The sequence below is a fragment of the Gordonia aquimaris genome, from assembly GCF_026262595.1.
In the GTDB taxonomy this organism is placed as follows: Bacteria; Actinomycetota; Actinomycetes; order Mycobacteriales; family Mycobacteriaceae; genus Gordonia; species Gordonia tangerina.
In genome coordinates this window covers 1-57,032 of record NZ_JAPKFM010000006.1, presented here as the reverse complement: position 1 = coordinate 57,032, position 57,032 = coordinate 1, and the positions used below count along the sequence as shown (strand labels likewise).

The 57,032-nt window shown below is 66.8% G+C and carries 56 protein-coding genes, 1 tRNA gene and 1 pseudogene (1 of these 58 running past the window's edge); 28 read left to right on the top strand and 30 right to left on the bottom strand.

Going from position 1 to position 57,032, the window contains the following annotated elements:
- A protein-coding gene (gene opgC / locus OSB52_RS08270; RefSeq protein ID WP_266061226.1) for an OpgC domain-containing protein crosses the window boundary here: on the top strand, positions 1 to 749 show its 3' portion. It extends 412 nt beyond the left edge of the window; only the last 749 of its 1,161 coding nucleotides appear in the window; its start codon lies beyond the left edge, outside the window; the stop codon is at positions 747 to 749.
- 38 nt (positions 750 to 787) lie between these two features.
- Here the strand turns inward: opgC and OSB52_RS08265 are convergent, their stop codons facing one another.
- Positions 788 to 2,299 (bottom strand): DUF7782 domain-containing protein, encoded by a 1,512-nt coding sequence (locus tag OSB52_RS08265; RefSeq protein ID WP_266061224.1) that lies wholly within the window; start codon positions 2,297 to 2,299, stop codon positions 788 to 790.
- Between the two features lie 149 nt (positions 2,300 to 2,448).
- Here OSB52_RS08265 and OSB52_RS08260 point away from each other — a divergent pair, with 149 nt between their 5' ends.
- The 3 genes from OSB52_RS08260 to OSB52_RS08250 are packed head-to-tail and all read left to right on the top strand — an operon-like array spanning position 2,449 to position 3,794.
- Positions 2,449 to 2,943, top strand: coding sequence for a MarR family winged helix-turn-helix transcriptional regulator (locus tag OSB52_RS08260; protein ID WP_266061223.1), 495 nt, complete (start codon positions 2,449 to 2,451; stop codon positions 2,941 to 2,943).
- Positions 2,940 to 3,362, top strand: coding sequence for an organic hydroperoxide resistance protein (locus OSB52_RS08255; protein ID WP_235725154.1), 423 nt, complete (start codon positions 2,940 to 2,942; stop codon positions 3,360 to 3,362). Before OSB52_RS08260 ends, OSB52_RS08255 begins: the two co-directional genes overlap by 4 nt.
- A gap of 33 nt (positions 3,363 to 3,395) precedes the next feature.
- The gene (locus tag OSB52_RS08250) at positions 3,396 to 3,794 is read left to right on the top strand and encodes a DoxX family protein (RefSeq protein ID WP_266061222.1); all 399 of its coding nucleotides are present in this window, start codon (positions 3,396 to 3,398) and stop codon (positions 3,792 to 3,794) included.
- A 27-nt stretch (positions 3,795 to 3,821) separates the two neighbouring features.
- On the opposite strand, the gene OSB52_RS08245 is transcribed toward OSB52_RS08250, so the two are convergent.
- On the bottom strand, positions 3,822 to 4,859 hold the full coding sequence (locus OSB52_RS08245; protein ID WP_266061220.1) for a LacI family DNA-binding transcriptional regulator: 1,038 nt from the start codon (positions 4,857 to 4,859) through the stop codon (positions 3,822 to 3,824).
- A gap of 96 nt (positions 4,860 to 4,955) precedes the next feature.
- On the opposite strand from OSB52_RS08245, the gene OSB52_RS08240 reads away from it, so the two are divergent.
- From OSB52_RS08240 to OSB52_RS08225, 4 genes are read left to right on the top strand one after another with little or no spacing between them, the layout of a single operon-like run.
- A complete protein-coding gene (locus OSB52_RS08240; protein ID WP_266061219.1) occupies positions 4,956 to 5,978 on the top strand; it encodes a Gfo/Idh/MocA family protein in 1,023 nt (340 codons plus the stop codon).
- Positions 5,979 to 6,008: 30 nt separating this feature from the next.
- Positions 6,009 to 6,914: a sugar phosphate isomerase/epimerase family protein gene (locus tag OSB52_RS08235; protein ID WP_266061217.1), complete on the top strand. Its 906-nt coding sequence runs from the start codon at positions 6,009 to 6,011 to the stop codon at positions 6,912 to 6,914.
- Positions 6,915 to 6,935: 21 nt separating this feature from the next.
- On the top strand, positions 6,936 to 7,811 hold the full coding sequence (locus tag OSB52_RS08230) for a sugar phosphate isomerase/epimerase family protein (RefSeq protein ID WP_266061215.1): 876 nt from the start codon (positions 6,936 to 6,938) through the stop codon (positions 7,809 to 7,811).
- 40 nt (positions 7,812 to 7,851) lie between these two features.
- Positions 7,852 to 8,838: a Gfo/Idh/MocA family protein gene (locus OSB52_RS08225; protein ID WP_266061214.1), complete on the top strand. Its 987-nt coding sequence runs from the start codon at positions 7,852 to 7,854 to the stop codon at positions 8,836 to 8,838.
- 59 nt (positions 8,839 to 8,897) lie between these two features.
- Here OSB52_RS08225 and OSB52_RS08220 read toward each other — a convergent pair whose 3' ends face one another.
- Entirely contained in the window at positions 8,898 to 9,581 is a 684-nt protein-coding gene (locus tag OSB52_RS08220; RefSeq protein WP_266061212.1) for a helix-turn-helix domain-containing protein, read from the bottom strand.
- Entirely contained in the window at positions 9,578 to 11,083 is a 1,506-nt protein-coding gene (locus OSB52_RS08215) for an APC family permease (protein WP_266061211.1), read from the bottom strand. The genes OSB52_RS08220 and OSB52_RS08215 overlap by 4 nt, the downstream gene beginning before the upstream one ends.
- Before the next feature lie 237 nt (positions 11,084 to 11,320).
- On the opposite strand from OSB52_RS08215, the gene OSB52_RS08210 reads away from it, so the two are divergent.
- Genes OSB52_RS08210 through OSB52_RS08195 form a run of 4 tightly spaced genes read left to right on the top strand, consistent with a single transcriptional unit; the run spans position 11,321 to position 15,896 of the window.
- Positions 11,321 to 12,787: an APC family permease gene (locus OSB52_RS08210; protein WP_266061209.1), complete on the top strand. Its 1,467-nt coding sequence runs from the start codon at positions 11,321 to 11,323 to the stop codon at positions 12,785 to 12,787.
- A 48-nt stretch (positions 12,788 to 12,835) separates the two neighbouring features.
- A complete protein-coding gene (locus tag OSB52_RS08205; protein ID WP_266061207.1) occupies positions 12,836 to 14,764 on the top strand; it encodes a primary-amine oxidase in 1,929 nt (642 codons plus the stop codon).
- Positions 14,754 to 15,230 carry a hypothetical protein gene (locus OSB52_RS08200; protein ID WP_266061206.1) on the top strand — a complete coding sequence of 159 codons (477 nt, stop codon included), beginning with the start codon at positions 14,754 to 14,756 and terminating at the stop codon, positions 15,228 to 15,230. Before OSB52_RS08205 ends, OSB52_RS08200 begins: the two co-directional genes overlap by 11 nt.
- Before the next feature lie 6 nt (positions 15,231 to 15,236).
- Entirely contained in the window at positions 15,237 to 15,896 is a 660-nt protein-coding gene (locus OSB52_RS08195) for a thymidine kinase (RefSeq protein WP_266061204.1), read from the top strand.
- A gap of 27 nt (positions 15,897 to 15,923) precedes the next feature.
- Here the strand turns inward: OSB52_RS08195 and OSB52_RS08190 are convergent.
- A tRNA-Leu gene (locus tag OSB52_RS08190) sits at positions 15,924 to 16,008 on the bottom strand.
- Positions 16,009 to 16,086: 78 nt separating this feature from the next.
- Here OSB52_RS08190 and OSB52_RS08185 point away from each other — a divergent pair.
- The 3 genes from OSB52_RS08185 (at position 16,087) to OSB52_RS08175 (ending at position 18,184) form a co-directional block, all read left to right on the top strand.
- Positions 16,087 to 16,524, top strand: a complete 438-nt coding sequence (locus OSB52_RS08185; RefSeq protein ID WP_266061203.1) for a transcriptional regulator — start codon at positions 16,087 to 16,089, stop codon at positions 16,522 to 16,524.
- Positions 16,521 to 16,865, top strand: coding sequence for a DUF3817 domain-containing protein (locus OSB52_RS08180; RefSeq protein ID WP_235725167.1), 345 nt, complete (start codon positions 16,521 to 16,523; stop codon positions 16,863 to 16,865). The genes OSB52_RS08185 and OSB52_RS08180 overlap by 4 nt, the downstream gene beginning before the upstream one ends.
- A gap of 179 nt (positions 16,866 to 17,044) precedes the next feature.
- Positions 17,045 to 18,184, top strand: coding sequence for a glycosyltransferase (locus tag OSB52_RS08175; protein ID WP_266061202.1), 1,140 nt, complete (start codon positions 17,045 to 17,047; stop codon positions 18,182 to 18,184).
- Here the strand turns inward: OSB52_RS08175 and rdgB are convergent.
- The 8 genes from rdgB to OSB52_RS08135 form a co-directional block, all read right to left on the bottom strand.
- On the bottom strand, positions 18,164 to 18,778 hold the full coding sequence (rdgB, locus tag OSB52_RS08170) for an RdgB/HAM1 family non-canonical purine NTP pyrophosphatase (protein WP_266061200.1): 615 nt from the start codon (positions 18,776 to 18,778) through the stop codon (positions 18,164 to 18,166). The two genes, OSB52_RS08175 and rdgB, sit on opposite strands and share 21 nt — an antisense overlap.
- Positions 18,778 to 19,533: a ribonuclease PH gene (gene rph, locus OSB52_RS08165; protein WP_235725170.1), complete on the bottom strand. Its 756-nt coding sequence runs from the start codon at positions 19,531 to 19,533 to the stop codon at positions 18,778 to 18,780. The genes rdgB and rph overlap by 1 nt, the downstream gene beginning before the upstream one ends.
- A 51-nt stretch (positions 19,534 to 19,584) precedes the next feature.
- Complete coding sequence (locus OSB52_RS08160) at positions 19,585 to 20,352, bottom strand: cyclic nucleotide-degrading phosphodiesterase (RefSeq protein WP_266061198.1); 768 nt, start codon at positions 20,350 to 20,352, stop codon at positions 19,585 to 19,587.
- A gap of 97 nt (positions 20,353 to 20,449) precedes the next feature.
- Positions 20,450 to 21,250 carry a glutamate racemase gene (gene murI, locus OSB52_RS08155; RefSeq protein WP_235725207.1) on the bottom strand — a complete coding sequence of 267 codons (801 nt, stop codon included), beginning with the start codon at positions 21,248 to 21,250 and terminating at the stop codon, positions 20,450 to 20,452.
- Complete coding sequence (locus tag OSB52_RS08150; protein WP_235725172.1) at positions 21,247 to 21,885, bottom strand: rhomboid family intramembrane serine protease; 639 nt, start codon at positions 21,883 to 21,885, stop codon at positions 21,247 to 21,249. The genes murI and OSB52_RS08150 overlap by 4 nt, the downstream gene beginning before the upstream one ends.
- A gap of 20 nt (positions 21,886 to 21,905) precedes the next feature.
- Positions 21,906 to 22,892 (bottom strand): PLP-dependent cysteine synthase family protein, encoded by a 987-nt coding sequence (locus tag OSB52_RS08145; RefSeq protein WP_235725173.1) that lies wholly within the window; start codon positions 22,890 to 22,892, stop codon positions 21,906 to 21,908.
- Positions 22,893 to 22,895: 3 nt separating this feature from the next.
- Positions 22,896 to 23,171, bottom strand: a complete 276-nt coding sequence (locus OSB52_RS08140; protein ID WP_235725174.1) for a MoaD/ThiS family protein — start codon at positions 23,169 to 23,171, stop codon at positions 22,896 to 22,898.
- 6 nt (positions 23,172 to 23,177) lie between these two features.
- Positions 23,178 to 23,585: a M67 family metallopeptidase gene (locus tag OSB52_RS08135; protein WP_266061194.1), complete on the bottom strand. Its 408-nt coding sequence runs from the start codon at positions 23,583 to 23,585 to the stop codon at positions 23,178 to 23,180.
- A 161-nt stretch (positions 23,586 to 23,746) separates the two neighbouring features.
- Here OSB52_RS08135 and tpx point away from each other — a divergent pair, with 161 nt between their 5' ends.
- Complete coding sequence (gene tpx, locus OSB52_RS08130) at positions 23,747 to 24,247, top strand: thiol peroxidase (protein ID WP_235725175.1); 501 nt, start codon at positions 23,747 to 23,749, stop codon at positions 24,245 to 24,247.
- Positions 24,248 to 24,293: 46 nt separating this feature from the next.
- Here tpx and OSB52_RS08125 read toward each other — a convergent pair whose 3' ends face one another.
- The 5 genes from OSB52_RS08125 to clpS all read right to left on the bottom strand — a co-directional run bounded on the left by OSB52_RS08125 (position 24,294) and on the right by clpS (position 28,337).
- Positions 24,294 to 25,535: an MFS transporter gene (locus OSB52_RS08125; RefSeq protein ID WP_235725176.1), complete on the bottom strand. Its 1,242-nt coding sequence runs from the start codon at positions 25,533 to 25,535 to the stop codon at positions 24,294 to 24,296.
- Positions 25,532 to 26,170, bottom strand: a complete 639-nt coding sequence (locus tag OSB52_RS08120; RefSeq protein WP_266061193.1) for a GntR family transcriptional regulator — start codon at positions 26,168 to 26,170, stop codon at positions 25,532 to 25,534. Before OSB52_RS08120 ends, OSB52_RS08125 begins: the two co-directional genes overlap by 4 nt.
- 82 nt (positions 26,171 to 26,252) lie before the next feature.
- The gene (locus OSB52_RS08115) at positions 26,253 to 27,365 is read right to left on the bottom strand and encodes a P1 family peptidase (protein WP_266061191.1); all 1,113 of its coding nucleotides are present in this window, start codon (positions 27,363 to 27,365) and stop codon (positions 26,253 to 26,255) included.
- Positions 27,362 to 27,937, bottom strand: a complete 576-nt coding sequence (gene aosR / locus OSB52_RS08110; protein WP_235725179.1) for an oxidative stress transcriptional regulator AosR — start codon at positions 27,935 to 27,937, stop codon at positions 27,362 to 27,364. Before aosR ends, OSB52_RS08115 begins: the two co-directional genes overlap by 4 nt.
- 19 nt (positions 27,938 to 27,956) lie before the next feature.
- Entirely contained in the window at positions 27,957 to 28,337 is a 381-nt protein-coding gene (clpS, locus tag OSB52_RS08105) for an ATP-dependent Clp protease adapter ClpS (RefSeq protein WP_266061189.1), read from the bottom strand.
- A gap of 20 nt (positions 28,338 to 28,357) precedes the next feature.
- Between clpS and OSB52_RS08100 the strand changes: the two genes are divergently transcribed.
- From OSB52_RS08100 to glgB, 5 genes are all read left to right on the top strand, one after another.
- The gene (locus OSB52_RS08100; protein WP_235725181.1) at positions 28,358 to 29,662 is read left to right on the top strand and encodes a nicotinate phosphoribosyltransferase; all 1,305 of its coding nucleotides are present in this window, start codon (positions 28,358 to 28,360) and stop codon (positions 29,660 to 29,662) included.
- A gap of 19 nt (positions 29,663 to 29,681) precedes the next feature.
- Complete coding sequence (locus tag OSB52_RS08095) at positions 29,682 to 30,281, top strand: isochorismatase family protein (protein ID WP_266061187.1); 600 nt, start codon at positions 29,682 to 29,684, stop codon at positions 30,279 to 30,281.
- Between the two features lie 10 nt (positions 30,282 to 30,291).
- On the top strand, positions 30,292 to 32,379 hold the full coding sequence (locus OSB52_RS08090) for an ATP-dependent DNA helicase (protein ID WP_266061185.1): 2,088 nt from the start codon (positions 30,292 to 30,294) through the stop codon (positions 32,377 to 32,379).
- A 76-nt stretch (positions 32,380 to 32,455) separates the two neighbouring features.
- A complete protein-coding gene (locus OSB52_RS08085) occupies positions 32,456 to 34,456 on the top strand; it encodes a maltotransferase domain-containing protein (protein WP_266061183.1) in 2,001 nt (666 codons plus the stop codon).
- Complete coding sequence (gene glgB, locus OSB52_RS08080; protein ID WP_372512376.1) at positions 34,380 to 36,704, top strand: 1,4-alpha-glucan branching protein GlgB; 2,325 nt, start codon at positions 34,380 to 34,382, stop codon at positions 36,702 to 36,704. The genes OSB52_RS08085 and glgB overlap by 77 nt, the downstream gene beginning before the upstream one ends.
- A 219-nt stretch (positions 36,705 to 36,923) precedes the next feature.
- Here the strand turns inward: glgB and OSB52_RS08075 are convergent, their stop codons facing one another.
- The 5 genes from OSB52_RS08075 to OSB52_RS08055 all read right to left on the bottom strand — a co-directional run bounded on the left by OSB52_RS08075 (position 36,924) and on the right by OSB52_RS08055 (position 41,127).
- Entirely contained in the window at positions 36,924 to 37,847 is a 924-nt protein-coding gene (locus OSB52_RS08075; RefSeq protein ID WP_266061327.1) for a tetratricopeptide repeat protein, read from the bottom strand.
- Positions 37,848 to 37,917: 70 nt separating this feature from the next.
- On the bottom strand, positions 37,918 to 39,147 hold the full coding sequence (locus OSB52_RS08070; protein ID WP_235725186.1) for an MFS transporter: 1,230 nt from the start codon (positions 39,145 to 39,147) through the stop codon (positions 37,918 to 37,920).
- 29 nt (positions 39,148 to 39,176) lie between these two features.
- Positions 39,177 to 39,482, bottom strand: a complete 306-nt coding sequence (locus OSB52_RS08065; protein ID WP_266061178.1) for a thiamine-binding protein — start codon at positions 39,480 to 39,482, stop codon at positions 39,177 to 39,179.
- Between the two features lie 14 nt (positions 39,483 to 39,496).
- Positions 39,497 to 39,856, bottom strand: coding sequence for a DUF3817 domain-containing protein (locus OSB52_RS08060; RefSeq protein ID WP_266061176.1), 360 nt, complete (start codon positions 39,854 to 39,856; stop codon positions 39,497 to 39,499).
- 65 nt (positions 39,857 to 39,921) lie between these two features.
- Complete coding sequence (locus tag OSB52_RS08055) at positions 39,922 to 41,127, bottom strand: acetyl-CoA C-acetyltransferase (RefSeq protein WP_266061174.1); 1,206 nt, start codon at positions 41,125 to 41,127, stop codon at positions 39,922 to 39,924.
- 84 nt (positions 41,128 to 41,211) lie between these two features.
- On the opposite strand from OSB52_RS08055, the gene mce reads away from it, so the two are divergent.
- Both mce and OSB52_RS08045 read left to right on the top strand, forming a co-directional pair.
- Complete coding sequence (gene mce, locus OSB52_RS08050) at positions 41,212 to 41,703, top strand: methylmalonyl-CoA epimerase (protein ID WP_235725190.1); 492 nt, start codon at positions 41,212 to 41,214, stop codon at positions 41,701 to 41,703.
- A gap of 77 nt (positions 41,704 to 41,780) precedes the next feature.
- Positions 41,781 to 42,827: a coiled-coil domain-containing protein gene (locus OSB52_RS08045; RefSeq protein ID WP_266061170.1), complete on the top strand. Its 1,047-nt coding sequence runs from the start codon at positions 41,781 to 41,783 to the stop codon at positions 42,825 to 42,827.
- Between the two features lie 62 nt (positions 42,828 to 42,889).
- Here the strand turns inward: OSB52_RS08045 and nucS are convergent, their stop codons facing one another.
- The 3 genes from nucS to OSB52_RS08030 all read right to left on the bottom strand — a co-directional run bounded on the left by nucS (position 42,890) and on the right by OSB52_RS08030 (position 46,412).
- The gene (gene nucS / locus OSB52_RS08040) at positions 42,890 to 43,573 is read right to left on the bottom strand and encodes an endonuclease NucS (protein ID WP_266061168.1); all 684 of its coding nucleotides are present in this window, start codon (positions 43,571 to 43,573) and stop codon (positions 42,890 to 42,892) included.
- A 36-nt stretch (positions 43,574 to 43,609) separates the two neighbouring features.
- Positions 43,610 to 45,094, bottom strand: a complete 1,485-nt coding sequence (glsA, locus tag OSB52_RS08035) for a glutaminase A (protein ID WP_266061167.1) — start codon at positions 45,092 to 45,094, stop codon at positions 43,610 to 43,612.
- Positions 45,095 to 45,167: 73 nt separating this feature from the next.
- A complete protein-coding gene (locus OSB52_RS08030) occupies positions 45,168 to 46,412 on the bottom strand; it encodes a helix-turn-helix domain-containing protein (RefSeq protein WP_266061166.1) in 1,245 nt (414 codons plus the stop codon).
- Between the two features lie 167 nt (positions 46,413 to 46,579).
- Here OSB52_RS08030 and OSB52_RS08025 point away from each other — a divergent pair, with 167 nt between their 5' ends.
- Positions 46,580 to 48,424, top strand: a complete 1,845-nt coding sequence (locus OSB52_RS08025) for a flavin-containing monooxygenase (protein ID WP_266061165.1) — start codon at positions 46,580 to 46,582, stop codon at positions 48,422 to 48,424.
- Positions 48,425 to 48,496: 72 nt separating this feature from the next.
- Here OSB52_RS08025 and OSB52_RS08020 read toward each other — a convergent pair whose 3' ends face one another.
- Positions 48,497 to 49,534 (bottom strand): aliphatic amidase, encoded by a 1,038-nt coding sequence (locus tag OSB52_RS08020; RefSeq protein ID WP_266061164.1) that lies wholly within the window; start codon positions 49,532 to 49,534, stop codon positions 48,497 to 48,499.
- Between the two features lie 204 nt (positions 49,535 to 49,738).
- Between OSB52_RS08020 and OSB52_RS08015 the strand changes: the two genes are divergently transcribed.
- The 4 genes from OSB52_RS08015 (at position 49,739) to OSB52_RS08000 (ending at position 53,461) form a co-directional block, all read left to right on the top strand.
- Entirely contained in the window at positions 49,739 to 50,815 is a 1,077-nt protein-coding gene (locus OSB52_RS08015) for an AAA family ATPase (protein ID WP_266061162.1), read from the top strand.
- Positions 50,805 to 51,230: a MarR family winged helix-turn-helix transcriptional regulator gene (locus OSB52_RS08010; protein ID WP_266061161.1), complete on the top strand. Its 426-nt coding sequence runs from the start codon at positions 50,805 to 50,807 to the stop codon at positions 51,228 to 51,230. Before OSB52_RS08015 ends, OSB52_RS08010 begins: the two co-directional genes overlap by 11 nt.
- Positions 51,231 to 51,380: 150 nt before the next feature.
- On the top strand, positions 51,381 to 52,463 hold the full coding sequence (locus OSB52_RS08005) for a substrate-binding domain-containing protein (protein WP_266061160.1): 1,083 nt from the start codon (positions 51,381 to 51,383) through the stop codon (positions 52,461 to 52,463).
- A 134-nt stretch (positions 52,464 to 52,597) separates the two neighbouring features.
- The gene (locus OSB52_RS08000) at positions 52,598 to 53,461 is read left to right on the top strand and encodes a universal stress protein (protein WP_266061158.1); all 864 of its coding nucleotides are present in this window, start codon (positions 52,598 to 52,600) and stop codon (positions 53,459 to 53,461) included.
- 39 nt (positions 53,462 to 53,500) lie between these two features.
- Here the strand turns inward: OSB52_RS08000 and OSB52_RS07995 are convergent, their stop codons facing one another.
- From OSB52_RS07995 to OSB52_RS07985, 3 genes and pseudogenes are all read right to left on the bottom strand, one after another.
- Positions 53,501 to 54,637, bottom strand: coding sequence for a thiamine pyrophosphate-dependent enzyme (locus OSB52_RS07995; protein WP_277615030.1), 1,137 nt, complete (start codon positions 54,635 to 54,637; stop codon positions 53,501 to 53,503).
- Positions 54,552 to 56,063, bottom strand: a complete 1,512-nt coding sequence (locus tag OSB52_RS07990) for an IS1634 family transposase (protein WP_266061155.1) — start codon at positions 56,061 to 56,063, stop codon at positions 54,552 to 54,554. Before OSB52_RS07990 ends, OSB52_RS07995 begins: the two co-directional genes overlap by 86 nt.
- Positions 56,064 to 56,183: 120 nt before the next feature.
- A pseudogene (locus OSB52_RS07985) lies at positions 56,184 to 56,768 on the bottom strand (thiamine pyrophosphate-binding protein); the annotation flags it as partial.
- Positions 56,769 to 57,032 lie beyond the last annotated feature (264 nt).

The following is a 57,032-nucleotide window of genomic DNA, read 5'->3' as shown; positions in this document are numbered from 1 at the left end:
TGGCATCGGCCTATCTGCTGTTCCCACTGCTGATGCGCAACCGGTGGCAACTCATCCTCGCGGGTTCGGTGCTCGCATACGCCATCTCGCTGGTGTGGTCACCGGACTGGTTCTACGTCACCTCGTTCACGGCCGGACACCGGATCCAGAACTGGGCGGCCTGGCAGATCATGTTCGTCCCGGCGGTCGTCGTCGGCTGGAAGTGGCGCGAGTGGGATGTTGCCGGTTTCGTCGACCGCCATCTGGCACCGATCATCGTGGTGGCCGTGGGGTTCGCCCTCGTTCTCCATCTCGGCGTAGATGCCGGACCGTGGATCAGGTTCGAACCCACGCTCGCAGACAAACTCGACTTCCGCCCTGCCCGCGCCGTCGGCGCATGGCTGGCGGTACCGGCGGTCTACGGCATCTTCCGCCTGCTGCTGCGCCACTGGCACCGGGACTGGGTACGCCCGCTGGTGATGACCGGCACGCGCAGTCTGGATTCCTATGTCCTGCAGGCGCTCGCGCTGGTGGTTCTGCCCATCCACATAGCCCACCGGCCGTGGAACACCGCCACCTCGCTGTGCGTCGTGGTTCTGGTGTTCGGGATGTGTTGGGCCTGGGCGGAGTTCCGCCAGGAATTCGGTATCGACAAGCTCCACCGGCTACCGATGGTGGTTCGTGATCGCCTGTGGGCAGCCCGAAAACCGACAGCGCCCATTCAGATTCCGGAGCCGAGCTCACCCGCGACTGTCACCCCTGACCCCTGAGGAGCGAGCCTGCGAGCATCACGAAGGGCGTGGTCGACTCACGTCGCCTCGTACAGAATCCCCCGACCGATGGCTTCGCGAACCACCGGAATAGCGGCCACGGCGAGGGCATCGGGTTCCACTCCATGGAAGCCGGCGAGCAGTTCGAGCAGCGCGCCCAGCGGCACCTGTCCCCGGCACCCGGCCAGCAGCGCCCGCGAGACCTCGTCCACCGCGAGGACCGCACCCGGACCGCCCGGGCGTCGCACCGTCGCCGAGACCTGTTGCCACCCCTCACCCCCGGGCAAGCACTGTTCCTCCAGAAACACCGGCGATGTCGACAACCGAGTGGCAAGCAACCGTTCGTCGGAGATGTCGCGCAAGTAGTGCCGGCGAGCAAAGAACGCCTCGGCCTCGACCCCTGTCACCTCCTCGCCGGCGCCGGTGATCTCCTCGATCGTCTGATCGGGTTCACCGCCGTCCCGGGAGCGCCTGCGCAACGTGATCGAGCCCATGCCGATTCCGTCGATACCGTTGGCCGCGAACCAGTCCAACCATCGCGCACCCCGGTCGGCCGCTTGTTGTGCCGATTCCCCGGCGTCCGAGAGCCATAACGAGATGTAGGTGATGGGATCGGCGAACTCGCGTTGTACCACCCAGGCGTCCAGGTCGGTGCCGGCCAGCCAGCCGCGCACCCGCTCGCGCCAGTCGGTGCCATGCGGCACCACCCAGTTGGCCAGGATCTGCGCGGTCCCACCCGGATTCAGGTGATCGGGAATCTGCCGGATCAGGTCCGCGCACAGCCCATCTCCGGCAACCCCCGAATCACGGTAGATGTAGTCCTGGCCTCCGGCACCCACCACAAACGGCGGGTTGGAGACGATGAGGTCGAACCGCTCCCCCGCCACCGGCTCGAACAGGCTGCCCGCACGCAGATCCCAGGCCATCTGATTCAGACGCGCAGTAGCCGCGGCCAACGCGAGTGCCCGCGGGTTGGTGTCGGTCGCCACGATCTCGTCACAGTGGTTGTCCAGATGCAGCGCCTGGATACCGCAGCCCGTGCCGATGTCGAGGGCCCTTCCCACCGGCGTGCGGATCACCGCCCGCGCCAACGACACCGACGCCCCGCCGATCCCGAGGACATGGTCGGCGGCCACAGGGCCGGCGCGCACTGCGGAGTCCTGATCGGACACCACCAGGTACTCCCGGACATCATCGGCGTGGGGGCGGATGTCCAGGGCGGCGCGCAGCGAGTCGTCGGCGCCGACCGTCAACACACCGGCGTCGACGAGCGCGTCGGGACGCACCGACGGAAAGGCCCGCGCCACACCATCGGCGGGTTCGTCGGCACCGAGCAAGAACAGCCGGACGATGGTGGCCAGCGGCGCGTCGTGGTCGGGGGCCGCCCGGGTGGCGGCAAGTGCCGGCCACCAGACGCCGCGGCCCAGTGCCTCATTGGCGGATGCGCCGATCAGTTGATTGACGCCTTCGGATGTGTACCCGGCGGCCTGCAGGTCCTTACCGAGACGATCGACGACGGCGTGGTCGGCCAGTGGGTGTGGCCCGGTCATCCGAATCTCCGATACTTATTGCGCATCGCCTGGGTGGACACTCCCAGCACCCTGCACCACCCATCGTCGATCGTCAACATTGGTTGACATCGGGCCGAGATCTGCCACAACTATGTTGTGCACAACATAAATCGTGTAGGGTCGGATCCGTGACCGATGTTCGACTCGACGAGCAACTGTGCTTCGCGCTCTACTCCGCGTCGCGTGCCGTGATCGCGGCGCAACGGCCGGGGCTCGCCGAACTGGGTCTCACCTACCCGCAGTACCTGGCGATGCTGGTGCTGTGGGAGGAGGACGAGATCACCGTGTCCCGGTTGTGCCGTCGACTGCAGTTGGATTCCGGGACCGTCTCCCCCCTGCTCCGCAGGCTCGAGACGCTCGGATACCTGAGCCGGCGGCGGTCCTCCTCCGACGAGCGCTCGGTCACCGTCGCCCTCACCCCCGAGGGAGTCGCACTCGGAGCCCGCGCGGATTGCGTCTACGACTCGCTGACCGCGGCCATCGCGGAGGCGGCCGAAAACCAACGAGACGACGAATTCGCCTTAGACACAGACGATCTCGCCCAACTGCGCTCGACCCTGCATCAACTCACCGACGAGCTCCGTCGACATCTCGACGAACCCACGAAAGGACGCACGACATGACCCCGATCTACACCGCGGAGGCACTCGCCACCGGAGACGGCCGCAACGGTCACGCACGAACATCGGATGGCAAAATCGATCTCGACCTGGACATGCCCAAAGAATTGGGCGGGTCGGGGGTGGGCACCAATCCCGAGCAACTGTTCGCCGCCGGGTATGCGGCGTGTTTCCACAGTGCGCTGCGTCTGGTCGCCGGACAGGCCGGCGCCGACGTCACCGACTCCTCGGTCGGCGCTCGGGTTTCCCTCGGTTCCAACGATTCCGGCGGTTTCGAGCTCGCCGTGGAACTCGAGGTGATCCTGCCCGCCGTCAGCGCACCCGAAGCTCGCCAACTGGTGGACAAGGCGCATGAGGTGTGCCCGTACTCCAACGCCACCCGCGGGAACATCGAGGTCTCACTCTCCGTGGCCGAAGACTGATCACCCGAACACACTTTTGACCGGAAGGGCACCATGGCCTCCATTCTGCCGAGCAATGAACCGACGTCGCGGCGAGCCGCACGACTGACTCTGGGCACCATCTTGACGACCGCCGGCATCGGACATCTCACCTTCCAGCGCAAGGAGTTCCAGGCCCAAGTGCCAGACTTCGTGCCGTTGGACCCCGACCTGACCGTGGTCGGCTCCGGGGTCGCCGAGATCGCCCTCGGCGCCGGATTGATCGCACTGCCGAAGCATCGCCGGATGATCGGAACCGTCGCCGCCGCGTTCTTCGTGGCGGTGTTCCCCGGCAACATCCATCAGTACCGCAACAAGATCGATGCCTTCGGGCTGGACACCGATCGAAAGCGATTCATCCGCTTGTTCGGCCAGCCCGCGCTGGTTGCCGCCGCCTGGCACGCTCGCGGCTGACAATCGACGTCACGGCCGAGTCGCGATTCACCGCGGCTCGGCCGTGGTGCGTCGCACCACTAGTTGCGGCGTATGCCGATAGATCTGCTGCGGGGCGTCGAGCCTGCCCATCCGCCGCAGCAAGAACTTGGCCGCTTGCGCGCCGACCGTGAAGTTGCCGTTGTCCACCGAGGTCAACGAAATGTGCCGCAGACTAGCCAATTGCGTGTCGTCGTAGCCGATCAACGACAGATCGCGCGGTATCGACAATCCGCGATCGTCGGCGGCCGACATCGCCCCCAGCGAGGCCATGTCGTTGAACGCCAGGATCGCCGACGGCGGCGTCGCCGAGTCGAGTAGGCGTACCGTTGCCGCATATCCCCCCTCCTCGGTGGTCCCGCCGTATTCCACCTCGCACTCGTCGGCAGTACCCGCCGCGGCAATCGTCTCCTCGAAGCCCTCGCGGCGCAGCCGGCCGACCATTCCGGGCCCCTGGATGTGGCCCAGCCGGCGATGTCCCAGTGCCAGCAGATGTTCGGTCGCCAGGCGCGCACCGACCCGATCGTCGTCGACCGCGATGTCCACGGTCGGCAGGTCGGGCTCCAGGGTGCCCGCCAACACCACGGGGATCGATTGCGCCGCCCGTTCCACGTCGACCCGCGCGTCGGTGGTGCCGACCACCACGATCCCGTCGACCTGCCGCGACAGCAGCGTCTCCACGGTATCGCGGCCGACTTGGTGGTCCAGACGACTGTCGACCAACAACGGCGCGATGTCGACGGCGTCGAAAGTCGTCGCGAGGCCCTCGAGAAGGCTCACGTACCAGGGGTTGCGCAGATCGTTGATTACCACGCCGACCGTGCCGCTGCGCGACTCCGACAGTCCGCGGGCGATGGTGTTGGGCCGGTACCCGAGTTCGGCCATCGCGTCGCGGACCCGCGCCCGCCGCTCCGCACTTACATTCGGCTCATCGCGCAGCACGCGTGACACCACCGACTTCGACACCCCCGCATGAGCGGCGACGTCCCGGATCGTCGCCGGTCGCCGGTTGCCGACGAGGTCGATCTCCGCTTCGTTCTCACTCACGATCGATCATCCTATTGCCTCCGTGATCCACACCACGTATGGTGGCTGGGACCGGTCCCAGCCATGTCCCACAACTGTCTCACACAGGAGTCCCAATTGGTACGCATCGCTCTCGTCGGCGCCGGCTTCATCGGTTCGGTGCATGCGCGGAACCTCGCCGAGCACCCCGAGGTGCGGTTTGTGGGTGTCGGAGACATCGATGCTGCCCGGGCTGGTGACCTCGCCGACCGGATGGGAACTGACCGACTCACCGACGCCGAAATCTACGACTCCGACCAGGTCGACGCGGTCCTGATCGCATCGTCGACCGATACCCACGCCGACCACCTGCGTCGCGCGGCTGTAGCGGGACTGCCCACCTTCTGCGAGAAGCCGATCGATCTGGATCTGGCACATGCAATCGACACCGTGGCGCGGGTGACCGCGGCCGGCGTGGCGGCCATGGTGGACTTCAACCGACGATTCGATCGCGATCACAGCGAGTTGCACCGGTCGGTCCGTACCGGCGAGATCGGCGGAGTGGAGCTCGTCCAGTTGACCTCCCGCGGCCCGTCGCTTCCGCCACTGGACTACATCGCGACCTCCGGCGGTCAGATGCGCGATCAGACCGTGCACTTCTTCGACCTGGCCCGCTGGATCACCGGCGAGGACCCGGTCGATGTGTTCGCTGCCGGGTCCGTGTTCACCGACCCGCGAATGGCCCAACTCGGCGACGTCGACACCTCGGTCGTCACGCTACGGATGCCCAGCGGCGCACTCGTGCAGATCGACAGTGCACGGCGAACGGGGTACGGCTACGACGAACGCATCGAGGTTCTCGGTTCGGATGGCATGATCGAATCCGGCCGCCGCCCAATCGGATCGGTATCCCGGTACGGGCCCGGCCGTTTAGTCGGCGACGGGCTGCATGCCGGTTGGTTCGAGCGTGTCGCACCGACCTACCGCGCCGCACTCGATCATTTCCTCGCGGCCCTCACCACCGGCGCAGACATCGGCCCCACGCTCGGCGAGGCGCTCAAGGCGCAGGCCATCGCCGAGGCCGCCGCGCGTTCGCTGCGGACCGGCAACCGCGAAACCATCACCTACCCGGTGACGCCCAGCGCAGTCACCACGCACTGATCGACCCGACCCACCGAAGGGATACACCACATGAGCAACATCGTCGTCGGCTCCGCACCGGATTCCTGGGGCGTCTGGTTTCCGGACGATCCGCAGCAGACCCCGTACACCCGATTCCTCGACGAGGTCGCGGCATCGGGCTACGAGTGGATCGAGCTGGGCCCGTTCGGCTATCTGCCCACCGACCCGAAGCAACTGCTCGATGAACTCGGCGAGCGTGGACTGAAGCTGTCGGCCGGCACTGTCTTCGAGCACCTGCATCAGGACAATTCGTGGGACGCGGTATGGACCCAGATCGAGGACGTCGCCAAACTCACGGCGGCGGTCGGGGGCAAGCACGTCGTGGTGATCCCGGAGATGTGGCGCGATCCTGCGACCGGTGACGTCCTCGAGGACCGCGACCTGACCGAGGAGCAGTGGCGCAAGAAGACCGAGGGCATGGACGAACTCGGCAAGGCGATGTTCGAGAAGTACGGTGTGCGTGCGCAGTATCATCCGCACGCCGACAGTCACGTGGACACCGAGGAGAACATCTACCGCTTCCTCGAGAACACCGACGGTGAGTTCGTCAACCTCTGCCTCGACACCGGTCACGTGAGCTATTGCGGCGGTGACAATCTCGCCATCATCCGCAACCACCCCGAGCGGATCGGCTACCTGCACCTCAAGCAGGTAGACGAAACGGTGCGCGCCAAGGTGGCCGCCGACGATCTGCCGTTCGGTGAGGCCGTGCGCCTGGGCGCGATGACCGAACCGCCTCGTGGCATCCCGGAGATGCCGCCGCTGCTCGAGGCGGTCGCCGACCTCGACGTCGACATCTTCGCGATCGTCGAGCAGGACATGTACCCCTGCTCCCCGGAATCCCCGTTGCCCATCGCCCAGCGGACCCAGAAGTACCTGGGCTCCTGCGGTGTTCCGGCCGTCCGCTTCCGCTGACCACGCTGAGGAGTCCCGACGATGAAGGTTGCACTCGACCCCACCCCGTTCCACCACAGCCATTCACTGCTCGAATTGCCCGGTGTCGTTGCCGATCTCGGCTACGAGTACCTGCAGTTGACGCCGCACGTGGACATGATCCCCTTCTTCAATCACCCCAAGGCCGACGACGCCCTGGTGGCGAAGTTCCGCAAGGCCTGCGCCGACGCGGGCGTCGGCATCGCCTCGGTGCTGCCGGTGCTGCGCTGGTCGGGGCCCGACGAGGACGCCCGCGAGGCCGCAGTCCGCTACTGGAAACGGGCGATTCAGATCACCGTCGAGCTCGGCGTCAACGTGATGAACACCGAGTTCTCCGGCCGCCCCGAGAAGCCCGAGGAGTCCGAACGGGCCTTTTACCGGTCGATGGAAGAACTCGTGCCGATCATCGAGCGCGAAGGCATCGACGTCCGGATCGATCCGCACCCCGACGATTTCGTCGAGGACGGCCTGGCCGCCATCCGGATGATCCGCGGCATCAACTCGAAGAACTTCGGGCTGGTGTACGTCGCCTGCCACAGCTTCCACATGGGCGGGAACATGGCCGAGATCATGACCACCGCCGGTGACATGCTGCGCCTGGTGCATGTCGCCGACACCATGGATCATCATGCCTCTCATGGTCTTCGCTACATCACCAATCCGCCCGGAAATGCGGTGCGCGTACATCAGCACCTCAAGATCGGCGATGGCGACCTCAATTGGGACGAATTCTTCGGCACCTTGGGTGAGATCGGCTTCTATGATCGCGACGACACGGTCATGGTCTCGAGTGTGTTCGCGGAGAACGAGAATGCCCACGAGGTCTCGCGCTACCAGTTGTCCGCGATGACCGACTACGTCGCCAAGTACCGGGGCTGACGTGCTGACACGGTTGCCCGCACCTCGCACCCTCGATCCCATGACCGCCCCGGTACTACGTTGGGGTGTCATGGGTCCGGGGTGGATCGCGCAGCGCTTCGTCGAAGCCCTCATTGAGAACACCACCCAGCAGGTCGTCGCGGTCGGATCGCGTTCCGCCCAGCGCGCCGATGATTTCGCCAGGCGAATGGGGGTCGAGGCGGCTCACGGCTCGTACGAGTCGTTGCTTGCCGACCCGCTCGTCGAGATCGTCTATGTCAGCACCCCGCATCCACAGCACCATCGCTGCGCACTGGACGCGATTGCCGCAGGAAAGCACGTGCTGATCGAGAAGCCCCTGGGTATCAACGCCAGTCAGGCGCGCGAGGTGTTCACGGCCGCCCAGAACGCCGGCGTCTTCGCCGGTGAGGCGATGTGGACCCGCTTCCTACCCAAGTTCGACGCGCTCGGTCAGATCCTCGCCGACGGCCTGCTCGGCGAGATCCGCACGGTCGCCGCCGATCACGGCGAGTTCTTCACCACCGACCACCGCATCTACGACACCGCATTGGCAGGTGGACCGATGCTCGACCTCGGCACCTATCCGATCGCCTTCGCTTACTGGACGCTTGGTCACGTCGCTACCGTGTCGGCCATCGGTCAACCGGCGAACGACGAACTCAACGGCCAGGTCTCGGCGACGCTGGGACACGTCGGGGGCAGCCAGTCGTTGGTGCACACGACGATTCTGTCCAACACGCCGACGACGGCCTTCGTCGCCGGCGAGGACGCTTACCTGGAACTGCCTGGGCCGTTCTATCAGCCCGGGCCGTTCCGGCTCGTGCCGCGGACCGGCGACGTGCTCGTCCACGACGAGGAGCCGGGTACCCACACAGACGGGCTGCATTTCTCCGCGGTGGACGCTGCCCGACGGATCGCCGCGGGAGCAGCCGACTCCGGGGTCCACCCGGCTGCCGACGTCATCGAGACGCTCGATGTCATGGATCGCATCAGAGCGCAGGTCGGGATCGTGTTTCCTGGTGAATGATGTTGTGGTGGTGACGATCGAGCAGCCCGCGAGCCACCAGGCGAGCGTGCGTATCGAGATCATTCGCCGACCATGATCGCCGCCACCGACCTGGCCGGTCCGGACAGCACCCGCAGCAGGCCATCAGGATGCTCGATGTGTTTGGCGGGCGCAGCAATCGCCAACGCCGCGATCAGCTGACCGGTTCTGTCCCACACCGGGACCGCCAGGCACCCGAAGTTCGGGACGAACGATCCGATCTGGGACGCGTGATCCGGCGCCGCCGACGGATGGCCGGAGCCGACGGCCTCCATGAGTCGTCCGGCCGCCGACGCCGATGGCTCGTGCAGCAGTCGCGCCGGATCCGACAGCGGATAGTCGGGGTCGATGTCGAGCAGCGCGAGCCGGGCTCGCATCGTCCCCGGGCTCTGGACCCCGAACAGGTGTACGCCGAAACGGACCCCGGAGCGCACCTCGTCGATCACCTCGCGCAGCCGATCCGGCACCGACTGCTGCGATGCGATACCGATCAGCGCGTCGATCTTGGCGCCCAACGCGAACCCGCCCAGATCCGGTGTGCGGACCAGGTACTCCTCTTGGGACAGCAGGTTGACCAAGCGATAGGTGGCAGACTTCGACAGGCCGAGGTTGCGCGACAACTCGGCCGCGGTGACTCCCGGTCCCAGATCGGCCACCTCCTCGATGAGGCGCAGCGCGTTGATCACCGACCGCGACGACGAGTCGCCGCCGAACGCCGGGCTCACGTCGGACCCGAGTGCCGCGGGCCGGCCAAGGTCGCGTCCTCCGGTCGACGATGACCGCGCCACACATCGGCCCGCACCGGAGTCTCGTGGATACCGACGCGGGCCACCACCCAGGGACGGGCGCGCCACAACGCGAGTGCACCGACCGCCGAGACCACATACCAGCACAGCGCCGCGATCACGCCGCCGGCCCGGTCGGTGCCGAAACTGATCACCACGAACACGACCAGCACCGCCCCGAACAGTCCGGTCGCGGTCACCGCGATCACGGTGATGCCCGGTCGCGATTCGCCCGTTCGCCGCAAGAACAGGGGGCAGGCGATACCGACGACGATGTAGGCGGTGATGAAGCCGATCGAGGGTGTCGCGGCCATGGAACTGCGTACCGCTTCCGCTGATCCGCCGAACATCGCGGCACCCGCGGCCACCACACTCATCACCGCGACCGATGCGAGGATCGCGACCGCCGGCGTCTTGAATCGCGGACGGGTCCGACCGAGCCGGTGGTCGACGATCCCCTCGCGCGCCAGCGACATCAGGGTGCGTGCGAGCGAGGTCGTCGTCGCGAGTGTGCAGGCCACAAATGATGCGATGATGCCGACGTTGATGATCGGTACCACCCACCCGGCCCCGACCGAATCCGCCATCACGTCGAAGTTGCCGTCGCTCAATGCCGACACGGCGGCCAGGACTGACGTCCCGGCCGCCTGGGCGACCGTCGCAATCAACACGACCAGCGCGCCGAGGAACAGCGACACGATGATCGCCGCCGGCACGACCCGCAACGGACGCTGCGCTTCCACCGACACCGTGGTCGCGCTCTCGAAGCCGATCAGACCGCAGGTGGCGATCGCGATGCCGACGCACAGACTGCCCACGCTGCTCGGGGCTGCGACGATCGACGCCGGGTCCAGGGACGCCGAATGACGCGTCAGCAGCACGGCGATCGCGGCGAGCACGACGGTGACGGCCACCGCCTCGGTGATCAGACCCACCCGCGACGACAATCGGATGCCGCGCACCAGCGTCGCGGCGATCGCAGCGCCGAGCACAATCACCGCGAGCCCGACCTCGATCGACGAAGGATGGTCCCTGCCGAGCAGACTCAGTGTGAAGAAGGCCGACTGACTCAGGGCGAAGACCCCCAGTGCGCCGTACCCGAGCACCATCGCGATGGCCGTGACGATGCCGCCCACAGGTCCGAGTCCCTTGGCGGCGAATGTGTAGAGACCGCCCGGCGCCGCCATGCGCGAGGCGAACTCGCGCAATACAATCGCGACCAGACCAGCCAGGACAACTGCTCCGAGCACGCTCCACACCAGCGATGCACCGGCCTCCATCACGAGCATCGGGATCGTGGCGCCGGCCGCGCAGGGCGCCATGACCGCCACCGAGTGCGCGACGACGTCCGTCACGCCGAGGGAGCGACGATCCAATCCGGACAACCGGTTGCGCGCCCCGAGGACGAGGCCGCGACGTGGGCGAGCAGATGGTCCGGACACAGACGCGGACGCTAAGCCGGTCCTGTTTCGCGCAGGTTTCCCGGTGATGTGCTCGCCGTGACGTCGAGTGGGTCTGCCGGCGCCACGGAGTTCCACCGGACCATCGTGTTCTGTTACGCCGCGGCAAACAACGGGCGACACCAGGCCCGGATGCTCAGTACCAGCGGGCGACGCTGCCCGCACGACTTCGGTCGGTTCCCGTTCCGCGCCTCCTCGGCCAGACTCCCGGAGACCTCCATGGCTTCACTCGATGCCGCCGGCATCGCCGCACCCACATCCCCCGGCACACCTTCTCGTTCGCTGACCGGTTCGCTCGGCGTCGGCGCGATCGTCTTCATGGTCGTCGCGGCAGCCGCACCGCTGACCGTCGTCGGCGGCGGCGTACCCATCGCCTTCCTGCTCGGCAACGGACCGGGTGTCCCGACGATGTTCGTCGTCACCGCGATCGTGCTGTTGCTGTTCGCGGTCGGCCTGTCCACCATGGCCCGCCACCTGCCCCGGCCGGGCGCCTTCTTCACCTACGTGGGCCATGGCCTCGGACGGCCCCTCGGCCTCGGCACCGCACATCTGGCGCTGCTGACGTACACGATGGTGCAGGCCGCGGTGTACGGACTGATCGGCACCCTGTTGAACTCAGCGATCATCGACCTCGGCGGCCCGTCGATCCCATGGTGGGTGCTGAGCCTCGCGGTGGCGGCACTGACCGGGTTGCTCGGCTACCGAAACATCGACTTCAGCTCCAAGGTGCTCGGCGTGCTGCTCATCGCCGAGATCGGGATCGTGCTGATCCTGAACATCGCGATCATGGTGCAGGGCGGCAACCAGGGGCTGTCGCTGGAATCGTTCACCCCCGACGCCATCTTCTCCGGAGCCCCCGGTATCGGATTGATGTTCGCGGTCGCCGGCTTCATCGGCTTCGAGGCCACCGCGATCTTCCGCAACGAGGCCCGCGACCCGGACCGCACCATTCCCCGAGCCACCTATGTGGCCGTCGCACTCATCGGCACGTTCTACGCGTTCTCCTCGTGGGCACTCGTGATGGCCTGGGGCCCGGACAATGTCGTCGAGGCCGCGGCCGCCGACCCGTCCGGCATGATCATGGCGACCGCGGAGACCTACCTGGGCGGGTGGGCGTCGACCACCATCAACGTCCTGCTGATCACCAGCCTGTTCGCGTGCATCCTCAGCTTCCACAACGTGATCTCGCGCTACCAGCATGCAATGGCCGGTGCCACCGCGATGCCGTCGCGACTGGGTATCGTGCATCCGACTCATGCCTCCCCGCACCGCTCGTCGCTGGTGCAGAGCGTCACGGCCGCGGCGTTGATCGTCGTCTTCGCCGCGTGCGGGCTCGATCCGGAACTCCAGGTGTTCGCCTGGTTCTCCGGCGTCGCGACGCTGGGCATCGTGGTCCTGATGGCCCTGACCTGTCTGGCGGTGCTGGCCTATTTTCGCCGCCACCGTACCGATGCCGGTCTCTGGCAGACGGCCATCGCGCCGGTGATCGGGCTGGTCGGGCTGGTCGGCATCCTGCTCGTCGTGGTCGCGAACTTCCCCACCCTCATCGGCGGCTCGGCCGGCCTCGCCGACCTCTTCATCGCACTGGTCGTGGCTGCGGTGGCGATCGGCGTCGGGCAGGCGTTGCTGATCCGACGCCGCGACCCGGTCGCCTACGGCGCACTCACCGAGGCGATCGCCATGTGATGACTTCGATCCCCGCTCGCACTCCATCTCCGGAAAGGAACTCCAATCATGACCGCAGTCGACAACACCCCCACTGTCGTCACCAACCCGCTGTCCAGTCTCACCGCCGACGAGATCATCTCGGCGCGAAGCATCCTCACCGAAGCCGGGCACGTCGCCACCACCACCCGGTTCGTGTACGTCGGACTCGAGGAGCCCGACAAGGCCGAGGTCCTCGCAGATGAGGCCGGCGACGGACCCACCCCCGGCCGCCGGGCCCGGGTCATGATGCTCGACATGGCCTCTGGCGCCGCCACCGATGCGATCGTCTCGCTGACCGACGCGACCGTCCTCGGCGTCGAGAACGTCGACGCAGAGGTCGGACAACTCCCCATCCTCGACGCCGAGTTCGAGATCGTCGCCGAATTCCTTGCGGGCGAACCGCAGTGGAACGATGCGCTGCGCAAACGCGGCGTCGATCCAACGAAGACGGTCGCCGTGCCGTTGTCGGCAGGCACCTACGACAATCCCAACGAGGCCGGCCGCCGCATCATCCGGTCCTTCGCCTTCGTGCAGGACCACGAGAAGGATCTGCCGTGGGCGCACCCCGTCGACGGGTTGTGCGCTTACGTCGACATCATCAACCCCGAGATCGTCGACCTCGTCGACTACCGGATCTTCGACGTGCCCGCCGAGTCGGGCAACTTCGACACCCCCGAGGTCGCCGGTCCGCCGTTGGAGGGGCTCAAGCCGATCGAGATCACCCAACCCGAGGGCCCCAGCTTCACCGTCGACGGTGAGCACATCGAGTGGACCAACTGGAGCCTCGACATCTCCTACGATCAGCGCGAGGGCCTGATCCTACGCAAGCTCACCTACCAGGGGCGCGACGTGATGTATCGCGCGTCCATCAACGAGATGGTGGTGCCCTACGGTGACCCGTCGCCGAACCGGTATTGGCAGAACTACTTCGACACCGGCGAATACGTCTTCGGCCGCTACGCAAACGAATTGACGCTGGGGTGCGACTGCCTCGGAGAGATCTACTACTTCGACGCCACCCTGGCCGACGAGCAGGGCAGCCCACGCACCATCTCCAACGCAGTCTGCATGCACGAGGAGGACTACGGCACCCTCTGGAAGCACACCGACATCTTCACCGGGATGAGCGAGGTACGCCGGCAACGACGCCTGGTGATCAGCTTCTTCACCACAGTCGGCAACTACGACTACGGCTTCTACTGGTACCTCTACCTCGACGGCACCATCGAACTCGAGGCCAAGCTCACCGGCATCGCGTTCACCGCCGCCTACCCGGAGGAGGGCTCGGACTACCAGAGCCTGGTGGCACCCGGATTGGGACTTCCGTACCACCAGCATCTGTTCAGTGCCCGGCTGGACATGGCGGTGGACGGTGTGCGCAACGCCGTCGAGGAGGTCGAGGCGGCGAGAGTGCCCATGGGCGAGGGTAATCCGTGGGGCAACGCGTTCACCGTCGCCAAGACCCGGATCGGGTCGGAGGCCGACGGTGCCCGCGATGCCAACGCGGCCACCGGCCGGACCTGGCACATTCTCAACACCGAGAAGACCGGCCGAATGGGCCATCATCCCGCCTATGCGTTGCACGCCGAGCAGACCCCGACCCTGCTGGCCGACCCCGCATCGTCGATCGCCGGGCGCGCCGCATTCACCACCAAACAGCTGTGGGTGACTCGCTATGACGCCAAGGAGCGTTATGCGGCAGGCGATTTCGTCAATCAGAGTGCTATGGGTGGCGGCCTACCCGCTTATCAGTCGGCCGACCGTTCCCTCGACGGTGAGGACATCGTCGTGTGGCACACCTTCGGTCTGACCCACTTCCCGCGTACCGAGGACTGGCCGATCATGCCGACCGACTACGCCGGTTTCACGCTCAAGCCCTACAACTTCAGCGACGCGAGCCCGGTGATGAACGTTCCGCCGACCACCGCCAAGCACTGCCATGGTCATGGCAGCTGACCTCGTGGCCGTCGGTCACGCCGCACCCGTTGTCCGCGCCACCCGCGGTCCGCGGATCGCCGGCGTGATGGCCCTGCTGATGGCGCTCGTCTCCGCGGGCGCACATCTGAGCGCACTCGGCCATCTCCGACCGCTCGCCGACGTGCTCTCGGTAGCCATGACCATCGCTTGCGTGGCCTGCGGTGTGCATCTGGTACGGACACCGTCGGCACCGGCATGGGCGACCACGGCGGTGATGGCGGCGGCGATGCTAGCCATCCATCTCACTGCGATGGGCGGGTCGGGTTCGGCGGGGGTGCACCAACATCACCACGGCATGGCCACCGCGGTCCCCGACGCGATGGGCGAGGACACGGGCACAATGGCTGGCTCGCAGATGACAGTGCTCATGGCGACGACCGCAGCGGAGTTGGTGTTCGCGCTGGGCGCGCTGTGGTTCGTCACCCGGTCGCGAGTGCAGCACTGACCATTGATGGACCAGATCGATGATGCCGCGCACGCCGGCGGTGTGTGCGGCATCATCGTGTCGATGACGGCGAGTGACGCGGAGCTGATCTTCTATCACGGGCCGATGGGCGCCGGGAAGTCCACTTTCGCCTTGCAGACCCACTTCAATCAGGGGCAGCAGGGACGATCGGGGCTACTGCTGACCACGATGGACCGCAGCGCGGAACCGGTGGTGACCAGTCGCATCGGCCTGCGCGCGCAGGCTCTGGCACTCGGGGCCGATGACGACGTGTACGCCATCGTCACCGATCGGCACCTCCACGACCCACTCGACTACCTCGTGTGCGACGAAGCCCAGTTCCTGACGCCCGAGCAGGTGGAGCAGCTGGCGCGGGTCGTCGACGACTGCGGCGTCGACGCGTTCGCCTTCGGCTTGCTCACCGACTTCCGGTCGATACTGTTCTCCGGTTCGGCTCGTCTCGTCGAGATCGCCGACGAGGTGCATCGGATGCAGGCGATCGTGCTGTGCTGGTGCGGGCGGCCGGCGTTTCTGAACGCGCGCATCGTCGACGGACAGATTGCCCGCACGGGAGAGGTGGTCGCGGTCGGCGACACCGGCGACGGACCGGTCATGTACCGAGCGCTCTGCCGTCGACACCATGTGGCGGGACGCACGAAACCCTGAGGCCGCATCGTCGGGGGCGACGACCGGTGGTGCGCGAGGGGGGACTTGAACCCCCACGTCCTAAGACACTGGAACCTAAATCCAGCGCGTCTGCCAATTCCGCCACTCGCGCGTGTCGCCGGCCACACCGGCGCCCGAGACAGCCTACCGCCCGTGGGACGATCAGTGCTGGCCAGGTACCGTCGATGGTATGTCATCTGGTTCCGCCACCCCCGGACGTCGACATCGTCCGGCGCTCATCGCGCTGGTGGTCGTTGCCGCCACCGCGTGCCTGGCGCTCGCGTGGTGGCAGTGGGATCGCTACGAGTCGTCGTCGGGCACGGCGCAAAACCTCGGCTATGCGTTGCAGTGGCCCGCCTTCGCCGTAGCCGTGCTGTGGGCGTACCGACGCTTCGTGGTGCTGGAGGGCGACCCCGACGAACAACGCAAGGCGGCCAACGAGGCGAGCGGACCCACCGAGATCCCGGCGGGAATCCTGCCGGATCGGCCCTCGACCCCGAGCGCGTCGTCGCTGACCGGCGCATCGTCGGCGGGAGACGACGCCACGCTGGCCGAGTACAACAGTTATCTGGCCGACCTGGACAGGTCTGACACATCCGAGAAGAGCAGTGAGGAACGCCCGAGGTGACCGAGACGACCGACCCCACCACCGGAACGCCCGTGGCCAAGGTTCGTGGTGCGCTGCTGCGCTACCGCGTGCTGGCCTGGATCACCGGTCTGTGGTTGCTGCTGCTGGTCGCCGAACTGGTGCTCAAGTACGGCTTCGACGTCGACGCACTGGACTTCGTTCCGATCGTGCACGGCTGGGTCTACTTCGTCTACCTCATCTTCACCATCGACCTCGCCATCAAGGTGCGGTGGCCGCTCGGCAAGATCATCCTCACCTGTATCGCGGGCACCATCCCGTTCCTGTCCTTCTGGTTTGAACACGTCCGGACCAAGGAAGTGAAGACCCAGTACGGGTTGTGACGTTCTCGCGCGTGCGATTCCCTTTCGCGCGCGCAACGTAACGCGCGTGTGATCAGCCGGCGCGCGCGAGCTCGTCGGCGCCTCCGATGGACCGGAGTCGCCAGAGCTTCACCAGGTGATCGCCATCGCGTGACCCCGTCGTCGTCGTGCGTTCACGCGCTGCGGACAACACTGAGCGCGTGCGCATCGTGCAGTTGGCCAACTTCTACGGCACCCGATCCGGTGGACTCCGCACGGCGGTCGATCGTTGGGGCGCCGGCTACGTGGCCGCCGGCCACGAGGTCGTATTGGTGGTGCCCGGGGCTCACGACGGCGCCGAGACCCTCGCCAGCGGCGTGCATCGGGTGTCGGTGCGTGCGCCGCGGCTCCCGATGTCGGGCGGGTACCGGGTGGCACCTCCCGGCCGGGTCGCCGACATTCTGCGGCACATGCGCCCCGACGCCCTCGAGGTGTCGGATCGCCTGACGTTGCGGGGCTTCGGGCAGTGGGCACGCACGCGTGACGTCCACTCGACGATGGTGTCGCACGAACGCCTGGATCGACTTTTCGGGATGGTGCTGCCCCGTGCCGCGGCCCGGTCGATGGCCGACGAGGCCAACCGACGCACCGCCCGCTCCTTCGATGCCGTGGTGTGTACCACTGACTTCGCCGCGGCGGAATTCGGGAGGATCGGCGCCACCAATGTCCGACATGCTCCACTAGGCGTAGACCTCGACGTATTCGATCCGCGCCATGCCGACCCCAATGTCGGCGCGCGCTACGCCGACGACACCACCACACTCATCACCCATTGCGGACGGCTGTCGCCGGAGAAACGCGCCGACCGCAGCATCGCAGCGATCGCCGAACTCCACTCCGCACGGCGCCGGGTGCATCTGGTCGTGGCCGGTGACGGGCCGCGCCGTCCCTCGCTCGAACGCGCCGCCCGGGGCCTGCCGGTGACCTTCCTCGGTCACGTCGCCGATCGTCGGCAGGTCGCCGCCCTGCTGGCGACCACCGAGATCTCCTTGGCACCGGGCCCCCACGAGACCTTCTGTCTCTCGGCGTTGGAGTCGTTGGCGTCGGGCACACCCGTCGTCGCGTCACGCTCGTCCGCCGTTGCCGGCCTGGTGGATCCCACGTGCGGTGCGCTGGCCCACAACACCCCCGCCGGATTCGCCGCCGCCATCGAACAGGTCCTCGAACTACCCCGACCGGAACGGGAGTGGGCGGCCCGCCGACGCGCGAGCGGCTTTCGCTGGCCGGATTCGGTCGCCAGGATGCTTGCCGTACATCGCGGCGCCGACGACGGGCCGATCTCAGCCGGCCAGCGACCGTAGGACGGGCACCAACTGCGCCAACGCTTTTCCGCGGTGGCTCAACGAGTCTTTCTCGGCGGCCGACAATTCCGCCGACGACCGGCCGGCGGCCACGTCATCATCGGGCACGAACAACGGGTCGTATCCGAAACCGTTGTCGCCCCGCGGCGCCCGCAACAGGGTGCCGCGCCATTCGCCGCGGACCACGGTCTGTCCGCCGGACGGGGTCACCAACGCACATGCCGACACAAAGGCGGCGCCACGACGCTCGTCGGGCACGTCGCCGATCTGAGCCAGCAACAGATCGTTGTTGGCCCGATCATCACCATGGCGACCACTCCATCGTGCCGACAGCACCCCCGGCATACCGTTGAGTGCGTCCACGGACAATCCCGAATCATCTGCCAGACAGGTCATTCCGGTCGCGCGCGCACCAGCGACGGCTTTGATCAGCGCGTTGTCCTCGAAGGTCGCGCCGGTTTCCGGTTCCTCCGGGTACTCGGCGACCGCATCGAGTCCGATTACGTCGACACCGGTGATACCGGCACCGTCAAGGACGCGGCGCAGTTCGGCGAGCTTCTTGGCGTTTCGGCTCGCGACCAGCACTGTCGACATCAGGACGGGCTGGGCAAGGTGCCCGGATAGGGCTCGGCCAGCACCTCGCGCTGCGCCTCGAAGAGCTTGTCGGTGCCCACCATCGCGATGTCGAGCAGTTTGTCGAGGGTGGCGCGCGGGAAGGTGGCGCCCTCACCGGTGCCCTGCACCTCCACGAGCGTGCCGGCGTCGGTGGCGACCACGTTCATATCGACCTCGGCGCGGGAGTCCTCCTCGTACGGCAGGTCGAGACGGACCCGGCCGTCCACCACGCCGACGCTCACCGCGGCGATCATGCACGACAACGGCTGCGGGTCCTTCAGTCGCCCGGCCGCCTTCAGATAGGTGACGGCATCGGCGAGCGCGACGTAGGCGCCGGTGATCGCCGCGGTTCGGGTTCCGCCGTCGGCCTGCAGCACATCGCAGTCGATGGCGATCGTGTTCTCTCCGAGGGCGGCCAGGTCGATGCACGCTCGCAGCGAGCGCCCCACCAGCCGACTGATCTCGTGGGTGCGGCCACCCACCTTCCCCTTCACCGACTCGCGACTGGAGCGCTCATGAGTCGACGACGGCAACATCGCGTATTCGGCGGTCAGCCAGCCCAATCCAGAACCGCGCCGCCAGGGCGGCACGCCCTCGGTGACGCTGGCCGTACACATCACCCGGGTGTCGCCGAATTCGACCAGCACCGACCCCGCCGGATGCGAGGTGAACCCGCGGGTGAAGGTGATCGGTCGCAGTTCGTCGTCGGCCCTGCCGTCAGCTCGTGTGGTCACGGATCCAACTGTAACGATCGGCCTCCCGCGCCGATCGAGGCGGGAGCGCGCTCACTCGACCAGGTCGAACACCCGTCCGGGCCGCACCAGGTCGACGGGCCCGGCGAAGGTCGACCTCGCCTCCGCGAGAATCTCCTCGGCATCAAACCAGGGCGCGAGGTGCGTCAACGCCAGGCTGCGAACACCGGCTTTCGTCGCGATCTGACCGGCTTCATACCCGGACAGGTGCAGGTTCGGTGGCCGCTCGTCGGGTGCATGTGTCCAGGTGGCCTCACACAGGAACACGTCGGCTCCCTCGGCGACCTCCACCACCTCGTCACACATCCCGGTATCGCCGCTGAAGGCCACCACTTGCCCCTGCGGCCCGGTCACCCGCAGCCCGTAGGTCTCGGGTGGATGGTTCACCCGGACGGGGGTGACCGTGAGACCGTGAAGCTCAACATCGACGCGGTCCTGCCACTCCACCGCGTCGAAGGTGTCGGAGATGTCGTCGACCTCGCCGGCGACCTCGGCCGACGCCGCCCCCACGCGCACCGCGGTGCCCGACGGCCCGTACAGGCGAGCCCGGTTGCCGGCCGGATTCGGCGCGTACCGACGCCACACCAGCATGGCCGGCAGATCCAGACAATGGTCGGCGTGCAGATGACTGAGCATGACGTCGACGTCGACGGGATCGACGCGGCTCTGCAGTTCACCGAGGACCCCGGGTCCGCAGTCCATCAGGACCGGTCGTTGTCCATCCACGGCGACGAGGTATCCCGAGCAGGCGCTCCCGGGCCCGCCCACACTTCCGGAACAGCCGAGGACGGTGAGACGCATACGCCCTACTGTGCCACGCCGCGGCGCCGCGATGTCCGGCTACGGGTCACGAGTGTCCAACGATGGTCTGGGCGCGAGCTGAGAATCTGCTCACGAATTACAGGTGTTGCACCTGTCCGATCGTGGGACCGAGGAAGCGGGTCGACAGGCGGGCGAAGAACTCCGGGTCGCCGGTAGCCCGGAACTCACGTACCGCATCGCGATCGCCGTGCGGGTGCAGCAGATCGAGCTCGGTGAGTACCCGGAAGAGGTCTTTGGCGGTCTCCTCGGCGCTGGACACCAGGGTCACCTGATCGCCCATCGCGAGTTGGATCACCCCTGACAACAGTGGGTAGTGGGTGCACCCGAGTACCACGGTGTCCACGTCGGCCTGCTGCAGCGGTTCGAGGTAGCCCTGCGCCAAACCGAGGATCTGGCGCCCGCTGGTGATCCCGCGCTCCACGAAGTCGACAAAACGCGGACACGCCACGGCGGTGATCTCCGCGTCGCGGGCCGCGGCGAACGAATCCTGGTACGCACGCGAGGCGATCGTTGCCTGCGTCCCGATCACGCCGATGCGTCCCGTCTTGGTGGCCACCACCGCACGCCGCACCGCCGGCAGGACCACCTCGACCACCGGAATCGGCGCGTAGCGTTCGCGGGCATCGCGCAGACAGGCGGCCGAGGCGGTGTTGCACGCGATGACAATCGCTTTCACCCCCCGTTCGGCCAGGTCATCGCCGATCGCCAGGGCGTGCCGCCGGATGTCGGGGATCGCCAACGGGCCGTAGGGACCGTTGGCGGTGTCACCGATGTAGACGACGTCCTCGTCGGGCAGGAGGTCGATGATGGCGCGGGCCACCGTCAGACCACCCACACCGGAGTCGAAGATGCCGATGGGGGCCTGTTGTGCCGTTATGAGCGCACCCCCGGGAACTGCTGGGGCGCAGACTTCTTGGCCTTGCGACGGTCTCTGTCGGCGAGGTACCAGGCGGCCAGGATGCCACCGATGGCACCGAACAGATGCCCCTGCCACGACACGGTCGGATTCGTCGGGAGCACTCCCCACAGAATCGAGCCGTAGATGAGGAACAACACCACCCCGCCGAGAATCTGCCAGATGTCGCGGTTGAACAACCCGCGCACCAGCAGGTAGGTCAGCCAGCCGAAGATGATCCCGGAGGCACCCACGGTGACCGTGTACGGCGGCGCGAACAGCCAGACACCCAGACCCGACACCAACCAGACGATGGCGGTGACGATGACGAACCGCCGCGTCATCAGCAGCAGAAAGCCCAACACCAGTCCCGGCACCAGATTGGCGAACAGGTGAGCCCAGTCGTCGTGCAGGAACGGCGCCCACAGGATGCCGTCGAGCCCGTCGACCTGACGCGGGACGATACCCGCCTGGTCGAGATCGTAATTGGTGGCCGCGTCAATCCCCTCGATCACGAACATCAGTGCGGTGATCGCGGCCATGATGATCACCGACCGCTGCCAGAGCGGGCGGTCGCCCGTGGTGGCTGTGCCAGGCGACGCGGGATTGACGGTCATGGCTCTTCCTGTCGGTGCGATCACGCCCAGAGCTGGCCTTCGAGGGCCTGCTCTGCTTGTTCCAGGCTACCTTCGTACGCCCCGGTCGACAGATACTTCCATCCCGCGTCCGGGATCACCAGCCCGATGTCGGCGCGCTGACCGTTCTTCATCGCCTTGCGGCCGATGCCGCGCGCGGCCTGCAGGATGGCTCCGGTCGAAATCCCGGCGAAGATGCCCTCGGTGTCGATCAGTTCACGCACCCGGGCCACGGCGTCGACCCCCTGCACCGAGAAGCGGCGGGTGAGCACTGCGTCGTCGTAGAGCTCGGGCACGAAGCCCTCGTCGATGTTGCGCAGGCCGTACACCTCGTCGCCGTAGCGGGGCTCGGCCGCGACGATCTCGATGTCGGGGTTCTGCTCACGCAAGTAGCGACCCACGCCCATCAGGGTTCCGGTGGTCCCGAGGCCCGCCACGAAGTGGGTGATCTCGGGCAGATCCGTGTACAGCTCGGGGCCGGTGCCCTCATAGTGGGCAAGCATGTTGGCCGCGTTGCCGTACTGATAGAGCATCACCCAGTCGGGGTGTTCGGCGGCCAGTTGCTTGGCCATGGCGACGGCGGTGTTGGAGCCACCCGCCGCCGGCGACGAGATGACCTGCGCGCCGAACATCGTCAACAGCGATCGGCGTTCTTCCGAGGTGTTCTCGGGCATGACACAGATCAGCTGATAGCCCTTGAGTTTGGCGGCCATCGCCAACGAGATCCCGGTGTTGCCGCTGGTGGGCTCCAAGATGATGGAGCCGGGCGACAACAAACCGTCCCGTTCGGCCTGCTCGATCATCCGCAAGGCGGGGCGGTCCTTGATAGAGCCGGTCGGATTGCGGTCCTCGAGTTTCGCCCATAGCCGCACGTGCGGACCGCCGTCGGGATCACTCGGGTCCGATGCGTCCCACCGTGGTGACAGTCTCCGCAGACCGATCAGCGGGGTGTGCCCGACCGAATCGATAAGTGAGTTGTAGCGCGCCACGGCCTACTGGCCGCCGGCGACGGCGGGCAGAATCGTGACGTCGTCGCCGTCGTCGATCGCGGTGCCGAGACCTCCGGAGAACCGCACGTCCTCGTCGTTGACGTACACGTTGACGAATCGGTGCAGCTTGCCGTCGGCGACCAGGCGTTCCTTGATGCCCGGGTTGGCCGACTCGAGGTTGTCGATGACCTCCGACAGTGTCGAACCGTTCGCCTCGACACGCTTCTCACCTCCGGTGTGGGTGCGCAAGATGGTCGGGATGGACACGGTTACGGCCATGGTGGCTCAGCTCCTGATCTCGATCGGTTCTTCGGTCACCACGCCATCGACGATGCGATAGCTGCGGATCTCCGCGTTCTCGGCGTCCCGCGTGGACACCAGCACATAGTGGGCGTTGGGTTCGCTCGCATACGAGATGTCGGTGCGACTCGGATAGGCCTCGGTCGCGGTGTGCGAGTGATAGATGACCACGGGTTCCTCGTCGAGCCGGTCCATCTCTCGCCAGACCTTGAGTTGCTCGGCAGAGTCGAAGCGGTAGAACGTCGGTGACCGCTCCGCGTTGATCATCGCGATGAACCGCTCCGGCTGATCCGAACCCTCCCGACCCGCGATCACACCGCAGGCCTCATCAGGATGGTCGGCACGCGCATGCGCGACCATCGCATCAACCAGTTCCTGGCTGATCGTCAACACTCGTGGTCCTCCTGCTCCACCGCTGTCGGTCACCGCTTTGGGGTGCGGTTGCACGGTCAACGACAACGTCGCCGCCGACCACGCTATTCCCCGCCGACCGGCCGGGTATACGGACCCGGCGGCTCGACGAGCTTCGTCCACAATTTGGCACACTGGTCTCCATGGCACAGATCACATTGGGCGGCAACCCGATCAACACCGTCGGCGACCTGCCCACAGTCGGCTCACGCGCTCCGGAGTTCACCCTGACCGGCGGCGACCTGTCATCGCTGACGAGCGCCGACTTCGGGTCGCAACCAGTGGTCCTGAACATCTTCCCCTCCGTCGACACTCCGGTGTGCGCCGCGAGCGTGCGTACGTTCAATGAACGCGTCGGCGAGTCGGGGGCGGCTGTCGTGTGTGTCTCGAACGACCTGCCGTTCGCGCAGCAGCGATTCTGCGGCGCCGAGGGAATTGAGAACGTCACGGCAGCGTCCGCGTTCCGCGACACGTTCGGCGCCGACTACGGGGTGACCATCGCCGACGGACCGATGGCGGGGTTGTTGGCGCGTGCGATCGTGGTGATAGCCGACGGCATCGTCACCTATACCGAGTTGGTCCCCGAGATCGGCCAGGAGCCGGACTACGACTCCGCGCTGCGTGCGGTTCCCCAAGCACAATAGGCCCCCGCGTCCACCAAACGGAGGGGCAGAAACGCCGAAAGCCACTTCAGTCGCGCGACGGCAGATGTTTCCGGGAACCGTTCAGCACGACGGCGAACGACACCCCCAGCAACGCCGCGAGGATCAGCAACAACCCGATGGTGGTGAAGGGCGGCGTCAGGGCTGCGAGGATGGTCGGAGCCGCGAATCCGGTGTAAGCCACCGCATAGAACACCCCGGTCAGCTTCGCCATTTCGTGTGGTGGCGCGATCCGCTGCACCTCCATCAGCCCGGACACCAGGCCGATGCCGAAACCGCAGCCGAGTACCACACTGGCGGCCACGCCGACCAACAGATCCTCCGTGGAGACCGCGAGAATCATGGCCGCAAGCCCGCCGACCAGGGTCAGCAGCGCGACGATGAGTCCACGCGCACTCGAGTGTGAATCGATCCTGCGGGCCACCGGCTGGATGAGCGCGCCTGAGCTCAGCGCGATCACGCTCAGCAGTGTCGCGTAAGCCAGGCCCAAACCTCCTGCGGCATCGGCCAGGAGCACCGGCTGATACCCGTAGGACAGACCGCAGGCGATGAACAGCCACGGCCCACAGATCATCACCACACGAACGAACCGTCGATGACGCACGGACGTGACCCGCAGCCGGGCCAACAGCGGGGCCGGTGGCCCGGCGGTCACCGTCTCGGGCGGTCGCCGGAGCACCCACAGGAATGGAATGGTGACAATGATGTGGACCACGAACGGCAGGATCTGTGGGTAGGGGCCCCACTGTGCGATGCAGCCGGCGACGAGTGCCCCGAGGGCGGAGCCCAGTGTGAAGGCAAGCGACGCCCGACGCGCGCCCGCACCGGCGTCAACGCCGACGTCGTGCGGCGCCATCGAGAGTTCCTTGAGCCAGCTCGACCCGACCGTCATCGCCGTGCCCACCGCCATCCCTGCGAACAACCGTCCGAGGATGATCGGGACCTGCCCGTACTCGTCGAAGGCCAGCAAGAGGCTGCCCAACACGCCGAAGGCCACACCCGCGATCATCGACGGCCGCCGGCCCTGATGATCGGAGACCGCCCCCGCAACGACCAGTGCCGGCGCCAGACCCGCAACGTACACAGCGAGAAAGAGGGTGACCGTGGCCGCCGAATAGTGTTCGACGTCGCGATACATCAGCAGCAGCGGGCTGAACTGGTTGCCCGACCACGCGCACACGAACAGCGCGCCGAAGACCAGCAGCCACGGACGAGTCGTCTTCGCATCCGAAGTGCCTGCCGACACCGAGATGTGTTCCCGCACAGTCATATCGCACCCCGATACCGAGCGAAATGCGCTGTGAGCAGCTCACGGTATCGCGACCGATCTCCGTCGAACAGCGCCTGGGCCAGCTGTATGTGGTCATCATGGGCCGCCGCCAGATTGGCCGGATCGACCGCCAGCAGTACATTGCGCAATCGCTGCTGGCGGCTTCGGAGCTGTTCGTAAAAGTGTACGGCGATGGGGTTTGCCGAGGCCGCCACGATGTGCGCATGGAACTCGTCGTCGGCGACAACGAAACCGGCGAGGTCCGATTGCGCGACACAACGCGCCTGTCGAGCAAGGTTGTCGCGGATCGCCGTCTGCTCGGAATCGCTCGGGCCCCCGGCTACGCAGACCTGCCCGGCCGCAGCACATTCCACGCCCTCGCGCATGGCCAACACATTCGAGACTTCCGCCGGATCGACCGGGGTCACCACCGCTCCCCGACGCGGGATCAACCTGAGCAGCTGCTCGGCGCCGAGCCTCAGAAAGGCCTCGTGCGTGGGGGTCCGGCTGATGCCGAGTTCGTGGGCGATCTCAACCTCGCTGAGCAGTTCGCCGCCGGACCACTCGCCGGTGACGATCCGGTCACGAACCGTCGAGTACGCCAGGTCGACGGCATTGAGGGCTTGCTTAGCCATGCGAAGCACCGTAGCACCATCTTGCATGCAAGCATGCATCCAAGCTCTCGGATCGAACTGCGGCGCTCGACCTCGCGACCGTTCAGCTCAGCGCCGACGGCAGTACCTCGACAAAGGAAGGAATTCCCGCCACTGACCGCGCACTGATCACCGCGTTGACGATCGCCCGCTGCACGACGATCGCGGCCACCCGACTCACCTCTGCCACCACCGCGACGTCGGGATTCATCCCCGCCGGAACCTCGGCGACCCGCTCGATCCGACGGTCACCGGTGGCGACGGCAAAGATCGTGTCGCCGTCCAGCGGTGAATGCGCCGGCACGATCGCTCTGGCCAGCCCGTCATGTCCGGCCATCGCGACACGCTTCAACGAGGCCGAGTCCACCGCCGCGTCGGTCGCGACCACGCCGATCGTGGTGTTGAGCACGGTCTGTTTGGCCGCCAGTTCGGCGTAACGGCGAATCTCCGCAGACACCGGCGCGACCAGCCCGTGGTGAGCCGCGTCGGCGGCCGTCACCGACCACGGCAACCCGGTCGCCGGGTCGATCACCGCACCAACCGGATTGGCCACCATCAACGCACCGACGGTGACGCCGGCCGCCGGCCCGTGCTCGATGACGATCGACGCGGTCCCCACACCACCTTTGAGGGCACCCGCCCGCGCGCCCGCACCCGCGCCGACACTGCCCACAGCCACCTCCACGGACGCCGCCGACAGCGCGTCACGCCCGAACGCGGCATCGGGCCGGTGATCCCATGCCCCCACCGGAAGGTCGAAGACGACCGCGGCCGGGACGATCGGCACCACGTGGCCCGCGGTGTCCATCGCCAGTCCGCTGCCCGACTCCTCCAAACCGGCCATCACTCCGTCGGCAGCCGCCAGACCGTATGCGCTCCCGCCCGACAGCACGATGGCGTGCGCGGTCTGCACCGTGTTCACCGCGTCCAGAAGGTCCGTCTCGCGCGTACCGGGGCCGCCGCCGCGCACGTCGACCGCGCACGTCGCGGCGGACGAAGCGATCCGCACCACGGTGGTACCGGTGGCCCAGCCACGACCCTCGACACCGTCGTCCGGCGAGGCGACCACCGCGTCGTCGTCGATCCGATATGCGTGACCGACCTCGATGCCGGCGACATCGGTGATGCGGTTGCCGGCAGGGGCCAGAGTCTCGCCCGCGTGTGACGACCTGGTCACATCAATGCCTCGACCAGCAATTCCTGCATGACCGTGAGCCAGTGATACACGTCGAGGTGGGCGGCATGCGGATGTTCTGGCGGAAGTTGATCCGGCGTGTCCTCGGAGATGCCGAGCATCGCGCCCAACGCGAGCCGCACATCGTTGAGCGCGGTCAACCACTGCATCGCCTGCTCTTCGGTGAGCGCCAGATCGCCACCACCGCGCGGCAAGGTCTCGAGCACGACCTGCCCGGCAGTCAACTTGGCCTCGATGATGTGCGGCTCGTGCACACTGCGCAGCGCACTGTTCACGTCTCCGTTCACCACATCGGCCGACAGCTGCCGATCCTGGTCGGGCCGATGAAAGTCCGGTAGCAGCCGCCCCAGCGTGACGTCGGAGGGAGCTTCGGTGTGCCCGACCCGAATCCCGGTGATCTCCGACAACTCGTCGCGGGGTGCCGAGGCGTCGCGTTCGGTCAAGAGCTCCTGCATCGAGCCGATCATCGACACCAACAGTTCGACCTCATGAGGATCGAGTTGTGAGCAGATACGCAGCGACGAGCCGCGGCCCTTACGTTTCCAAGTTCGCACGTGGTTGCCGATTCCCCGCTCAGCTGTCCCGCTGCATCGTCGCCCACAGCCCGGCCGCGTGGAGTTTGCGGACGTCGCCTTCCACCTTGTCGCGCTCACCGGCCGACACCACGGCCTTCCCCTCGGTGTGGACCTGCATCATCAGCTGATTGGCGTGCGACTCCGAATAGCCGAAGACCTTCTGAAATACGAAGGTGACGTAGCGCATCAGATTGACCGGATCGTCCCAGACGATGGTGACCCACGGCCGATCGAGGGCCGCGGCGTTCTCCGCGACCTCCGGGTCCGCAACGGTGGCACCTCCGGGCCCACCCCCGTCGCTTCGCTCGCTGTGGAATCTCCCGTCGCTTCGCTCGCCCTGGAAGGTAGCCTCGTGCGCACTAGTCTCGTCAGGCGCCATACGACATAGGGTAAGCGATTGTGACCGTCGACAACACCGCCCTGCTCACCGACCAGTACGAACTCACCATGGTCTCGGCAGCGCTTCGCCATCCGATGGCGCATCGGCCGTGCGTCTTCGAGGTCTTCGCGCGCCGACTGCCCGACGGTCGCCGCTACGGCGTCGTCGCCGGCACCGGCCGACTGCTCGAAGAACTGGCGCGGTTCCGCTTCGGTGAGGACGAATTGGCGGTGGTCAGCCGTTTTCTCGACGAGGACACCGTTCGCTGGCTGGCCGAGTATCGCTTCTCCGGAGACATCGACGGATACCGCGAGGGTGAGCTGTACTTCCCCGGCTCCCCCATCCTGACCGTGCGGACGACGTTCGCCGAAGGGGTGCTGCTGGAAACGCTGGTGCTGTCCATCCTCAACCACGACAGCGCGATCGCGTCGGCCGCCGCCAGGATGGTCAGCGCCTCTGCCGGCCGGCCGATCATCGAGATGGGTTCGCGCCGCACCCACGAACGTGCGGCGGTGTCGAGCGCACGCGCGGCCTATCTGGCCGGGGTGGCTGCCACCTCCAACCTCGAGGCCGCGCGCACCTATGGCGTCCCGAGCGCCGGCACGGCCGCGCATGCCTTCACGCTCGGGTTCACCGGGCCCGACGGACCGGACGAGAAAGCGGCGTTCGCCGCGCAGGTCGAGGCCCTCGGCGTCGGTACGACCCTGCTCGTCGACACCTACGACATCACCCAGGGCGTCCGCAACGCGATCGAAGTCGCGGGGACCGGCTTGGGCGCGGTGCGCATCGACTCCGGCGACCTGGGAGTGCTCGCGCGTCAGGTGCGTGAACAACTCGATTCGCTCGGCGCCCCCGACACCAAGATCGTGGTGTCCGGCGACCTCGACGAGTACGCCATCGCGTCGCTGCGCGCCGAACCCGTCGACACCTACGGGGTGGGCACGTCGTTGGTGACCGGCAGCGGCGCACCAACCGCTGGCATGATCTACAAGCTCGTCGAGGTGGACGGAATGCCGGTGGCCAAACGGGCCAGCCACAAAGAGTCCAAAGGTGGCGCGAAACGCGCGGTGCGTGCCGCACGACCGTCCGGCACGATCGTCGAGGAGATCCTCTACCGCTCCGTCGACGAGCCGCCGTCGGTGGATGGATTATCGTTGCGGCCGTTGCAGATCCCGTTGGTGGCCAACGGCGAGGTGGTCGGCGCTCTGCCGACACTCGAAGACGGACGCACACACCTCGCGGATGCATTGGTGAGCCTGCCGTGGGAGGGTTTGGGCCTGTCGCACGGAGATCCAGCAGTGCCCACCCGCTACGTACTCGGCTAGGAAGGACACCCGCACAGTCATGGCAGAGCACGCCCCCAAAGACCACGCCCTGATCGTCGTCGACGTCCAGAACGACTTCTGCGAGGGCGGAGCGCTGGGCGTCAACGGCGGCGCGGCCGTAGCGCGCGCCATCACCCAGATCCTTGGCGATTACCGGACCGTGGTCGCCACCCGCGACTACCACATCGATCCCGGCGATCATTTCTCCGACAAACCCGACTACGTCGACTCCTGGCCACCGCACTGCCGGGTCGGTACCGATGGCGTTGCCTTCCATCCCGACTTCGACCACACCGTCGCACAGCAGGTTTTCGACAAGGGCCATTACACTGCCGCATACTCGGGCTTCGAGGGTGCCGACTCCGACGGCACCGCACTGGCCGATTGGCTGCGCAACCGACGCATCACCCACGTCGACATCGCCGGAATCGCCACCGACCATTGCGTTCGGGCGACCGCACTCGACGCGGTCCGCGAAGGTTTCGACACCCGAGTGCTGTTGAATTTCACCGCCGCCGTTGCCTCCGAAACCGCCGAGGAAGCGCTCAAACAGATGCGTTCGGCGGGTGTGGCACTCGACGGCGACCTGCTCTACGACGGTTCCTCCGGCATCGGATGACAACCACCACATGACCTCCACCCCCTCGGTGACCTCACTGCTCGACAGCGCCGTCACCGCCCTCGGCGGACGCCGGCGCGACGGCCAGGTCCGGATGGCCTCAGCGGTCGCCCACGCCATCGACACCGGCGAACATCTCGCCGTCCAGGCGGGCACCGGAACGGGAAAATCGCTGGCCTACCTGATCCCGTCCATCCGTCACGCGATCGTCTCCGGGCGCACCGTGGTGGTGTCGACCGCCACGATCGCGCTGCAACGACAGCTGATCGAACGTGACCTGCCGCGGGTGGCGGCCGCGCTGGCCGGCCCACTCGGTCGCGAACCCACTTTCGCGATTCTCAAGGGACGCGGAAATTATCTGTGCCTGAACAAGATCCACAGCGGAACCGCGGAGGAACCGGCGAGCGAGCTGTTCGACGCGTTCGAGTTGTCACGCACCGGACGCGAGGTGACCAGGCTGCGGGAATGGACGTCGGACACCGAGACCGGCGATCGCGATGACCTGACCCCGGGGGTCTCGGACCGATCCTGGCGGCAGGTGAGCGTCTCGGCTCGAGAATGCCTCGGCGCCGGCAATTGCAGCTACGCCGACGACTGTTTCGCTGAACGGGCGCGCCGCGCGTCGGGCCAGGTCGATGTCGTCGTCACCAACCACGCCCTGCTCGCCATCGACGCGACCAGTCCGGCCAATATCCTCCCCGAACACGACGTAGTGGTCATCGACGAGGCCCACGAGCTCGTGGACCGCATCACGTCGGTGGCCACCGCCGAGCTGTCGGGGGCCGGCATCACACTGGTCGCCCGCCGCTGCGGCAAGCTGCTCGGCGACGAGACCACCGACGCACTGCTGGGTGCGGCGGAGATGCTCGACGGACTGCTCACCGAGCTGCCGCCACGAGAGTGGACCCGGCTCCCCTCGGGCGTACCCGAGACCCTGGCGAGCCTGCGTGATCGGTTGTGGCTCGCCCGCAACGAGATCGGTCCGGTGCGCATGCCCGGCAGCAGCGGCGCCGACGAATCGGCCGCGGCCCGCTCGGCGGCACTGACGTCGTTGGAGGACGCCCACGACACCGTCGTGCGCCTGCTCGGTGCATTCGACAACCCCGACGAGTCGAAACGGCGCGATGTCGTGTGGGTCGCCCACGACCGGGTCGGTAGCGACACCCGGGCGATCCTGCGCATTGCACCGTTGTCGGTCGGCGGACTGCTCCGCGCCTCCTTGTTCGCCGACGCCACCGTGGTGCTCACCTCTGCCACCCTCACGATCGGCGGCAATTTCGACGCGCTCGCCGCGACCTGGGGTCTGCCGGCAGCAGGCCGCCGAGACACCGATGGCGCCGATCCGCAATCCGAGGCGCCGCGGGTGGCCGACATCGGCGCCATGGCACACGGCGCGCCCGCCCCCGCCGACAACGCTCCGCCGCGCTGGCGTGGACTCGACGCCGGATCACCATTCGACTACCCGAAGTCGGCGATCCTCTACGTCGCCCGCCACCTGCCGCGACCGGGACGTGACGCGATCGCCGAGCAGACACTCGACGAACTCGCCGGTCTCGTGACCGCCGCCGACGGACGTACTCTCGGGCTGTTCTCGTCGATGCGCGCGGCCCGCGAGGCCGCCGAGGCCATCCGGGCGCGCTGCGATCAGCCGGTGCTGTGCCAGGGCGAGGACACCACCGCCTCGCTGGTCAAGAAGTTCGCCGACGACCCGCAGACGTGCCTGTTCGGCACGTTGTCGTTGTGGCAGGGCGTCGACGTGCCCGGTGCGTCGTGCAGTTTGGTGGTGATCGACCGTATCCCGTTTCCCCGCCCCGACGACCCACTGCTCACCGCCCGGCAGCGGGCCGTCGAAGCGCGTGGCGGCAACGGGTTTCTCACGGTCGCCGCCAACCACGCGGCGCTGCTGTTGGCCCAGGGCGCGGGACGGCTGCTGCGCTCCACCGACGACCGCGGTGTCGTCGCCGTACTGGACTCCCGACTCGCCACCGCCGGATACGGTGGATACCTGCTGGCGTCGCTGCCGCCGTTCTGGCGCACGACCGATGGTGATCTGGTTCGTTCTGCGTTGGGCAGACTGGCCGAGATCCCCTACGGTTGAGACGGGCAGGGACGCCGGCGCCACCGAGCACCGCGGACATGGGTCATGTCAGGGGTTGGATGAGAGGAGGCCGCCGGTGATCGGGCGGATGGGGATCGACGATATCGCGCCTCTGGTGTCCGCCGGGCAAGTGCCGGCGAAAGCTGTTGTCGGTGAGCTGATCCCGATATCGACCACGGCGTGGCGGGAAGGTCACGACGCGATCGGGGTGACCGTGCATGTGGACGGTCCCGATCGACGCAGCCTGGACGTGCGGATGGAACCGGCGAGCGAACCCGATGTGTTCAACGCAGCCTTCGTCCCCGACGCCGTGGGCTACTGGGTGTTCCGGATCGAAGCGTGGAGTGACCCATATACGACGTGGCGGTCCGCGGTGCTCAAGAAGGTCGATGCCGGCCAGGGAGCCGGTGACCTCGCCAACGACCTCGAGGTCGGCGCACGGGTCCTCACCGATGCCCGCGATGTGGTGCCGGTCGACGCCCTGGAGATCCTCGACGACGCCATCGACCAGTTGCGCGCCCGCCGCCGCCGGGTGGAGAACCGGATCAACCTCGCTGTCTCCGACGAGGTGGCCGACCTGCTGACGACCTATCCGGTCCGCGAACTGGTGACCAAATCGCGGTCTTACCGGGTGTGGGTCGATCGCCGGCGCGCACTGTTCGGATCGTGGTACGAGTTCTTCCCGCGGTCTACCGGCGGGTGGGACAACGAGGGCCACCCGGTGCACGGAACGTTCCTGACCGCCGTCGACGACCTGCCGCGCATCGCGGGGATGGGGTTCGACATCGTCTATCTGCCGCCGATCCATCCGATCGGCAAGGTCAACCGCAAAGGCCGCAACAACACGCTTGTCGCCGGTCCCGACGATGTCGGCTCACCGTGGGCGATCGGCTCCGACGAGGGTGGTCACGACGCCATCCATCCGGCGCTCGGTACCCGGGAGGATTTCGCGTACTTCATCGCCCGGGCCGCCGAACTCGGCCTGGAAGTTGCCATCGATCTGGCGCTGCAATGCGCACCGGACCATCCGTGGGCCCGCGAACATCCCGAGTGGTTCACCACCCAGCCCGACGGAACGATCGCGTTCGCGGAGAACCCGCCCAAGAAATATCAGGACATCTATCCGCTGAACTTCGACAACGACCGCAACGGCCTCTATCGGGCGGTGCTGACGATGGTGCTCGGCTGGGTCGACCTGGGTGTCAAGATCTTCCGCGTCGACAACCCGCACACCAAACCCCCGAACTTCTGGGAGTGGCTGATCACCGAGGTGAAAAAGCGCAACCCGGAGGTGCTGTTCCTGTCCGAGGCATTCACCCGACCGGCGCGCCTGTACGGATTGGCCCGCATCGGCTTCACACAGTCCTACACCTACTTCACCTGGAAGACCGAGAAGTGGGAGCTCGAACAGTTCGGACGCGAGATCGCCGACCACGCCGATGAGGCACGACCCAATCTGTTCGTGAACACGCCCGACATCCTGCACGCCAGTCTGCAACACGGCGGTCCGGGCATGTTCGCGCTGCGGGCCGCGCTGGCCGCCACACTCGCACCGACCTGGGGTGTGTACAGCGGATACGAACTGTACGAACACGTTGCCGTCGCCGAGGGCAGCGAGGAGTATCTGCACTCGGAGAAGTACGAGCTCCGGCCGCGCGACCACAAGGCCGCGACGAGCCGAGGCGAGTCGTTGGAGCCGTGGATCACCAGCCTCAACGAGATCCGACGGCGCCATCCCGCATTGCAGCAACTGCGTCACATCACCTTTCACCACATCGACAATTCCGCGCTCATCGCTTACTCGAAATTCGACCCGGTCAGCGGTGACCGGGTCATCGTGGTGATCAACCTCAACCCGTTCGGTACCGAGAGCTCGACCGTCTGGCTGGACATGCCCGCGCTGGGCTTCGAATGGCAGGACCGTTTCACCGTCGTCGACGAGGTCTCAGGTCAGGAGTTCCATTGGGGGCAGGCCAATTACGTGCAGCTGGAGCCATGGCATGCGGTGGCGCACATCCTCGCACTCCCGCCCCTGGACACCGCCGCGGCCCGACGACTCGCCTACCGGATGCAGTGAGGTTGATGTGACCACCACCGACAACGGCCCCCGCCCGGAACCCTCGGCGTCGGATCACGACCTGCGCCGACTGTTCAGCCTGACCCATCCCGACCCGCACGCCTTCCTCGGCGCGCACGAGGCGTCGGGTGGATGGACCATTCTGCGGACGCTGCGTCCGGACGCCACGGCCGTCGTCGCGGTGATCGGCGGGGTCGATCACCCGATGGCGCGCCAAAGCGACGACCTGTGGGTGGTCGCGGTGCCGTACTCGGATCTGATCGACTATCGACTTCGGGTGACCTACCCGAACGCCCGAGGCGGGAATGACGAGTACGTCGTCGCCGACGGCTACCGGTTCCTGCCGAGTATGGGCGAACTCGACATCCACCTGTTCTCCGAGGGTCGCCACGAGTCGCTGTGGGATGTCCTCGGCGCACGGATCGTCTCATACACGACGCCCGACGGCGAGGTACGCGGAACCGCCTTCTCGGTGTGGGCGCCCAATGCGCACGGTGTCGCGGTGATCGGCGATTTCGACAACTGGACCGGCCGGCAGGCACCCATGCGGATGATCGGCAGCAGCGGTGTCTGGGAGGTGTTCATCCCCGATGTCGCCGCCGGTATGCGCTACAAGTTCCGCGTCCATGGCGCCGACGGCGTGATCCGCGACAAGGCCGATCCGATGGCCCGGCAGACACTGCCACCACCGTCGACGGTCTCGGTGGTCGGCGAATCGTCGTACACCTGGTCCGACGACGACTGGATCGCCCGTCGTGCGGCCACCGACGTCGCAGCCGAACCGATGAGCGTTTACGAGGTGCACATCGCGTCATGGCGTGCAGGTCTGTCCTACCGGGAACTCGCACACCAACTCGGCGACTATCTCGTCGAGAAGGGTTTCACCCACGTCGAGTTCCTGCCGGTCGCCGAGCATCCGTTCGGCGGATCGTGGGGCTATCAGGTCACCTCGTACTACGCACCGACCGCACGCTTCGGATCTCCCGACGACCTGCGCTATCTGATCGATCACCTACATTCTCTGGGCATCGGTGTGATCGTCGACTGGGTACCGGCGCATTTCCCGAAAGACGATTGGGCGTTGGCCCGCTTCGACGGGACCCCACTGTACGAAGACGGCGACCCCATGCGCGGCGAGCAGTTGGATTGGGGCACTTACGTCTTCAACTTCGGCCGGCGCGAGGTCCGCAACTTCTTGGTCGCCAACGCGCTGTTCTGGTTCGACCAGTTCCACATCGACGGCCTGCGCGTGGATGCGGTGGCCTCGATGCTCTATCTCGACTACTCCCGGCCAGCCGGCCAGTGGCGACCCAACATCTACGGTGGGCGCGAGAACCTCGAGGCCGTCCAGTTCCTGCAGGAGACCAACGCGACGGTGCACAAGCACTTTCCCGGCGTGGTCACCGTTGCCGAGGAATCCACCGCGTGGCCGGGCGTGACCCAGATGACCAATCTCGGCGGCCTCGGATTCACCTTCAAATGGAACATGGGGTGGATGCACGACACCCTCGGTTACCTCGGTCGCGACCAGATTCATCGCAGCTTCCACCACCACGAAATCACCTTCTCGCTGATGTACGCGTGGAGCGAGAACTTCGTGTTGCCGATCTCCCACGACGAGGTGGTGCACGGCAAGGGCACCCTGTGGAGCCGGATGCCCGGCGATTCGTTCACCAAGGCCAGCGGGGTCCGGGTGCTGCTGGCCTACATGTGGGCGCACCCCGGCAAGCAACTGCTGTTCATGGGCCAGGAGTTCGGTCAGACCGGTGAGTGGGCCGACAACCGCAGCCTCGACTGGTTCCAGATGGAGGGATGGGAAGGCGAACTCCACTCCGGCATCTCGGCATTGGTGGGCGATCTGAACCGGGTCTATCGCGCCAGCCCCGCTCTCTACAGCCAGGACACCACCCCTGACGGCTACGAGTGGATCGACGCCAACGACACCGCGAACAACGTGATCAGCTTCTTGCGGTTCGGCCGTGACGGCTCGGTGATGGCGTGTCTGTTCAACTTCTCCGGCAGCGAACGCGCCGACCACCGCGTCGGGCTACCCCGGTCGGGGACCTGGAACGAAGTCCTCAACACCGACTCGACCGACTACAGCGGGGCGGGCAAGGGCAACCTCGGCAGTGTCGTCGCCGATGGACCCGGCTGGCATGGGCGCGAGACGTCGGCGCAGGTGACGATCCCCGCCAACTCGGCCGTCTTCCTGGCGCCCGCGGAGGCTCATCCCACCACCACTCCCTGACGAGGGCCACACCCGCGAACGCCCCGCAACCACCACCCGCTCACAGGAGGGCCGGGCCCGTCACCCCCGCCCCCTGATGACGGCCGGAGCCTGCGGAAGCCCGTCACGAAGGGCATCGCAACCAAGCTTCCTCGGCTGCCGATCGACGGAAAACGCCGCCCAGTCAACGAAAAGCGGCGCCCAGTCAACGAGAAACGGCGCCCAGTCGACGGATAAGGATCAGTAGAGCGCGGTGGCCAGCTTCCGGCGCGCCGAGACGACGAATGGCTCCGCCGGGTCGAAGAGCTCGAACAGCTCCAGCAACCGGGTACGCGCGCGAGTGCGGTCGTCGCCGGCGGTGACCTTCACGACCGCGATGATCCGGTCGAAGGCGGCCTCGGGCTGCTGGGCGAGCAACAGTACGTCGGCCGCCGCCAGCTGAGCGTCGACGTCGGCGGGCGCGGCGGTATCGACGATGGCCGGGTCATGGGCCTGCGCGCGCAGCACGAACTCGAGGTTGCGTGCGGCCGATGCCGCCTCCACGTTCTGCGGCTCGGCTTCGGCGATCGCCCGATAGTCGTCGAGCGCACCGGCGAAGTCGCCCGCGTTGAGCTTCTCCTCGGCGGCGACCATGCGCGGATCGTCGGCTTCCGGCTCGGCGTCGACTGGGGCGGCGCCGGGCAGCACATCACCGAGTTGGGAGAGGATCTCCCCCACCCACTGGGAGATCTCGGCCTCCGAACGGACGCCGTTGAACGCCGCGACCGGCTGCCCCTGCGCGATCGCCACCACCATCGGGATGGACTGGGCACGGAACGCCTGCGCGATCCGGGGATTGGCCTCGACGTCGACCTTGGCCAGCACCCAGCTTCCCTGCGCCTGCCCGGCCAGCTTCTCCAGCACCGGCGACAGTTGTTTGCAGGGTTCGCACCACTCCGCCCACAGGTCCACCAGCACGAGCTGCTGCTGTGATCGCGCAAGCACCTCGGTCTCGAACGTTGCCTCGGTGATGTCGAGGACTGCCCCGCCATGCGCAGCTCCCGAGGCCGGTGCACCGTCGTCGGTCGACGGTGCCGGGCGCGGGGTCTGGTTGGGGCGCTGCGCCTGCTGTCGCTGCGCGTCGGCACGTTCCTTGAGGGCGGTCAGGTCGACCGCTCCCGACATGGCGACGGCCGCCGCCTGCTGCCGGGCGGCTGCGGCCGCCTGCTGCCGATTCGTTGGTCGAGTCACCCCTCTAGTGTGTCATGCCGCGATCGCGGGGAGCTTCCGCGGCGGCCGGTGCACGGACCACGCCCGCCGCGGCCGCAGCAAAGGCGAGGGCACCCACCGCGACGAGCAGGCCGATGCCGAGACTGGTACGGCTGCTGATGAACCCGACCACCGCCGGACCGGCGAGCATTCCCAGGTAACCGCATCCGACCACCAGGGAGATGGCGCGTCCGCTCGATTCGGTCGTCAGGTTGCCCGCAGCGGTGAAGATCTGCGGGATGAGCCCGGCCAGGCCGATACCGAACACACTCCATCCGGCGATCGCCCATCCCACTGACGGCGCGAGAACAGCCATCCCCATGCCGACGAGGCCGATCAGGGCACCGACGCGCACCACCACCATCGGTCCGACCGCCGCCGCGATGGGATCGATCCCGAATCGCGCGACGGTCATCGCTGCGCTGAACGCACCGAAGGCCACCGCGCCGAGCGATTCGGCAGTACCGAACGTGTCGACCACGTGCAGGGCGCTCCAGTCGTAAGCGGTGCCCTCGGCAAGCATGAGCGCGAATGCCACCGCCGCCAGCAGGACCAGTCGCCGACGATCGATCCCGCGCCACCAGCGGCCAGACGATTCGGCCGGCCGTGACCCCGACGGTGTCCGCATCGAGGCATCCACCGTGACCAACAGGTGTGCACTGGTGATCGCGGCGACGGCGAACCCGACGATCGTGGCCGCACCGACCGTGGCAATGACACCGACATCACGCCAGAGGGTGAGTGCCACCACGCCCGAGCCGATGAGGCTGCCGATGGAGAAGAATCCGTGAAACGACGACATGATGGGCCGGTCGTACCGCCGCTCGACGGCCACTGCCTGTGCGTTCATCGAGACGTCGAGAGCACCGTTGGCGAAACCGAACCCGGCCAGCGCCAGGGCCAGGGTCGCCAGGTCGTGCGCGGCCACCGGGCCAAGGATCACCGCGGACAGCACGGCTGCGGCGACTGTTGTAGTTGGTTTCGATCCCCATCGATCGATGATCGGTCCGCACACCTGCATGCCGACGAACGCGCAGCCCCCGAGCAACAGCAACAAGGCGCCGAGCTGATCCTCCGACACCCCGGTCCGATTCACGATCACCGGGATGTGGGCGACCCACATCGCTGCCAGAAAACCGTTGAGGGCAAAGACCGCGGACGCCGCGGTGCGCGCTCGGCGGTCACGAGTCGTCGTGTCGGCGCGAGTGGACCTCATGGCGCCATCGTGTCAGTCCGGCTGCCGGTTCAGTCCAGCAGCCGGTCGACGCGGGCGACCTTGCCGGCGAGTTCGTCCGTGTGGCCCGGACGGATGTCGGCTTTGAGGACAAGGCCGACGCGCGGCGCCTGGGCCGCGACGGCGTCGGTGGCACGTTTGACCACCGCCATCACCTCATCCCACTCGCCCTCGACGTAGGTGAACATCGCGGTGGTCTGATGGGGCAACCCCGATTCGCGCACCACGGCCACGGCCGCAGCAACCGCAGCGCTCATCCCGCCGTCCGAGTCGACGGCATCGCCTCCGGAGGGGCTGAGGCTGAAGGCGACGATCATCGCGCCACCACTCCTCAGGCGGCCACGCGCTGCGGCGTGGTGTCCACCGACAACTCGGCCAGATGACCATTGCGCTGCGCCCACCACTCGAACACCAGGGTGCCGAAGGGCGGGATCGAGGACACCAGCGCCCATGCCGTGACCTTCAGACCCCACCGCAGCTGCACTGCGGTGATCAGTGAGACCACCACGAACACGACGAAGACGATGCCGTGAACCATCCCCGGGATCGCCACCGCCTCCTCGTGGCCGAGAACCCACTTGAAGAACATGGCGATCAACAGGGCCAGCCACGTGATGGCCTCGAGGACGGCGACCAGTCGGAAGCGCTTGGCCGGAGTGGTGAGATCAAAGAATTGCGACATGTGTCCCATTGTGCCGAATCGGACAGAAAACTACGACGATGTGTAGTAGAAATCTCGCCAGAGACCGTCGGGGCTCAACTCTTGGGCACCCGCACGATCAAGGCATCGCCCTGGCCACCGGCCCCGCAGAGCGCGGCCGCACCGACGCCGCCGCCGCGTCGCTGCAGTTCCAGCGCCAGGTGCAGGGTGATGCGGGCACCGGACGTCCCGATCGGATGCCCGACCGCGATGGCCCCGCCGTTGACGTTGACAATCTCCGGGTCGACGCCGAGCTGCTTGGTGGAGGCGAGTCCGACCGCCGCGAAAGCCTCGTTGATCTCGATGAGATCGAGATCAGCGGGCGTGATACCCGCCCGTGCGCACGCCTTCTCGATCGCGTTGGCGGGCTGGGCCTGCAAGGTCGAGTCCGGTCCGGCGACCACGCCGTGCGAACCGATCTCGGCGAGCCAGGCCACCCCCAGTTCGGTGGCCTTCGCCTTGCTCATCACGATGACTGCGGCCGCACCGTCGGAGATCTGCGACGAGTTGCCCGCGGTGATGGAGCCGTCCTTACGGAAGGCCGGTCGCAGCCCGGCCAGCGAGTCGGCGGTGGTGTCGGCGCGCACACCCTCGTCCTCGACGAACGAGATCGGGTCACCCTTGCGCTGCGGAATGCTGACCGGAACCACCTCGTCGGCGAAGACACCGTTCTTCCACCCGATCGCCGCACGCTGGTGGCTGCGCGCCGCAAATTCGTCCTGCTCGGCCCGGGTGAACCCGTCGGTGTCGTTGCCCTGTTCGGTCAACGCACCCATCGGCTGATCGGTGAACGCGTCCCACAGGCCGTCGTAGGCCATGTGATCGACGAGTTCGGTGTTGCCGTACTTGAAACCATCGCGGCTACCGGGCAACAGGTGCGGGGCCTGCGTCATCGACTCCTGACCACCGGCGACCACGCAGTCGAACTCGCCGGCCCGGATCAGCTGGTCGGCCAATGCGATCGCGTCGATGCCCGATAGACACATCTTGTTGATGGTCAATGTGGGCACATCCCACCCGATGCCCGCCTTGACCGCGGTCTGGCGGGCGGGCATCTGGCCGGCTCCGGCGGTGAGGACCTGACCCATGATCACGTACTCCACGGCCGAGGCGGGCACTCCCGAACGCTCCAGCGCGCCCTCGATGGCCACGGCGCCGAGATCGACGGCACTGAAACCCTTGAGTGAGCCCTGCAGTCGACCGAAGGGCGTCCGCGCCCCGGCGACGATGACCGTCGAGAACTGATCGGTGGACGTGGACATATGAGGACCTCCAACATCGGCCGAGCAGGCCGACCGAGCGCCCGCTCTGTGAGCTTCTTCTACCCTCAACGCTACCGTTAGGACATGAGCACCTCAGCAACAGACCCCGCAGCCTCGGCGACCGCCGTCATCGCCGACCTCGTCACCGCCATCGACCATGTCGGGATCGCGGTCCCCGATCTCGACGCAGCCAAGAAGTGGTACCTCGACCATCTCGGCTTCGCGACGCTGCACGAGGAGACCAACAGCGAACAGGGCGTCATCGAGGCGATGGTCGGCCCGCAGTCGGCCAGTTCCACTGGCGGCGCGGTGATCCAGCTGCTCGCCCCACTCAACGACGAATCGACCATCGCGAAGTTCCTCGACCGCAACGGACCGGGACTGCAGCAGCTCGCGGTGCGGGTCACCGACGTCGATGCCGTCACCGAGCGTCTCACCGCAGCCGGCGTGCGAGTGCTCTACCCGCAGCCGCGTCGTGGCACCGCGGACTCGCGGATCAACTTCGTGCACCCGAAGGACGCCGGCGGGGTACTGCTGGAATTGGTCGAGCCTGCGACCGGTGCCGCAGCGCACTGAACTGGCTGTGCACTGATCGCCGCAGCTCACCGATTCCTGAGGTCGCGGCGGTTCGCCTCTGAGTTAGACTGTGCCGCATGTCAGCTCCGGCACCGCGAAACCTCCCGTTCGCAGTCGTCATGCGCGGTTTCGACCGTGAGCAGGTGACCGAACATCTGCAACGGGTTGATGCCGAGTTGCGGGTGCTCGCGGCCGATCGCGACGCCGCCACCGCGAACGCGCACGAACTCGTCGCGCACCTCGAGGAAGCCCGCGACGAGATCGAGGAGTTGCGCCGTGAGGTCGACAAGCTGTCGGTCCCGCCGACCACTGCGCAGGGGATGAGCGAGCGTCTCGGTCGCATGCTGCAGCTGGCGTCCGACGAGGCCTCCGAGATCCGCGCGGACGCCGCCGCCGAGGCGGCCGAGCTCACCTCGATCGCCCGGCAGGAGGCGGCGATGGCCCGCGACGATGCCGAGGCCGACGCCACACGCATCCGCGAGGAGGCGCAGGAGACGGCTCGCAAGACCATCGCCAAGGCCGACGAGCACGCCCGCAAGGTCCGCGAGGACGCCGACGCGCTGGCGGAACGGTCTGCGGAAGAGGCGGACGAAGCCGCGCGGCTCATCGCCGAACGGACCGCGGCGATGGAAGCCGAACACAAGGAAACGATGACCGCCGCCCGCGACGAGGCGCGGCGGATCGTCACCAAGGCCAAGGGCGAGGCGGCCGAACTCGAGCTGCAGAGCACCCGCGCGCGCCAGTCCGAGCGCGAGCGCCATGATGCCGAACTCGCCGCGCAGCGCGACCGGGCCCGCCATGAGGCGCAGCGGATGAAGGACACCGCGCAGGAGATCGCCACCGAGCGACTGGCGCGATCCCGGGAACTCGCCGCTCAGGCCGACCAGGCGCGCAAACAGATCGCCGAGCAACTGAGCCGGGTCCGTGATGAGGTGGCCAAGCTGCCGGTGCAGTTGTCCGAACGGCATCAAGACCTCGCCGACCTCACCGAGACCGACGACGCGGAGCTACTCAACCGCGCACTGTCCGCGCAGTCGCAGATCAAGCGTTCGGGCGCCAACGGAACAGGTGCGTCGTCGAGCGCATCCCCGGTCGGAGCCGGCGGCGAGGCGTCAGCACGCTGACCCCGCACTGATCGCGGACGGGCGACGCTCTTCGAAACGGCTGCGCAGAGCGGCTGCCGGAGTCAGAACAGCCGGAACTCGGTGCTCTCGGCACCACGCAGTTCGTCGTAGTCCAGAACCAGGCACCGAATTCCGCGATCCTCGGCAAGGGTGCGGGCCTGCGGTTTGATCTGCTGCGCGGCGAACACCCCGGAGACCGGGGCCAGAATCGAATCCCGGTTGAGCAACTCCAGGTAGCGGGTGAGTTGCTCGACGCCGTCGATCTCCCCCCTCCGCTTGATCTCCACCGCCACCGTCGCCCCTTCGGCATCCCGGCACAACAGATCCACCGGGCCGATCGCGGTCATGTATTCGCGACGGATCAGTGTGTGTCCGGTGCCCAGCGTGTCGACATGTTCGGCCAACAGTTCTTGCAGATGCGCCTCGACCCCATCCTTCACCAGGCCGGGATCCACCCCGAACTCGTGGGCCGAGTCGTGTTCGATCGAGGCGATGGTGATGCGGAGCTCTTCGCCGGTCTTGTTGGTGACCACCCAGTAAGCCTCGGCCTCGACCCCGTCGGGCACCGGCGCCTCGGTCATCCAGCACGGCGGGCTCATCCAGTTCAGCGGCTTGTAGGCACGGTCGTCGGCGTGCACGCTGACCGACCCGTCGGACTTGATCAGCAGCAACCTCTTCGCCATCGGCAGGTGTGCGGTCAAACGGCCGACATAGTCCACTTGGCATTCCGCGATAACCAGACGCACGGGGGTCAGCTTAACGGTGACCGCCCGCGCCACCGGTCACGCCCCGCCGAACATCTCGCCACGGCTGTAGCGACGTTTGAGCTGAAACGCCTCGGCATCACTCACCGCATCCTCCATCGTGGCGTGCACGTGTGGCAACGTCGGGTCAAAACCTCGAAGCGCTTCGGGCGCAATGATATCGGGGACAACATGGTCATGTCGGTGTCGTTCTACACTGGCCCGGAGAACGCCGTCGGGGTCGACGACCATCGCCTTGCGGCCGCGCTCGGCGAGTCGGTGTTTGAAGGACAACACCATCGTTCGCGCCACCGGGTCGATGATGCCGATGCGCGAGATGTCGATGATCACCAGGTCGTAGTGGTCGGCGTCGGTTTCCAGGCGTCGCATCGCCGCCTCCGCGCCGGAGAAGGTCAGGTCGCCCTGCAGTTCGTAGACCCGCACGCGATCCCGGCACGTCCGCAGGTAGCCGCGCTCGCGTTCTGTCCAGTCCGCGCCGACCTCGAACTCCCCGATGTCATAGGTGGCGCGCATGGTCACCCGGCTCTCCCGCGTCACGTTGAACATGTGCAACCCCAGATCGGTGGACAGATGCCGACAGGTGTCGATTCCCCGCACGCTGTTGCCGTGCGCATCCAGCCGCGGCGAGTACACCCCGATTCCCAGCTGCCCGGGCAGGATCGCGAGGATCCCGCCTCCCACGCCGCTCTTGGCCGGCAACCCCACCGACGACACCCAGTCCCCCGCGCCGTCGTACATTCCACAGGTGGTCATCACCGAGAGCACCCGCTGCGCCACCTCCGGAGACACGATCTGACGACCGGTGCGCGGATTGACTCCACCCGTGGCGAGCGTGCAGCCGATCACCGCGAGGTCGTCGGTGGTCACCCGCAGCGAACACTGCCGCAGGTAGAGATCGAGCGCCGCCTCCGGATCGGCGTCGAGAACCCCGAAGCTGTCGAGCATGTAGGCGATCGCCCGGTTGCGGGCACCGGTACGCCTCTCGGACCGATAGACCGCGTCGTCGATGTGCAGTCGCCGACCCGCGCATGCCGAATAGAACGACACGAGGTCGTCGAAGACGGTGTCGACAGTCCGGACCTCGAGGGATTCGCTGTCCAGGGTTGCGGAGTCGTCGTCGCGGACCTGCGGCAACAACAGCGACGCGGACATGATCGCACCCGCGTTGATCATCGGGTTCTTCGGTCTGCGAGCACCGTCCACGCTGATCTCGTTGAACGCCTCCCCCGAGGGCTCCACGCCGATCTTGGCGTCGACCTCCCGCGGACCGAGCCGCGTGAGCACCAGCGCGTAGGTCAACGCCTTCGAAATCGACTGGATGGTGAACTGCGCGGCACTGTCGCCGTGGGAGTAGAGATGCCCGTCGTGCATACACAGCGACAACCCGTAACCATCCGGGTCCACCCGCGTGAGTTCGGGAATGTAGTCGGCGACCGCGCCCGCCCGATCGGTGGCGCACAGAGTCATGATGTGGCGGAGATATCCGTCGACAGGGGTGCTCACCCACCGAATGTAGCGAGCCGACGCGCCCCGGCCCGAGTTACCCGACGCGCAGAACGCGCCGGGTGGCGTCCGGTCAGCCGACGGACGCGTCGGGGCCGTGGTCGACCCGAGCCGAGACACCAGCCACGAAGCGATAGGGGTTGGCCGCGAGCAATCCACCGAGATGCTTTCGCAGCCGGGACATCTCAGCCCGCACCGTGATCGTGCGATCGTCGGCGCCGAACAGGTGCCGCGACATCTGCGCTGCGCTGCAGCCGTCGGGATGGTGCGCGAGAAGCGCCAGGATCTCCGCGTGCCGGGGCGACGGTGTGATCGTCCATTGCCCGCTGCTACCGGTCACCGTCACCGAAGGTGACCGGCGATCACGCCAGTCGAGGTGCAGCACCGTCTCCGACGCCACGGAGTCCACCGCCGCGACCCGCACCAGCCAGCCACCGGGCAACGGATCGAGGTCGCATTCTCCCAGGCTCCGCACCCAGACCCGGCCGGGCTCGGCATGGCGGGGCAGACTCAGCCGGCTGCACGGCGTGACGGCGTCCACCGCCGCCACCCATCCATCGTTGTCCACCGCCAGCGCGGGACTGTTCAGGCGCGAAAGCATCGGCGCCGCGACGGACCGGAGCTGATCGAGCGAGCGACGGTGGTGGTCACGCAGGCGCGCCTCGGCGAGCTTGGCGACCACGTCGACCAGGGCGACGGTGGTCGGGTGGATGGTGGCTGCCGGCCCGCTCACGTCGACGACGCCGATCAGATCACCGGTCCGCGGATCCCGGATCGGCGCCCCGGCGCACGTCCACGAATGGTGGGTGCGCACGAAGTGTTCCGCGGAGAAGACCTGCACGGCGTGGCCGGACATCAGTGCGGTGCCGATGGCGTTGGTGCCGACCGCATTCTCTCCCCAGTTCGCACCCTCGACGAACCCGAGTCTGTCCGCCCGGTGCATCACTCGCGGCGCCCCGCTGCGCCAGAGCACGCGCCCGTGCGCATCCGCGACGACGAGGATGTTGTCGCCATCGGCGATCACCGAGTCGAGCCCGGCGGTGAGGTCGTCGAGCACGGGCGCCAACCCGGAGTCGAGTCGGCGGGCCTCGAGGTCGGCGACGTCGAGACCGGCCCCGGCGGCTCCGACGTCGGGATCAACCCCGGCGTGCAGTACGCGATCCCACGACTCGCCGATCACCGATCGCGGCCGAGCGGGCATCTTCTCACCGGCCATCGCGGCGTCGTACACCGCACAGAGCAGCTGTGCGTAGTGCCGCGGGTCGTCGGCCGCGGACACCGCGGGCTCGATTCCGGCGTGCGCATCAATTGTCGACACACCTCGATTGTGCTCCGGATCACAGCCGTGCCGCAAAATTCGATCGGGGTTGCAGAGGGTTGCAGCCGCTCGACCCTGGGTCGCAACCCGATGCAACCCTTTCGCCACAACCTGGGCGCACGGTGTGCTGTGGATCACACAGAGCAACGTCAACCCGAGGAGAAACCATGACCCAGACCTTGGAGCCACCGGTCACCGGGACCGTGAACGACCCACAACAACGCGTCGACATCTGGCTCACCGAATTCGAGGCCGCCCTCGTCGCCCGCGACGTGGCCCGCGCGACCGGCCTGTTCGCCACCGACAGCTTCTGGCGCGACCTGGTGGCGTTCACCTGGAATCTCAAGACCGTCGAAGGTCGCGAACAGATCGGCGACATGCTGAACGCGCGTCTCGACGACACCGCTCCGCACGCGTTCCGGACGAGCGAACCCCCGACCGCCGACGACACAGGCGTGGTCACCGCCTTCATCGAGTTCGAGACCGCAACCGGGCGCGGCGTCGGGCACCTGCGCATCAAGCCCGACGACGAGCAGGGCACGGATCTCGGGTGGACGCTGCTCACGACGTTGCAGGAACTCAAGGGTCACGCGGAACCGGCCGGTCCGACCCGGGTGATGGGTGCCGTACACGGCTCCGACCCCGACCGCCGATCCTGGGCACAGAAACGCGACGATGAAGAGGCTGCGCTGGGCCGGACCGTCCAGCCGTATGTTCTCGTGATCGGCGGTGGGCAGGGTGGTATCGCGTTGGGGGCGCGCCTGCGTCAGCTCGGCGTGCCCTCGATCGTGGTCGATCGACACGACCGCCCCGGCGATCAGTGGCGTCAGCGGTACAAGTCGCTGTGCCTGCACGACCCGGTGTGGTACGACCACCTGCCCTATCTCCCGTTTCCCGACAACTGGCCGGTGTTCGCACCCAAGGACAAGATCGGCGACTGGCTGGAGTTCTACACCAAGGTGATGGAGGTGCCGTACTGGAGCAAGACCACCTGCACCTCGGCGTCCTACGACGAGGATGCCGCGCAGTGGACCGTCGAGATCGACCGCGACGGCGAGCCGATGACGCTGCATCCCACCCAGTTGGTGCTCGCGACCGGCATGTCGGGCAAGCCCCACGTGCCGACGATCCCCGGGCAGGACGTCTTCGCCGGCGACCAGCACCACTCGAGCCAACATCCGGGTCCGGACGGTTACGCGGGCCGCAAGGTGGTGGTGATCGGGTCCAACAACTCAGCTCACGACATCTGCAAAGCCTTGGTGGAGAACGGGATCGACACGACCATGGTGCAACGGTCGTCGACCCACATCGTGCGGTCGGATTCGCTGATGGAGATCGGCCTCGGCGCCCTCTACAGCGAGGAGGCGGTGGCGTCGGGGATGACCACCAAGAAGGCCGATCTGACCTTCGCGTCCCTGCCATACCGAATCATGCACGAATTCCAGATTCCGCTCTACGATCAGATCCGCGAGCGCGACAAGGACTTCTACGATCGTCTCGAGGCCGCCGGGTTCGATCTCGATTTCGGCGACGACGACTCCGGGCTGTTCATGAAGTACCTGCGTCGAGGGTCCGGTTACTACATCGACGTCGGCGCGTGTGAGCTGATCGCCGATGGCTCGATCACGCTCGAACACGGCGAGATCGACCACCTCACCGAGCGCAGCGTGATCCTCGCCGACGGCACCGAACTCCCGGCCGACGTGGTGGTCTACGCGACCGGGTACGGCTCGATGAACGGCTGGGCGGCCGACCTGATGGGCCAGGACGTGGCCGACCGCGTCGGCAAGGTGTGGGGCCTGGGATCTGACACCACCAAGGATCCCGGCCCGTGGGAGGGCGAGCAGCGCAACATGTGGAAGCCGACACAGCAGCCGGGCCTCTGGTTCCACGGCGGCAATCTGCATCAGTCACGCCATTACTCGCTGTACCTCGCCCTGCAGCTCAAGGCCCGCTACGAGGGCATCCCGACGCCGGTGTACGGCCTGCAGGAGGTCCACCACCTCAGCTGATCACGACCGACCGGGAGATCATCGCGCCACCGCGCCGGGTCCGCCACGAGCGGGTCCGGCGCGGTTGCATCGTCAGGCCTCCATCACCTTCTCGGTCGGCAGGTCGTAGACCGGGCACTCGGCAACCCCGATCGTGTCGCGGGTGATGGCCTCGACCTGTCGCTGGGTGGCCTCGGCGTCGGTTACCCAATTGCGGTAGAAGTCGAAGGGGCACTCGGCAACCCCCTTGTCGCCATCGCCACCGGCGAGTACGCCCGTGTAGCCACGGTGGAGCAACTTGAACAAGTGGTTTTGCGACTGATCGTGGCGGCGGGCGTCACGGATCGTGGACAACGACAACTGCGCGTACTGCACCCCGTACTCTTCCTCGCCGCATTCGCCGAGGGTGCGGCCATCGAAGCCGATGATCGAGCTGTGCCCGAAATAGGAATACACACCGTCCCACCCGGTGGCGTTCGCGACGGCGACGTAGCAGTTGTTGGCCCAGGCCATCGCCTTGGCCATCAGGACCTGCTGGTCCTTGGCCGGATACATGTAGCCCTGCGGCCGGACGACGAGTTCGGCGCCCTTCATCGCGCAGTCCCGCCAGATCTCCGGATAATTGCCGTCGTCGCAGATGATCAACGAGATCTTGAGACCCTTGGGCCCGTCGGTGACATAGGTCTGGCTGCCCGGATACCACCCCTCGATCGGCGTCCATGGCAGGATCTTCCGATACTTCTGCACGATCTCGCCTTCGTCGTTGATGAGCACGAGCGTGTTGTATGGCGGCTTGTTCGGATGGTCTTCGTGCCTCTCCCCGGTGATCGAGAAGACACCCCAGGTCCCGGCCTCCCGGCAGGCGGTGGAGAAGATGTCGGTTTCGTCGCCGGGAACCGTGGCGGCGGTGGCGTACATCTCGTCGTTGTCGTACATGATGCCCTGGGTCGAATACTCCGGGAACACAACCAGATCCATGCCGGGTAACCCGGACTTCATGCCGCGCACCATCTCCGCGATCGCTTTGGCATTGTCGAGGACCTGCTCGCGGGTGTGCAACCGGGGCATCTTGTAGTTCACCACCGCGACGCCGACGGTGTCCGGGCTCGATGAGATGTCGCCGTGACGCATAACAACTCCTTGTTGTGGTTGATCGTGAACTGATGTCGTCGTAGCGGAAATTACTTTCAAACGGAAGCTTGTCCGCGCTCGACACGTAACCGGTCCGGTGTTGCCACAAAGTTTCCACGCCATGGAGATCACATGAAGCGCGCGCACGGTGGGCGCACGGGCCGCAGATGATCTACTTTCAAACGGAAGCGAAGGAGGAAGACCATGTCGGGACACGCCGCGGTGAAGTTCTCCGACCTCGACACCACGAACGGATTCCGCCTCGGTGACCTGCGCTCCCCGGCCTACCTCGCCGCCTCGCTGCGAGGGTCGATCATCGGACAGGACACCGCGGTCGACGCGGTCGTGCGCGCCGTCACCATTGCCGCGGCGGGCTTGCATGATCCGCACCGGCCGATCGCGTCACTGCTCCTCGTGGGTCCGACCGGGGTGGGCAAGACCGAGCTGGCCCGACAGGTCGCACACCACATCCGCGGGGATGCCGACAACCTGTGCCGGGTCGACATGAACTCATTGGCGCAGGAGCACTACGCCGCATCACTGTCGGGCGCCCCACCCGGCTATGCCGGTTCCAAGGAACAGTTCACGCTGTTCGATCGGGACGAGGTCGAGGGCAGTCTCTCGCGTCCGGGAGTGGTGCTCTTCGACGAGGTCGAGAAAGCACACCCCACCGTGCTGCGGTCGCTGCTGCAGATCCTCGACACCGGCACCCTGCGTCTGGCTTCCGGGACCACGACCATCGACTTCCGTAATGCGATCGTGCTGTTGACATCGAACCTCGGCTCCCGCGAGGTGCACGACATGCGACGCCCGTGGCGCGAGCAACCGGCTCGACTGCTGACCCGCAACGCGCTCGACGGCGTCTTCGGCCGACGCCGGGACGAAACCCGCGTCGTGCTGGATTCGGTGCGGGCGTTCTTCGACCCGGAGTTGTTCAACCGCTTCGACGAGGTCATCACGTTCACGTCGATCGACGGCGGCGTCGCGCATCGAATCGTCGATCTGGAGGTCGACCGCCTGGTCCGCTCCCTGGCCACCCGCAATGTGCAATGTCAGGTCAGCACGGCCGCACGCGAACGGCTCGCCGAGGTCGGATTCGACCCCCGGTACGGCGCGCGAGCGCTTCATCGGGTCCTGCGACACGAGCTCTGTGCGCCGATCGCGACGCTGATGGTCCGGCCCGACCGAGACCCCGCGCGACCCGTGCGCATCATCGTGGATCGCGACGGGGACAACCTGTCGTTCTTGGATACGACCGAGGAGAGCATCGATGCCCGCTGACCCGAATCCCGACCCGATGCTGCTGCAACTGCTGCGCGCGGTCGCGCTCCTCGAGGACCAGATGGCACCGGTGTTCGATGAGCTCGGCGTCACCGCCGAACAGTGGCGGATTCTGGTGATCCTCGCCGGGGCAGAGGGCGACGGACACACGATGACCGAACTGTCCCGTCTGGCCGTGTTGCCGCCGGCCACGACCACGCGCGCAATCGACAAACTGATCTCGCTCGCCCTCGTCTACCGCCGCGTCGACCCCGCGGATCGACGGCGCGTGATGGTGTTCCTGAGTCCGCACGGCTCCGGTGCGCTCGCCGCGGTCGACGATCGCCAACGGCAGATCGAGCGCGACTTGGCGACGTCAGTCGGCTCTCGCCGGTATCTCGCACTCGGGGACAGCCTGGCCCACTTGACCCGGTGAGCAGCACCCGGCATTCACTGCGATCGCTTCCGAAGGACGACACCCGACAGACGCAAATGTCGCGCAACGACCTGATCTGTGCGAAACCCGCTGGAAACGCGTCTGGCGCACACTGGAATCGGTCTCCACAGCACACGAGGATTCACACTGATGCACCTGGGCATGGTCATTCCGCAGAGCGGTCCCTCGGGGATCTTCGGGCCGTCCTGCGCGGCGAGCGCGCAACTGGCCGTGGAGGAGATCAACCAGCGCGGCGGGATCCTCGGTCGCGAGGTCACCGTGACGACGATCGACGGTGGCGCACCGGTCGAGCAGGTCGCCGCCGCCGTCAGTACACACCTCGGCCCGAGTTGTGGATCGATCCCCCGATTCGATGCCGTGGTCGGCTGGCACACGTCAGCTGTAAGACGCCGGTTGGTCCGTGTCCTGCGCGGCGAGATCCCGTACGTCTACACGGCGGTGTACGAGGGCGGCGAAGGTGCGCGGGGCACGTTCATGACCGGCGAGGTGCCCGACGCGGCCCTGCTGCCCGCATTTGAGTGGCTGTCACAGCAGCTCGGTGCGCGCCGATGGGTGGTTGTGGGCAGTGATTACATCTGGCCGCGTGCCACGGCAGCGACGGTCACCGCGCACCTCAATGCCGACTCCTCGCCGACGCAGGTGCAATCCCAGATCTTCTGCCCACTCGGCACCTCCGAGTTCGGCGATGTTCTCGACCATATCGAGGCGTCCGGTGCGACGGCAGTTCTCGTGCTGCTCCTGGGCGAGGACGCAGTGCAGTTCAACCGTGCGTTCGGCGCCCGCGGGCTCGACGGACGCTGTGTACGGCTCTCATCACTCATGGACGAGAACATGCTGTTGGGTTCCGGCGACGGCGGTACGCGAAATCTCTACTCGGTGTCGGGGTACTTCGAGTCGCTCGCGACTCCGTACAGTCTCGACTTCGAACAGCGTTACGTGCGGCGCTTCGGGGTGGCCGCACCGCCGCTGACCTCACCGGGCGAGTCGTGCTTCGAGGGCGTGACGTTGCTCGACGAACTGATCCGTCGGGCCGGGTCCACACATCCGCGGGCGATCGAGTGGGCTGCAGGCGAATCGCCGGTGTATACGAGTCCTCGCGGCGAAGTGCGATTCTCGGCACGGCATCTGCGTCAGGCGATGTACGTCGCGCAGGCCGATGGCCTCGAGTTCGACATCCTGGCCCAGGTCGGCGACCCATCAACGGCCGCCTGACCTCGCTCTGGCGGCCATCGCGACGGTTTCATCATTGCGCTCCACGCATCCCGCAGCGGTGAATGTGTCCCACAGCGCTGCGTGGCACAGTGGTCGCATCGTAGGATTTCACGGGCCCACGATCGGAGTACACGATGAAGTTGCTCGTCGCCTACCTGGCCACACCCGGCGGGGAGGACGCAGTCGCCTTCGGCGCATGCCTTGCCCGGACCTTCGGCGCCTCACTGGACATCGCGGTCGTCATACCTCCGGACCCGCCCGAGACCATCACGAGCGCGGCAGGGTTCGCCGAGGCGCTGGACGAAGCGGCCAGACAGTGGGTCGCCGGCGCCGCAGACCTGGTGCCCGGCGATGTCGTCGCAGAAACGCATGTCGTGGTCGACGAGCATGTCGCCCACGGCCTGATCACCGAGATCGAACGGGTCGGCGCCACGATGCTGGTGGTCGGTGCGTCCGGGGGCGGCATCACCGGGCGCCATTCGCTCGGTTCGGTCGTCAACGACCTCTTGCATTCATCACCGGTTCCCGTCGCGCTCGCGCCCCGAGGCTTCAGCCACACCGGGGCAGAGCGAATTCGCGAGATCACCACCGCGATCGGCAGTCGCCCCGGCGCCGAGATCCTCCTCGACACCGCCCTCGCCCTCAGTGCTCGCGGCGACCTCCCATTACGCCTGCTGTCGCTTGTTTCCCGCGACGACATCACCGGCCGCACCACTGACGACGAGGCGGTTGCCCGTGCCGTGGACCTCGCCAACACTTCGTTGGAGACGGCCCACAAGCGGCTGTCCGATCAGACACCGATCGCGTCCACCCTCGCTCAGGGACGCAACGTCGAGGAGGCGGTCAGCAGTGTCGAGTGGCACGACGGAGACATGATCATGGTCGGTTCGAGCAGACTCGCGGCACCGGGCAGGCTGTTCTTGGGGGCCACAGCCGCCAAGATGATGAGCGTCCTCGCGGTTCCGCTACTGGTGGTGCCCGGACCCGACCGCGAGTGACCGCCTCGCGTCGCCGCCGTGAGCGCCCCGTCGCAGCGTTCAGAGCAACGAGGGAACCGCCGCGTTGATCGCGACTTCCAGCAGCGTCGGTCCTGAACGGTCCCGTGCTGCGGCGACCTCGGCGGCCACCTCCGCCGGAGTCGACGCCCGCACACCATGGCATCCGTATGCCGTGGCCAGTGCCACGAAATCGATACCGGGTATATCGAGACCGGGCACGCCGGGAGTGTCCTCCAGCTCCGCGAAGGCCTTGAGGATCGCGTACTCGCCGTTGCGTGGCACCACGAACAGGATGTCCAACCCGTGTTGCGCGGCGGTCCAGATCGACTGCACCGAATACTGGAACGAACCGTCACCGATGATGGCCACCACCGCTCGTCGCCGACCGCTGTCGCTCTCCGCCAACGCGATCCCGACACTCGCAGGCAGGTTCCACCCCAACCCGCCACTGGCAAAGGTATAGAAGGAGTCCGGCTCGGTGATCGGCCACTCCGCGTGCAGGTCGGCCAGGTTCGACGGTGACTCCTCCACCAACACGGTGTCCGCCTCGCACGCACTGCGCAACGTCGCGAAGAGTTGCCGCGCACTCATCACCGCATCCGCGGCCGTCGCGTCCGTCGGCGGGTGCGGCGCCATCCGATGCTCCTGCGGGGTCAACGCCTCCGGCTCACGCCGGTCCCGCCGCAGCGCGCCGACCAGCATCTGCATCGCGACACCCGCACTCGAGACCAGGCTGTCACCGACGGGCGCCCGTGCCGCCTCGGCAGGGTCGTCGGTGATGTGCAGCAGACGCAGGCCGTCGGGGAGGTAAGGGCCGGCCACGTATGGGTAGTACCGGAACACCGGTGCCCCGATGATCACCGCGAGGTCGTGCCCGCGCAGACGTTCAGCGAGTGGACCCGTTGCAAACGGCAGCCCACCCACGTACAGCGGATGGTCCTCGGGAAACGGGGCACGCTCTGATGCCGGCGCGGCCCACACCGGGGCCCCGACCCTCTCCGCGAGCTCCACCGCGACATCCCATGCCCGATCCCGGGCGACCGCTGCGCCGAAGATCAACACCGGACGCTCCGACCTGAGTTGGACCTCCTTAGTGCCTGGCGTTGATGGCGGTGAGGATCGTTTCGGCGTCGTCGTCGAGCGGGGTGCGGGCGGTGAGGGGGTGACCGTCCACATCGACGATGACGGTGTGGATTCGGCGCAGCGTCTGCACGATCTTCTTGATCGACATACCGGTGCGGTTCTGCAGGTCACGAGCGATGGCGAGAGCAGCGAACACGATGGTCAGGTGCGCCTCGATTGCATCGCGGGTGCGGTGAAAGATCGGCCGTGCTTTCAGATCGGATTTGGCCATCCGGAACGACTGCTCGACTTTCCACAGGTCGTGGTAGGCCGCGACCACCGCATGCCCGTCCATCACCTCCGGTGCGATGTTGGTGACGTAACCTTTGTAGCCGGCCGCGGCGCGGGCACGCTCGATGGACTCGTCATCGAGTGCGACCTTCTGCCCGGAGATCTTCACAAATCGTTGCTTACGCAACGGTTCTGCCTTGTCGGCCACACGTTGAGCCCGCAGGATCTGAGCGTTGAGGGTGCGGTTGTCGCGGCGATCACGTGCCCAGGTGTAGTGCCACACCACCCGCCGGTCGCGGCGATCGGCACCGGTTCCCATGCCTCGGGTCAGCTCGACGACACCACCGTCGTCGATGTAGTTGCCGCGCCGCCCGAAATGCTCCTCCAACTCTTTGGGCGCCTTGGAGGTTCGTGCGGCGACAATGAACTTCAGGCCGGCGTCCTCGAGGGCGTTGAGGTTGGCGGCCGAGAGCATGCCGGCATCGGCGACGACGACCATGTCGGTGATCTCGTGGCGTTCGACGAAACCGGTGATGACCGGAATCAGCGTTGTCGTCTCCGCTTTATTGCCCTCGAACACATGAATGTCGAGTGGGAATCCGTTGCGCGCCACCAACAAACCGACCGTGATCTGCGGATCAACGCGGCGTTCTTTCCTCATCCCGACCTTGCGGAGCTGGTCTTCGTCCTCGGCTTCGAAATGCAACGTGGTCAAGTCGTAGAGCACCAGCGCCACACCGGGTCCCTGCGCGGTGACGTGATCGAGGCAGGCTCTCGATAATTGGCGGCGGTAGTCGCGGTCGACACATCGGGCCAACGCGCGTTTGATGCTCGACAGGTGCGGCGCATCGATGCCGATGTCGTCGAGCACGCGCCCGGTGTCGAGTTTGCTGGTCGGCTCGACCAGCCGCGCGCACACCAACGCGGCGAAGGTGTCATCGCCGAGCACACCGAAGCCCAGCCGCCGATACGAGCTGGTCAAAGTGGTCCACAACAGTTCGCTGGAATAGCGGGTGATCACCGCCTCGCCCGCGGCCCGCACCTGTTCTGCCCCCGATAATTGCAGGTCAAGGTGTTGCTGGCCGGCGTCGATCTTGCCTTTGGCCACCGCGATCAACGCCGCCAACTCCGCCTCGGTATGCGCGGAACCGATATGTTCCACGATCCGCCGGCGACCCTGCACGGTCTCGGCGATCTGCACCGCGGTCGCCCCCGACGCGGTCCTCACCTTCCGGACATACGGGCTCACCAACCGACCATATCCGACACATTTAGTGCTCGAGATTCGAGGCCACCAACGCCCTGACCAGCACCAACAATCAACCGAACCCCGAAAATCCGGTCAGGAGGTCCAACTCAGGTCCGAGTCGTCGATGGCGGTGGCGAATTCCTGCAGTCGGACCGGATCGGCGGCTACGTCGGTGGCGACCGTACGCACATCAGCGCCCCCGATCGCCGGCTTCTCCCAATCGTCGAGCGGCAGCGAGAGAAACACCGGCCCCGCCGGCGGTTGGACCGCTGTCGCGTAGGCCCGCATGAACGCAGCCGGAACGTCCTCGGCGCGCACCGGTTGGTAGGCCCACTTGACCCACGGCCGCGGCAACAACTCCGGCTCTACATTGGTCAGCCACGGCTCGAGCAGCAGCATCTCTCGAGTCTGCTGACCCGCCGTCACAATCAGCGGCGTCCGATTCATCGACGCCGAGATCAGGTTGCCCATCGCATTGCCCAAACCGGCCGCGGTGTGCACATTCACCAGGGCGGGATTACCGGTGCCCTGGCTGTAGCCGTCCGCGATCGCCATGACCGAGGCCTCCTGGAGCGCCAGGACAAACCGGAAATCGGACGGGAAGTTCTTCACGAAGGTCTCTTCGGTGGAACCGGGGTTGCCGAAAACCGTTGTCAGGCCGAGTTCACGCAGCAGTTGATGGGTGACGTCCCGAACGGTCGGCACGGCTTACCTCGTCTCGACGAAGGCGGACTTCGGATCGGAGTGCTCGTGATCTTCAACGCTAAGGCATCACGGCTGCAGGTGTCGCCGATCCGGCAGAACGGTCAGAATCGCGGAAACCGCGACCCACGCCTGCCTTGACGTCGCCCCTCGGGGGTGCGTGGATGTTGCGCAGTTATGTCGGGCGGGTGTGGACAGTTTCTGTAGCGGCGGGGCTGGGTGTGGGTATGCCGAAGGCCCCCAACGGTGTTGGGGGCCTTCGGTGAA

What these genes read in the sequence shown, in the direction of transcription:
- OSB52_RS08265 (WP_266061224.1), bottom strand. Translation starts at nt 2,299, where the DNA reads ATGACCGGGCCACACCCACTGGCCGACCACGCCGTCGTCGATCGTCTC.
- OSB52_RS08255 (WP_235725154.1), top strand. Translation starts at nt 2,940, where the DNA reads ATGACCCCGATCTACACCGCGGAGGCACTCGCCACCGGAGACGGCCGC.
- OSB52_RS08250 (WP_266061222.1), top strand. Translation starts at nt 3,396, where the DNA reads ATGGCCTCCATTCTGCCGAGCAATGAACCGACGTCGCGGCGAGCCGCA.
- OSB52_RS08235 (WP_266061217.1), top strand. Translation starts at nt 6,009, where the DNA reads ATGAGCAACATCGTCGTCGGCTCCGCACCGGATTCCTGGGGCGTCTGG.
- OSB52_RS08230 (WP_266061215.1), top strand. Translation starts at nt 6,936, where the DNA reads ATGAAGGTTGCACTCGACCCCACCCCGTTCCACCACAGCCATTCACTG.
- OSB52_RS08225 (WP_266061214.1), top strand. Translation starts at nt 7,852, where the DNA reads ATGACCGCCCCGGTACTACGTTGGGGTGTCATGGGTCCGGGGTGGATC.
- OSB52_RS08210 (WP_266061209.1), top strand. Translation starts at nt 11,321, where the DNA reads ATGGCTTCACTCGATGCCGCCGGCATCGCCGCACCCACATCCCCCGGC.
- OSB52_RS08205 (WP_266061207.1), top strand. Translation starts at nt 12,836, where the DNA reads ATGACCGCAGTCGACAACACCCCCACTGTCGTCACCAACCCGCTGTCC.
- OSB52_RS08200 (WP_266061206.1), top strand. Translation starts at nt 14,754, where the DNA reads ATGGCAGCTGACCTCGTGGCCGTCGGTCACGCCGCACCCGTTGTCCGC.
- OSB52_RS08195 (WP_266061204.1), top strand. Translation starts at nt 15,237, where the DNA reads ATGGACCAGATCGATGATGCCGCGCACGCCGGCGGTGTGTGCGGCATC.
- OSB52_RS08185 (WP_266061203.1), top strand. Translation starts at nt 16,087, where the DNA reads ATGTCATCTGGTTCCGCCACCCCCGGACGTCGACATCGTCCGGCGCTC.
- rdgB (WP_266061200.1), bottom strand. Translation starts at nt 18,778, where the DNA reads ATGTCGACAGTGCTGGTCGCGAGCCGAAACGCCAAGAAGCTCGCCGAA.
- OSB52_RS08160 (WP_266061198.1), bottom strand. Translation starts at nt 20,352, where the DNA reads ATGCGTCTCACCGTCCTCGGCTGTTCCGGAAGTGTGGGCGGGCCCGGG.
- OSB52_RS08150 (WP_235725172.1), bottom strand. Translation starts at nt 21,885, where the DNA reads ATGACCGTCAATCCCGCGTCGCCTGGCACAGCCACCACGGGCGACCGC.
- OSB52_RS08140 (WP_235725174.1), bottom strand. Translation starts at nt 23,171, where the DNA reads ATGGCCGTAACCGTGTCCATCCCGACCATCTTGCGCACCCACACCGGA.
- tpx (WP_235725175.1), top strand. Translation starts at nt 23,747, where the DNA reads ATGGCACAGATCACATTGGGCGGCAACCCGATCAACACCGTCGGCGAC.
- OSB52_RS08125 (WP_235725176.1), bottom strand. Translation starts at nt 25,535, where the DNA reads ATGACTGTGCGGGAACACATCTCGGTGTCGGCAGGCACTTCGGATGCG.
- OSB52_RS08120 (WP_266061193.1), bottom strand. Translation starts at nt 26,170, where the DNA reads ATGGCTAAGCAAGCCCTCAATGCCGTCGACCTGGCGTACTCGACGGTT.
- clpS (WP_266061189.1), bottom strand. Translation starts at nt 28,337, where the DNA reads ATGGCGCCTGACGAGACTAGTGCGCACGAGGCTACCTTCCAGGGCGAG.
- OSB52_RS08095 (WP_266061187.1), top strand. Translation starts at nt 29,682, where the DNA reads ATGGCAGAGCACGCCCCCAAAGACCACGCCCTGATCGTCGTCGACGTC.
- OSB52_RS08090 (WP_266061185.1), top strand. Translation starts at nt 30,292, where the DNA reads ATGACCTCCACCCCCTCGGTGACCTCACTGCTCGACAGCGCCGTCACC.
- glgB (WP_372512376.1), top strand. Translation starts at nt 34,380, where the DNA reads ATGCGGTGGCGCACATCCTCGCACTCCCGCCCCTGGACACCGCCGCGG.
- OSB52_RS08075 (WP_266061327.1), bottom strand. Translation starts at nt 37,847, where the DNA reads ATGTCGGGAGCGGTCGACCTGACCGCCCTCAAGGAACGTGCCGACGCG.
- OSB52_RS08070 (WP_235725186.1), bottom strand. Translation starts at nt 39,147, where the DNA reads ATGAGGTCCACTCGCGCCGACACGACGACTCGTGACCGCCGAGCGCGC.
- OSB52_RS08065 (WP_266061178.1), bottom strand. Translation starts at nt 39,482, where the DNA reads ATGATCGTCGCCTTCAGCCTCAGCCCCTCCGGAGGCGATGCCGTCGAC.
- OSB52_RS08060 (WP_266061176.1), bottom strand. Translation starts at nt 39,856, where the DNA reads ATGGGACACATGTCGCAATTCTTTGATCTCACCACTCCGGCCAAGCGC.
- OSB52_RS08055 (WP_266061174.1), bottom strand. Translation starts at nt 41,127, where the DNA reads ATGTCCACGTCCACCGATCAGTTCTCGACGGTCATCGTCGCCGGGGCG.
- mce (WP_235725190.1), top strand. Translation starts at nt 41,212, where the DNA reads ATGAGCACCTCAGCAACAGACCCCGCAGCCTCGGCGACCGCCGTCATC.
- OSB52_RS08045 (WP_266061170.1), top strand. Translation starts at nt 41,781, where the DNA reads ATGTCAGCTCCGGCACCGCGAAACCTCCCGTTCGCAGTCGTCATGCGC.
- OSB52_RS08025 (WP_266061165.1), top strand. Translation starts at nt 46,580, where the DNA reads ATGACCCAGACCTTGGAGCCACCGGTCACCGGGACCGTGAACGACCCA.
- OSB52_RS08020 (WP_266061164.1), bottom strand. Translation starts at nt 49,534, where the DNA reads ATGCGTCACGGCGACATCTCATCGAGCCCGGACACCGTCGGCGTCGCG.
- OSB52_RS08015 (WP_266061162.1), top strand. Translation starts at nt 49,739, where the DNA reads ATGTCGGGACACGCCGCGGTGAAGTTCTCCGACCTCGACACCACGAAC.
- OSB52_RS08010 (WP_266061161.1), top strand. Translation starts at nt 50,805, where the DNA reads ATGCCCGCTGACCCGAATCCCGACCCGATGCTGCTGCAACTGCTGCGC.
- OSB52_RS08005 (WP_266061160.1), top strand. Translation starts at nt 51,381, where the DNA reads ATGCACCTGGGCATGGTCATTCCGCAGAGCGGTCCCTCGGGGATCTTC.
- OSB52_RS08000 (WP_266061158.1), top strand. Translation starts at nt 52,598, where the DNA reads ATGAAGTTGCTCGTCGCCTACCTGGCCACACCCGGCGGGGAGGACGCA.
- OSB52_RS07995 (WP_277615030.1), bottom strand. Translation starts at nt 54,637, where the DNA reads ATGTGGACGGTCACCCCCTCACCGCCCGCACCCCGCTCGACGACGACG.